The 55,986-nt window shown below is 64.8% G+C and carries 55 protein-coding genes and 1 pseudogene (1 of these 56 only partly in view); 30 read left to right on the top strand and 26 right to left on the bottom strand.

The genetic code is table 11. From position 1 onward, the window contains the following. The 5 genes from PNI01S_RS20720 to PNI01S_RS20700 form a co-directional block, all read left to right on the top strand. Positions 1-1,974 carry the 3' portion of a ribonucleoside-diphosphate reductase subunit alpha gene (locus PNI01S_RS20720; protein WP_038803422.1) on the top strand. 915 nt of this gene lie to the left of the window's left edge, so only the last 1,974 of its 2,889 coding nucleotides appear in the window; its start codon lies off the left edge, out of view; the stop codon is at positions 1,972-1,974. 321 nt (positions 1,975-2,295) lie between these two features. Next, complete coding sequence (locus tag PNI01S_RS20715) at positions 2,296-3,543, top strand: ribonucleotide-diphosphate reductase subunit beta (protein WP_045217833.1); 1,248 nt, start codon at positions 2,296-2,298, stop codon at positions 3,541-3,543. A gap of 258 nt (positions 3,544-3,801) precedes the next feature. Next, entirely contained in the window at positions 3,802-4,869 is a 1,068-nt protein-coding gene (locus PNI01S_RS20710; RefSeq protein WP_084358927.1) for a ParA family protein, read from the top strand. Positions 4,870-4,931: 62 nt separating this feature from the next. After that, entirely contained in the window at positions 4,932-5,540 is a 609-nt protein-coding gene (locus PNI01S_RS20705) for a hypothetical protein (RefSeq protein WP_143514263.1), read from the top strand. Positions 5,541-5,910: 370 nt separating this feature from the next. Further along, positions 5,911-6,381: a BRO-N domain-containing protein gene (locus PNI01S_RS20700; RefSeq protein WP_084358925.1), complete on the top strand. Its 471-nt coding sequence runs from the start codon at positions 5,911-5,913 to the stop codon at positions 6,379-6,381. Positions 6,382-7,670: 1,289 nt separating this feature from the next. Here PNI01S_RS20700 and ycaC read toward each other — a convergent pair. Continuing rightward, positions 7,671-8,300 (bottom strand): isochorismate family cysteine hydrolase YcaC, encoded by a 630-nt coding sequence (gene ycaC, locus PNI01S_RS20695; protein WP_084358924.1) that lies wholly within the window; start codon positions 8,298-8,300, stop codon positions 7,671-7,673. Between the two features lie 359 nt (positions 8,301-8,659). On the opposite strand from ycaC, the gene PNI01S_RS20690 reads away from it, so the two are divergent. Both PNI01S_RS20690 and PNI01S_RS20685 read left to right on the top strand, forming a co-directional pair. Next, positions 8,660-8,881 (top strand): DUF1654 domain-containing protein, encoded by a 222-nt coding sequence (locus PNI01S_RS20690; protein WP_024763117.1) that lies wholly within the window; start codon positions 8,660-8,662, stop codon positions 8,879-8,881. A 91-nt stretch (positions 8,882-8,972) separates the two neighbouring features. Beyond that, entirely contained in the window at positions 8,973-10,133 is a 1,161-nt protein-coding gene (locus PNI01S_RS20685) for a hypothetical protein (RefSeq protein WP_084358923.1), read from the top strand. Here PNI01S_RS20685 and PNI01S_RS20680 read toward each other — a convergent pair. Further along, the gene (locus tag PNI01S_RS20680; RefSeq protein ID WP_037014990.1) at positions 10,070-10,393 is read right to left on the bottom strand and encodes a hypothetical protein; all 324 of its coding nucleotides are present in this window, start codon (positions 10,391-10,393) and stop codon (positions 10,070-10,072) included. The two genes, PNI01S_RS20685 and PNI01S_RS20680, sit on opposite strands and share 64 nt — an antisense overlap. A 291-nt stretch (positions 10,394-10,684) precedes the next feature. Between PNI01S_RS20680 and PNI01S_RS20675 the strand changes: the two genes are divergently transcribed. From PNI01S_RS20675 to PNI01S_RS20665, 3 genes are all read left to right on the top strand, one after another. Continuing rightward, positions 10,685-11,569, top strand: a complete 885-nt coding sequence (locus PNI01S_RS20675; protein WP_084358922.1) for a LysR family transcriptional regulator — start codon at positions 10,685-10,687, stop codon at positions 11,567-11,569. A gap of 177 nt (positions 11,570-11,746) precedes the next feature. Next, positions 11,747-12,583, top strand: coding sequence for a bifunctional allantoicase/(S)-ureidoglycine aminohydrolase (locus PNI01S_RS20670; RefSeq protein WP_024763113.1), 837 nt, complete (start codon positions 11,747-11,749; stop codon positions 12,581-12,583). A 183-nt stretch (positions 12,584-12,766) separates the two neighbouring features. Then, positions 12,767-13,288 carry a hypothetical protein gene (locus PNI01S_RS20665; RefSeq protein WP_084358921.1) on the top strand — a complete coding sequence of 174 codons (522 nt, stop codon included), beginning with the start codon at positions 12,767-12,769 and terminating at the stop codon, positions 13,286-13,288. 4 nt (positions 13,289-13,292) lie between these two features. Here the strand turns inward: PNI01S_RS20665 and PNI01S_RS20660 are convergent, their stop codons facing one another. Further along, entirely contained in the window at positions 13,293-14,141 is an 849-nt protein-coding gene (locus tag PNI01S_RS20660; RefSeq protein WP_024763111.1) for a CAP domain-containing protein, read from the bottom strand. Between the two features lie 241 nt (positions 14,142-14,382). On the opposite strand from PNI01S_RS20660, the gene PNI01S_RS20655 reads away from it, so the two are divergent. After that, positions 14,383-15,825: a sensor domain-containing diguanylate cyclase gene (locus PNI01S_RS20655; protein WP_084358920.1), complete on the top strand. Its 1,443-nt coding sequence runs from the start codon at positions 14,383-14,385 to the stop codon at positions 15,823-15,825. Positions 15,826-15,832: 7 nt separating this feature from the next. On the opposite strand, the gene PNI01S_RS20650 is transcribed toward PNI01S_RS20655, so the two are convergent. Next, on the bottom strand, positions 15,833-16,126 hold the full coding sequence (locus PNI01S_RS20650) for a putative quinol monooxygenase (RefSeq protein ID WP_024763109.1): 294 nt from the start codon (positions 16,124-16,126) through the stop codon (positions 15,833-15,835). Positions 16,127-16,295: 169 nt separating this feature from the next. Between PNI01S_RS20650 and mdaB the strand changes: the two genes are divergently transcribed. Next, positions 16,296-16,880 carry an NADPH:quinone oxidoreductase MdaB gene (gene mdaB, locus PNI01S_RS20645; protein ID WP_024763108.1) on the top strand — a complete coding sequence of 195 codons (585 nt, stop codon included), beginning with the start codon at positions 16,296-16,298 and terminating at the stop codon, positions 16,878-16,880. A 256-nt stretch (positions 16,881-17,136) separates the two neighbouring features. Further along, positions 17,137-17,418 (top strand): peptidylprolyl isomerase, encoded by a 282-nt coding sequence (locus tag PNI01S_RS20640; protein ID WP_084358919.1) that lies wholly within the window; start codon positions 17,137-17,139, stop codon positions 17,416-17,418. Between the two features lie 58 nt (positions 17,419-17,476). Here the strand turns inward: PNI01S_RS20640 and PNI01S_RS20635 are convergent, their stop codons facing one another. Beyond that, entirely contained in the window at positions 17,477-18,103 is a 627-nt protein-coding gene (locus PNI01S_RS20635; RefSeq protein WP_084358918.1) for a LysE family translocator, read from the bottom strand. Positions 18,104-18,306: 203 nt separating this feature from the next. Further along, positions 18,307-18,966, bottom strand: coding sequence for a response regulator (locus tag PNI01S_RS20630; protein ID WP_024763105.1), 660 nt, complete (start codon positions 18,964-18,966; stop codon positions 18,307-18,309). Between the two features lie 27 nt (positions 18,967-18,993). Here PNI01S_RS20630 and PNI01S_RS20625 point away from each other — a divergent pair, with 27 nt between their 5' ends. The 4 genes and pseudogenes from PNI01S_RS20625 (at position 18,994) to PNI01S_RS20615 (ending at position 23,431) form a co-directional block, all read left to right on the top strand. Next, positions 18,994-20,748: a hybrid sensor histidine kinase/response regulator gene (locus tag PNI01S_RS20625; protein WP_038803421.1), complete on the top strand. Its 1,755-nt coding sequence runs from the start codon at positions 18,994-18,996 to the stop codon at positions 20,746-20,748. A gap of 79 nt (positions 20,749-20,827) precedes the next feature. Further along, positions 20,828-21,661: pseudogene (locus tag PNI01S_RS28870) on the top strand (PAS domain-containing protein); the annotation flags it as partial. After that, the gene (locus PNI01S_RS28865) at positions 21,641-22,201 is read left to right on the top strand and encodes a methyl-accepting chemotaxis protein (RefSeq protein WP_255302910.1); all 561 of its coding nucleotides are present in this window, start codon (positions 21,641-21,643) and stop codon (positions 22,199-22,201) included. The pseudogene PNI01S_RS28870 and the gene PNI01S_RS28865, both read left to right, overlap by 21 nt. A 114-nt stretch (positions 22,202-22,315) precedes the next feature. After that, entirely contained in the window at positions 22,316-23,431 is a 1,116-nt protein-coding gene (locus PNI01S_RS20615; protein WP_084358917.1) for a PilT/PilU family type 4a pilus ATPase, read from the top strand. 322 nt (positions 23,432-23,753) lie between these two features. On the opposite strand, the gene PNI01S_RS20610 is transcribed toward PNI01S_RS20615, so the two are convergent. Continuing rightward, positions 23,754-24,983, bottom strand: coding sequence for an SGNH/GDSL hydrolase family protein (locus PNI01S_RS20610; RefSeq protein WP_084358916.1), 1,230 nt, complete (start codon positions 24,981-24,983; stop codon positions 23,754-23,756). Between the two features lie 106 nt (positions 24,984-25,089). Here PNI01S_RS20610 and PNI01S_RS20605 point away from each other — a divergent pair, with 106 nt between their 5' ends. Both PNI01S_RS20605 and PNI01S_RS20600 read left to right on the top strand, forming a co-directional pair. Beyond that, complete coding sequence (locus tag PNI01S_RS20605; RefSeq protein WP_084358915.1) at positions 25,090-25,998, top strand: LysR family transcriptional regulator; 909 nt, start codon at positions 25,090-25,092, stop codon at positions 25,996-25,998. Positions 25,999-26,109: 111 nt separating this feature from the next. After that, entirely contained in the window at positions 26,110-26,652 is a 543-nt protein-coding gene (locus tag PNI01S_RS20600) for a hypothetical protein (protein ID WP_084358914.1), read from the top strand. Here PNI01S_RS20600 and PNI01S_RS20595 read toward each other — a convergent pair. Both PNI01S_RS20595 and PNI01S_RS20590 read right to left on the bottom strand, forming a co-directional pair. Next, positions 26,649-27,554 carry a YihY/virulence factor BrkB family protein gene (locus tag PNI01S_RS20595; RefSeq protein WP_024766407.1) on the bottom strand — a complete coding sequence of 302 codons (906 nt, stop codon included), beginning with the start codon at positions 27,552-27,554 and terminating at the stop codon, positions 26,649-26,651. The two genes, PNI01S_RS20600 and PNI01S_RS20595, sit on opposite strands and share 4 nt — an antisense overlap. Before the next feature lie 154 nt (positions 27,555-27,708). After that, positions 27,709-28,143, bottom strand: coding sequence for a PGDYG domain-containing protein (locus tag PNI01S_RS20590; RefSeq protein ID WP_065086349.1), 435 nt, complete (start codon positions 28,141-28,143; stop codon positions 27,709-27,711). 216 nt (positions 28,144-28,359) lie between these two features. On the opposite strand from PNI01S_RS20590, the gene PNI01S_RS20585 reads away from it, so the two are divergent. The 3 genes from PNI01S_RS20585 (at position 28,360) to PNI01S_RS28665 (ending at position 29,209) form a co-directional block, all read left to right on the top strand. Further along, complete coding sequence (locus PNI01S_RS20585) at positions 28,360-28,797, top strand: hypothetical protein (RefSeq protein ID WP_037014703.1); 438 nt, start codon at positions 28,360-28,362, stop codon at positions 28,795-28,797. 21 nt (positions 28,798-28,818) lie between these two features. Continuing rightward, entirely contained in the window at positions 28,819-29,007 is a 189-nt protein-coding gene (locus PNI01S_RS20580; protein ID WP_084358913.1) for a hypothetical protein, read from the top strand. A 73-nt stretch (positions 29,008-29,080) separates the two neighbouring features. After that, the gene (locus PNI01S_RS28665; protein ID WP_017516671.1) at positions 29,081-29,209 is read left to right on the top strand and encodes a hypothetical protein; all 129 of its coding nucleotides are present in this window, start codon (positions 29,081-29,083) and stop codon (positions 29,207-29,209) included. Between the two features lie 57 nt (positions 29,210-29,266). On the opposite strand, the gene PNI01S_RS20575 is transcribed toward PNI01S_RS28665, so the two are convergent. The 10 genes from PNI01S_RS20575 to edd form a co-directional block, all read right to left on the bottom strand. Beyond that, positions 29,267-30,103, bottom strand: coding sequence for a D-hexose-6-phosphate mutarotase (locus tag PNI01S_RS20575; protein ID WP_024766410.1), 837 nt, complete (start codon positions 30,101-30,103; stop codon positions 29,267-29,269). A 342-nt stretch (positions 30,104-30,445) separates the two neighbouring features. Then, positions 30,446-31,804, bottom strand: a complete 1,359-nt coding sequence (locus PNI01S_RS20570; protein ID WP_037014706.1) for a carbohydrate porin — start codon at positions 31,802-31,804, stop codon at positions 30,446-30,448. 53 nt (positions 31,805-31,857) lie between these two features. Continuing rightward, positions 31,858-33,018, bottom strand: coding sequence for an ABC transporter ATP-binding protein (locus PNI01S_RS20565; protein WP_084358912.1), 1,161 nt, complete (start codon positions 33,016-33,018; stop codon positions 31,858-31,860). Positions 33,019-33,030: 12 nt separating this feature from the next. After that, positions 33,031-33,876, bottom strand: a complete 846-nt coding sequence (locus PNI01S_RS20560) for a carbohydrate ABC transporter permease (protein ID WP_024766412.1) — start codon at positions 33,874-33,876, stop codon at positions 33,031-33,033. Further along, a complete protein-coding gene (locus PNI01S_RS20555; protein ID WP_038803419.1) occupies positions 33,869-34,795 on the bottom strand; it encodes a carbohydrate ABC transporter permease in 927 nt (308 codons plus the stop codon). Before PNI01S_RS20555 ends, PNI01S_RS20560 begins: the two co-directional genes overlap by 8 nt. Positions 34,796-34,897: 102 nt before the next feature. Further along, a complete protein-coding gene (locus PNI01S_RS20550) occupies positions 34,898-36,160 on the bottom strand; it encodes an ABC transporter substrate-binding protein (RefSeq protein WP_038803418.1) in 1,263 nt (420 codons plus the stop codon). A 164-nt stretch (positions 36,161-36,324) separates the two neighbouring features. Further along, a complete protein-coding gene (locus tag PNI01S_RS20545; RefSeq protein ID WP_084358911.1) occupies positions 36,325-37,773 on the bottom strand; it encodes an ATP-binding protein in 1,449 nt (482 codons plus the stop codon). Beyond that, the gene (locus tag PNI01S_RS20540) at positions 37,766-38,500 is read right to left on the bottom strand and encodes a response regulator (RefSeq protein WP_054909369.1); all 735 of its coding nucleotides are present in this window, start codon (positions 38,498-38,500) and stop codon (positions 37,766-37,768) included. Before PNI01S_RS20540 ends, PNI01S_RS20545 begins: the two co-directional genes overlap by 8 nt. Before the next feature lie 43 nt (positions 38,501-38,543). Then, a complete protein-coding gene (locus tag PNI01S_RS20535; protein ID WP_084358910.1) occupies positions 38,544-39,542 on the bottom strand; it encodes a glucokinase in 999 nt (332 codons plus the stop codon). Between the two features lie 122 nt (positions 39,543-39,664). After that, positions 39,665-41,491 (bottom strand): phosphogluconate dehydratase, encoded by a 1,827-nt coding sequence (gene edd, locus PNI01S_RS20530; protein ID WP_084358909.1) that lies wholly within the window; start codon positions 41,489-41,491, stop codon positions 39,665-39,667. Positions 41,492-41,619: 128 nt separating this feature from the next. Here edd and gap point away from each other — a divergent pair, with 128 nt between their 5' ends. Further along, the gene (gene gap / locus PNI01S_RS20525) at positions 41,620-42,624 is read left to right on the top strand and encodes a type I glyceraldehyde-3-phosphate dehydrogenase (RefSeq protein WP_084358908.1); all 1,005 of its coding nucleotides are present in this window, start codon (positions 41,620-41,622) and stop codon (positions 42,622-42,624) included. A 186-nt stretch (positions 42,625-42,810) separates the two neighbouring features. Here the strand turns inward: gap and PNI01S_RS20520 are convergent, their stop codons facing one another. Further along, on the bottom strand, positions 42,811-42,993 hold the full coding sequence (locus PNI01S_RS20520) for a DUF1289 domain-containing protein (RefSeq protein WP_024766417.1): 183 nt from the start codon (positions 42,991-42,993) through the stop codon (positions 42,811-42,813). 166 nt (positions 42,994-43,159) lie between these two features. Here PNI01S_RS20520 and PNI01S_RS20515 point away from each other — a divergent pair, with 166 nt between their 5' ends. Beyond that, positions 43,160-43,939: a hypothetical protein gene (locus PNI01S_RS20515; protein ID WP_084358907.1), complete on the top strand. Its 780-nt coding sequence runs from the start codon at positions 43,160-43,162 to the stop codon at positions 43,937-43,939. Positions 43,940-44,000: 61 nt separating this feature from the next. Here PNI01S_RS20515 and bglX read toward each other — a convergent pair whose 3' ends face one another. The 6 genes from bglX to PNI01S_RS20485 form a co-directional block, all read right to left on the bottom strand. Next, positions 44,001-46,298 carry a beta-glucosidase BglX gene (gene bglX, locus PNI01S_RS20510; protein ID WP_255302909.1) on the bottom strand — a complete coding sequence of 766 codons (2,298 nt, stop codon included), beginning with the start codon at positions 46,296-46,298 and terminating at the stop codon, positions 44,001-44,003. Between the two features lie 205 nt (positions 46,299-46,503). After that, positions 46,504-47,544, bottom strand: coding sequence for an SMC-Scp complex subunit ScpB (scpB, locus tag PNI01S_RS20505; protein ID WP_084358906.1), 1,041 nt, complete (start codon positions 47,542-47,544; stop codon positions 46,504-46,506). A gap of 82 nt (positions 47,545-47,626) precedes the next feature. Further along, on the bottom strand, positions 47,627-48,610 hold the full coding sequence (locus PNI01S_RS20500; protein ID WP_084358905.1) for a segregation and condensation protein A: 984 nt from the start codon (positions 48,608-48,610) through the stop codon (positions 47,627-47,629). Positions 48,611-49,000: 390 nt separating this feature from the next. Then, positions 49,001-50,215, bottom strand: coding sequence for a tryptophan--tRNA ligase (locus tag PNI01S_RS20495; RefSeq protein WP_024766422.1), 1,215 nt, complete (start codon positions 50,213-50,215; stop codon positions 49,001-49,003). A gap of 61 nt (positions 50,216-50,276) precedes the next feature. Continuing rightward, positions 50,277-50,906: an L-threonylcarbamoyladenylate synthase gene (locus PNI01S_RS20490; RefSeq protein ID WP_024766423.1), complete on the bottom strand. Its 630-nt coding sequence runs from the start codon at positions 50,904-50,906 to the stop codon at positions 50,277-50,279. After that, positions 50,903-51,778, bottom strand: coding sequence for a PHP domain-containing protein (locus PNI01S_RS20485; protein WP_065086339.1), 876 nt, complete (start codon positions 51,776-51,778; stop codon positions 50,903-50,905). Before PNI01S_RS20485 ends, PNI01S_RS20490 begins: the two co-directional genes overlap by 4 nt. Before the next feature lie 167 nt (positions 51,779-51,945). Between PNI01S_RS20485 and PNI01S_RS20480 the strand changes: the two genes are divergently transcribed. The 6 genes from PNI01S_RS20480 to PNI01S_RS20455 form a co-directional block, all read left to right on the top strand. Then, on the top strand, positions 51,946-52,539 hold the full coding sequence (locus tag PNI01S_RS20480) for a septation protein A (RefSeq protein WP_037011033.1): 594 nt from the start codon (positions 51,946-51,948) through the stop codon (positions 52,537-52,539). A 1-nt stretch (position 52,540) separates the two neighbouring features. Next, the gene (locus tag PNI01S_RS20475; protein WP_037011035.1) at positions 52,541-52,840 is read left to right on the top strand and encodes a YciI family protein; all 300 of its coding nucleotides are present in this window, start codon (positions 52,541-52,543) and stop codon (positions 52,838-52,840) included. Between the two features lie 103 nt (positions 52,841-52,943). Continuing rightward, positions 52,944-53,402, top strand: coding sequence for an SH3 domain-containing protein (locus PNI01S_RS20470; protein WP_084358904.1), 459 nt, complete (start codon positions 52,944-52,946; stop codon positions 53,400-53,402). A 13-nt stretch (positions 53,403-53,415) separates the two neighbouring features. Beyond that, positions 53,416-54,093, top strand: a complete 678-nt coding sequence (locus PNI01S_RS20465) for a response regulator transcription factor (protein ID WP_065086337.1) — start codon at positions 53,416-53,418, stop codon at positions 54,091-54,093. A 169-nt stretch (positions 54,094-54,262) separates the two neighbouring features. After that, a complete protein-coding gene (locus PNI01S_RS20460) occupies positions 54,263-54,718 on the top strand; it encodes a Spy/CpxP family protein refolding chaperone (protein WP_024766429.1) in 456 nt (151 codons plus the stop codon). Between the two features lie 90 nt (positions 54,719-54,808). Further along, positions 54,809-55,986 (top strand): sensor histidine kinase (locus PNI01S_RS20455; RefSeq protein ID WP_084358992.1); only part of this gene is annotated, 1,178 nt, incomplete at its 3' end.

Raw genomic sequence — 55,986 nt, 5'->3', positions numbered from 1 at the left:
CGCTACTTCATCCACAAGGACGGCATCCGTTTCGAACTGCCGCAGGTCTTCTTCATGCGCGTGGCCATGGGCCTGGCCATCGAAGAGAAGGACCGTGAAGCTCGCGCCATCGAGTTCTACAACCTGCTCTCCTCGTTCGACTACATGTCGTCGACCCCGACCCTGTTCAACGCCGGCACCCTGCGTCCGCAGCTGTCCTCCTGCTACCTGACCACCGTGCCGGACGACCTGTCGGGCATCTACAACGCGATCCACGACAACGCCATGCTGTCGAAATTCGCCGGTGGCCTGGGCAACGACTGGACGCCGGTGCGCGCGCTGGGCTCCTACATCAAGGGCACCAACGGCAAATCCCAGGGCGTCGTCCCCTTCCTGAAAGTGGTGAACGACACCGCCGTCGCCGTTAACCAGGGTGGCAAGCGCAAGGGCGCCGTCTGCGCCTACCTGGAAACCTGGCACCTGGACATCGAGGAATTCCTCGAACTGCGCAAGAACACCGGTGACGACCGTCGCCGTACCCACGACATGAACACCGCGAACTGGATTCCGGACCTGTTCATGAAGCGCGTCTTCGACGACGGCAAGTGGACCCTGTTCTCCCCGTCCGAAGTACCGGACCTGCACGATCTGACCGGCAAGGCCTTCGAAGAGCGCTACGAGTATTACGAAGCCCTGACCGAGTACAACAAGATCAAGGTGTTCAAGGTCGTCCAGGCCAAGGACCTGTGGCGCAAGATGCTCTCCATGCTCTTCGAGACCGGCCACCCGTGGCTGACCTTCAAGGACCCGTGCAACCTGCGCAGCCCGCAGCAGCACGTGGGCGTGGTCCACAGCTCGAACCTGTGCACCGAGATCACCCTGAACACCAACAAGGACGAGATCGCGGTCTGCAACCTGGGCTCGATCAACCTGGTCAACCACATCGTCGACGGCAAGCTGGACACCGCCAAGCTCGAGAAGACCGTGAAGACCGCCGTGCGCATGCTCGATAACGTTATCGACATCAACTACTACTCGGTCCCGCAGGCTCGCAACTCGAACCTCAAGCACCGCCCGGTTGGCCTGGGCATCATGGGCTTCCAGGACGCTCTGTACCTGCAGCACATCGCCTACGGCTCGGACGCGGCCATCGAGTTCGCCGACAAGTCCATGGAAGCGGTGAGCTACTTCGCCATCCAGGCTTCCTGTGACCTGGCCGACGAGCGTGGCGCCTACGAGACCTTCGACGGCTCCCTGTGGTCCAAGGGCATCCTGCCGCTGGACTCCCAGCAGATCCTCATCGAAGCCCGTGGCCAGAAGTACATCGACGTCGACCTCAGCGAATCCCTCGACTGGGCTCCGGTCCGTGCCCGCGTACAGAAAGGCATCCGTAACTCGAACATCATGGCCATCGCGCCGACCGCGACCATTGCCAACATCACCGGCGTATCGCAGTCCATCGAGCCGACCTACCAGAACCTGTACGTGAAATCGAACCTCTCCGGCGAGTTCACCGTGATCAACCCCTACCTGGTTCGCGACCTCAAGGCGCGCGGCCTGTGGGACCCGGTCATGGTCAACGACCTGAAGTACTACGACGGCTCCGTGCAGCAGATCGAGCGCATCCCGCAAGACCTGAAAGACCTGTACGCCACCGCCTTCGAAGTCGAGACCAAGTGGATCGTCGACGCCGCCAGCCGCCGCCAGAAGTGGATCGATCAGGCCCAGTCCCTGAACCTCTACATCGCCGGCGCCTCGGGCAAGAAACTGGACGTGACCTACCGCATGGCGTGGTTCCGTGGCCTGAAAACCACCTACTACCTCCGTGCCCTGGCCGCCACCAGCACCGAGAAGTCCACCATCAACACCGGCAAGCTCAACGCCGTGTCGGCCGGTGGCAACGATGGCCTGCAAGCCGCAGCCGCCGAGCCGCAACCGGCTCCGGTACCGCAGGCCTGCTCCATCGACAATCCAGACTGCGAAGCCTGCCAGTAATGGAGTAAGCGGTCCTCGGAACGGTCCGCGCGTCGTTGCCCGGCAGGTCGGCCCCCATCACGTACAGCCGTACGCTCAGGGTCTCCGACCTACCAGGCGCCTAGCGCGGCCTCGCTCCGAGGCACCGCCAGAACTCCGCAGCTTCACAGTCCCCTCTCCCTCTGGGAGAGGGCTAGGGTGAGGGGCTCTTAAGGCCCCATCTCCCTCAGAACAACAGCCTCCTCCGTCGTGAACGGAAGACGCAAAGCTCTTAGCGTGCACACCACGCCATCAGACATCAGGCCGCCACAGAGCAGCCCACAGAACCAGGAGAGGAAGCCCATGCTGAGCTGGGACGAATTCGACAAAGAAGACGCCACCGAAGCCAAGGCCGCCCCGGCCGTCGCCCAGGCCGCCGCGCAGAACGCTGACAAACTCGACGCCGACGCCGCTGGCTCCGTCGAAGAAGCACGCGCCGTATCCGCCAACGACTCCGACGCCGTCGCCCGCGCCAAGCAGGCCCTCGACGCCCTGGACATCCAGGAAGGCCTGGACGATCTCGAAGGCTCCGCCGCCCGCGTACAAGTCGGCGACAAGCAGATGATCAACGCCCGCGCCGACCTCAACCAGCTCGTACCCTTCAAGTACGACTGGGCCTGGCAGAAGTATCTGGATGGTTGCGCCAACCACTGGATGCCCCAGGAAGTGAACATGAACGCCGACATTGCCCTGTGGAAGAGCAAGGACGGCCTGTCCGAGGACGAGCGCCGCATCGTCATGCGCAACCTCGGCTTCTTCTCCACCGCCGACTCCCTGGTTGCCAACAACCTGGTGCTGGCCGTGTACCGCCTGATCACCAACCCCGAGTGCCGCCAGTACATCCTGCGCCAGGCCTTCGAGGAAGCGATCCACACCCACGCCTACCAGTACTGCATCGAATCCCTGGGCATGGATGAAGGCGAAATCTTCAACATGTACCACGAGATTCCTTCGGTCGCGAAGAAAGCCTCCTGGGGCCTGAAGTACACCCGCTCGATCTCCGATCCGAAGTTCGAAACCGGTACCCCGGAGACCGACCGCCAGTTCCTGCGCAACCTGATCGCCTACTACTGCGTCCTGGAAGGCATCTTCTTCTACTGCGGCTTCACCCAGATCCTCTCCATGGGCCGCCGCAACAAGATGACCGGCACCGCCGAGCAGTTCCAGTACATCCTGCGCGACGAATCCATGCACCTGAACTTCGGCATCGACGTGATCAACCAGATCAAGATCGAAAACCCGCACCTGTGGGATGCCCAGATGAAGGACGAGGCCACCCAGATGATCCTCCAGGGCACCCAACTGGAAATCGAATACGCACGCGACACCATGCCGCGCGGCGTACTGGGCATGAACGCGGCGATGATGGAGGACTACCTCAAGTTCATCGCCAACCGCCGCCTGACCCAGATCGGCCTCAAAGAGGAATACCCGGGCACCAGCAACCCGTTCCCGTGGATGAGCGAAATCATGGACCTGAAGAAGGAAAAGAACTTCTTCGAGACCCGCGTGATCGAGTACCAGACCGGCGGCGCGCTGAGCTGGGACTGACAGAAGTAGTAGCACCACCGCAAGTCAAGACCATTAGAAACGCTGTAACCCGAAATGGAATGTTGGGGCAGTGATTAGAAAGCGAAAAGCCCCGCCTAGTGCGGGGCTTTTTCTTTATTAGAAAGATATTTTTCAACCCACCCAGCATTGATATCAAGATAATATCAGTGTAAATTTTGTGGGATATGCACTTCTCGTATAGAAACTCTGTCTAGCCATTATTCCGCCTCATGTTAATTTTCTAGGAAGGAAGACTAAATGACGAAAATAGTCACGCTATACAATCACAAAGGTGGCGTTTCAAAAACCACCACCACTTTCAACCTTGCTCATTATCTGGCACTTGCCGGGCATCGCGTTCTCGCTATAGATGCTGATCCACAGTGTAATCTAACCGAGCTAATGCTAGCTCCGGCATTAGCCGAATTAGATGAGCTTGAACGCACATCAGGAAATGAGCAAAAACTAGAAGGCACAAGCCTCCTAGATATCCTTACCCCTCGCTTGACTGGCGAAATTGCAAAAATCGACCTGAACACTGTAAAAACAATAAAAATATCTGAAAATCTTGAATTACTACGTGGCGACGTAGCTTTAAGCAGCATTGAAGATGCTCTCGCCGAAGCGCATATACAACGCTTCTCTAACAAAACACACGAAAAGAGAACTTATGTAGCGCTCGGCGACCTCCTAACGCGCTATGGCGAACAGAACTCTATAGATTACATCCTAATAGATGTAGGCCCAAGTTCAGGAGCCCTTACTCGCGCCTGCTTCCTTGTATGCGACGGATTCTTTGTTCCAACGTCCCCAGATCGATTTAACGTACAAGCCATTAGTACTTTATCCTCAATTATCGAAAGATGGATTGAAGAACATCAACAAATTTATCAAAGCTTTAAAGAACTGGACCTTCCTATTAAACAGGGACTTCCAGTTTTCCTTGGAGTCATCCTCCAAAACTTCAAGATTTTTGGCGGCCAACCGCGACCGAGCTATAGGATGTGGATGGATCGGATCCCTGTCCGGGTAGACAATGCCCTTCTTCCTATGCTTAGGAAATTTAGCACGGCAGAGCATGATCTCACGGGAGGGCTTACAGGGGATGCTGTAGTAGCAGCAAAGATTCGCGATTTCCAAAGTTTAGCTCCACTGATGCAAGAGCACGGAAAGCCTATTTTTAGCATTACGCAAGATGACACGCGGGTTATGGACGAAGAACGTCGCCCATGGTCAGGCCCTGTTTGGTCGGGAGCTCAAGAGCGCATGGAAAATTATAAGGAGCGCATTAAAGAAATCTCTGAAAAGCTTGAGCTAATTGCATAAATATGACAAGCAAACTAAGCAATTTCTTCGTAGCATTCATAGATCTCTTGGGGTTCAGTAGCATGGTAAAACATGACTGCGAGAACCCCGAAAGCAGTCAAAAATATATTGACAGACTCAAAGAAATACACGTCACCACCAAAAAGCTTAAAGATGAGATTGAAGACCTTCAACTGACTCAATTCTCTGACTCAGTTGTACTCGCACTGCCTTTCAAAGCATCCGAATTTGAGAACTTTGCGAAGCTTGTTTCTGACTATCAGTTCAATCTTCTCAGCAATGGAATTTTATGCAGAGGTGGTATTTCTTACGGCATGCATCATTTTGATGGCGACTTCCTTTTCAGCAACGGTTTAATCCATGCTTACAACATCGAAAAGGACATTTCCATCCATCCGAGAATTGTCGCATCGAAAGACTTAATAAACCTTGTCTACCAAGATGAGTCTGAAATCCCGAGGGATACCATCATAAAGGAAAGCGATGGCGCCTACTTTATTAACTATCTATCTCACAGAAAACCTGACGAAGCCAAACAAGCTATTGAACTTTCCATTCCACGAAAGCTGAGCGAAAATCCTTCAATTCGAGGAAAGCAGATCTGGATGATCGACTATTACAATCATGCATTTCCAGACTCTCCGATTGATCGTCTTCTGCGCTTTAGCTAACTAAGATCTACTACTTTTCGACACTTATGTTGATTCATGCTACGTGGCACGTTACTCTCGCGCCCGGCGCCTAAGAAACGCCTGTCACGTAGCGGCCAGACCGCTCCCGAAAGTTAAGCGGCTTTTTCGAGCACGCTGGATTCATTCGTCCTCGAAAAACCCTCTGCGACGTCGGGAGTGGGCTAATACAAGACCCGAAAGGGGAATATGTCCGGCCCTCTACGTGGGGTTTCTTAGCTCCCGGCACCCAGCCCTAAGAAAGCTGGCCAACATCACGTAGAGGTAATGGATATGCCTATCACCCCCAGCCTTCGCCCCGAAGGCGCTTCGCTGTCCCCGCCCTCTTCATCCTCCGTCCCGGAGGTGCGCCATGTCTGAAGAGGTACTGATCCCCACCGAATTTATCCGCCACAAGCGCCAGCTGCGCGCTGTGCTGCTGGAAGACCAGTGCTGGTTCTGCGCCCACGACCTGGGCCGGCAGATCGGCTCGCCCTATCTGGCCGAGCGCGTGGAGCGCAACCTGGACGACGACCAGTTCCGCCGCGCCTGGGTGCGCGATGGCAATGGCGAATACGTCGATGAGTTGCTGATCAGCGAGTCGGGCGCCTATGCCGCGTTGATCCACTACTTCCATCCGAAGAATCGCAGCGTGCGGCAGTGGTTGTCGCAGCAGGTGATTCCGACGCTGCGCGACCAGCACCGCACCGACCTGGGCGAACCGCGCCGGGAAATGCTGCGCGGGCCGACGGAGTCGTTGTCGGTGTTGAAGTGGCAAGGCGTGTTGTGGGTGCCGTATCGGGTTTGGCCGGAGTTGAGTGGTCGGCTGGAGGTTGGTGAGTAGGATGGCGTGGAGCGGAGCGATACCTATCGCTCTGTTCTTGAAATCGCTGCGCGGGACTAGGAGCAGCTGCGTTCTTCTGTGAGTCCGTGCGTAGGGTTTTCCCTCTCCCCCGCCCTCTCCCTGAAGGGAGAGGGAGCTACTCGTGCCGGCTGATGACTTGGTTTCAACCTGCGCCGAACGGTCCCCTCTCCCTTCAGGGAGAGGGCTAGGGAGAGGGTGTGGCCGGCGGCACCCAAAACGTCCCGCAATGGATTTTGTCCGCGAATGCGCCGCGTTGGCGTGCGCGCGGAGGTTTTGTTTCGCCCCCTCGGGCGACCTCCTTTGGCAAACGCCCCAAAGGAGGCAAAGGTCTCGCCCCTCCATCCGGCTTTTCGCTTCGCGAAAAGTACCCTCGGTTCTTCGGAGTTTCAGGGGCCCGCGGCGAAGGGCCGTCCCTGGCCCATCGCCGCGGGCCCCTGAAACTCCGATCACCTTCGGCCTCCTGAAAGGGGCAGTTCGGAGTGCGCGGATATTTTTCTGGAAGACTCACAAAAGCCAAAGCGAGAGCCGGGGCCGAAGCCGGCAACTTTGTAGGAGCGAGCTTGCTCGCGAACCGCACTCTGCCGGCGCCCGGCAATGGCTTTTGTACGGTCAGTCGGAGGTGTTTCGCGAGCTTGCGATGCCGATGCTTTCTGTGCGTGGGCATTGATGCGTATCGCTACGCTCCACCCCATCCTACGTTCTTGTTACGCCGTGATCTCGAGGTGGGTGGAAACTCTGGAGACACAAGAAATCCCCTTCTGCGGAGAACATCTCTGCACAGCCTTGGCTTTGGCTTTGGATTCGGCTCTGGCTTGATAAGTCTTCCAGAGAAACACCCACGTACTCCGAGTGCCCCGTTCAGGAGGCCTCGTTGAATTGGAGTTTCAGGGGTTGAGCGGCATGGATGCCGCGAGAGCCGCGATGGGCCAGGGATGGCTCTTCGCGGCGTGCCCCTGAAACTTCGATTCAACGAGGGTATTTTTCGCCTAAGCGAAAAACCGGATGTCCGGGGCAAGACCTTTGCCTCCTTTGGGGCGTTTGCCAAAGGAGGTCGCCCGAGGGGGCGAAACACAGAGTCCGCGCACACGCCGAAGCGACGCAGGAAACCAAGGCGCGAGGCGGAGACATCGCGGACGGAGTCCGCACTTACGAATAGGCACCGTGCCACAGCAGGTTCGCGAGCAAGAACTAGGCGTCCCCCTCGCTCCTACAAAAAGCAAAAAACCGGAGCCCCTTTCGAGGCTCCGGTTTTTCATATCAGCGAGCTGTTACTTGCCCGCAGCCAGCGCGTTGTAGCTGGTCATCAGATTCCGGTAATCCGGAATGTGGTTGGAGCACAGCGCCGCCAGCCCTTCGATATCGTTGCGCCAGTCGCGGTGCAGCTCACAGGCCACGCCGAACCAAGTCATCAGCTGCGCACCGGCCGCTTCCATCCGGCGCCAGGCGGCGTCGCGGGTCATCTCGTTGAAGGTGCCGGAGGCATCCGCCACCACGAACACGTCGAAGCCTTCCGCCAGGGCCGACAGCGCCGGGAACGCCACGCACACCTCGGTCACCACGCCGGCGATGATCAGCTGCTTCTTGCCGGTGGCCTTCACTGCTTTCACGAAGTCCTCGTTGTCCCAGGCGTTGATCTGGCCAGGGCGGGCAATGTACGGCGCGTCCGGGAACTGCGCTTTCAGCTCGGGAACCAGCGGGCCGTTGGGGCCGGTTTCGAAGCTGGTGGTGAGGATGGTCGGCAGGTTGAAGAACTTCGCCAGGTCGCCCAGCGCCAGCACGTTGTTCTTGAACTTGTCCGGATCGATATCGCGGACCAGCGAGAGCAGACCGGCCTGGTGGTCGACCAGCAGTACAGCGGCCTTGTCTTTGTCCAGGCGGTTGTAGGTAGCGTTGGTCATGGTGAAATCCTCGATTTGCTTTCAGTGGGTGCCGGCGCTGCCGGAAAGGGTTTGGACTCGTTTTGCAGTGCGTCACTGCATGGAACAAAGATTAATTTCGACACCCTTGATGCACCAGACGGCAAAAATCAGATCTAGCGTTCCATTTTAAGAACGATAGCGACAGACCAACCAATAACCCCGTGGCTCCTCAGGCCTGAACTCCCAGGCAAATGCCGCCCACCACTGAAGACACCGTCCCAGAGCCTTCCGGTTTCACACCCATCGGAAACCCACCTACCGATGGTCACGCAGGCCTTTACAAGAAATACTGTATTTACATACAGTGTTTTCCATCCATCCCGACCTGGAGGCCTCCCATGCACGCCGCAACCTACAATCAGCTGTCCGCCCGCGTGAACGCCCTGCTGGCAGACCCGACCACCCTGAAGAACCTCGGCATCACCCTGCGCCGCGAACCCAGCGACGACTCCGCCGCCTGGAGCCAACTGGTCACCGATCTGCGCCAGGCACCGAACCTCACCTTGCTGCCCCTGCAGGACGGCGCGATTCGCCTGGCGTGGCATAGCTGGCTGGATTGAGTTCTGTCTCCACTACGCACTAGCTGATGACAGTGTTGGCATCGCTCCCTACCATGCAGGCATTCAGCCAGCAGTCGTGCAAGGAAGCGATATGGAAAGATGGAGTGACCGACCTGCGCCCGAGCAGGACCCAATTGATCGATTCGCGGCGATCAGTTCGGTTTTCTTCAAGCGCTACTCCGCGCAGATTGCCAAGTTCGCCCCGCCAGCAGCGGGGTTCGCGCTTTTCCTGCTCTACTTCCATACCAACCACTTCTACCCAAGCTTCGACCTACTACAGTTTTCATCGCTGCTACTGGGGGCCGGAATGGTCGGTTTTCTCATCATCGGGCTGCTGATGGTTGGGTTGCTGGTGCCAGGACTGGTGATTTTCCATGGCTTCATCGATCGCCCGGAGATTCGTGCCGCCATCCTCCGATGGTTCGGTCCGCACGAAGTGCGAGAGCTTCGCAAAGCATTTGGTCTACTGTCGCTGATGTATGCAGGCCCATACAGCCTCACCTCCATCATCCTGTCCTCGATACTTCTGCACTTTCCTGCTCACTACATCAAGGCACTCATTCTTGCGCCCATTGCCGTGTGCCTGCTGTTCGGCATCGCCATCCAACTGACTCTCAAACTCCCGAGGAGCACATTTCTGCGTTTCGCCTACTGCGCCTGGGTGCCAGTAATGATGGTGGGTATCGTGGCTTTCTCGGTCATCGCCAATACCGCTCAATTTATCGATGGAATCGAGAATGGCGATCTGAAAACACTGGCCGTCTACTTGATACCCCTAGGGGCCTGCCTAGCCGCTGCCATGTGCGCCGCTGGAAGCTTTGGCGGTTTCACTTACGCTGTTCACTTCGCCCTATTCTTCGCCTTGGCTATCGCCTTCTACAGCGGAGTTTTGGCCGGAATGCCGGACCGCGTAGTGCGAAATCTAGGACTGGGCAACTATGAGGCGCAGAGTGTCGTGCTGGAAAAAGGCTACTGCGACGGCGCACCACCGAAAGACTTGCCGCTCACATCAGAGTGCGAGTTGAGGAATGTACAGGTGGTCTGGTCGATGGGAGACGTATTCACCTTCCGAGTTGGCAACGCCAAAGACCCTCACCAGATTCAGCTACCCAGCCGATTCGTGAAGGCCATCGTACGTAGCACAAACAAAATCCAGGATGGACCACGAACCTCCCATCCCGGCGAGACTTATGGCGCCCCCATCCGCGCCGTATCGGCGATGGCGTTGCAGGTTTCCGGATTCAGGCAGTAGGTGATGTAGGTCACCTGCTTGTTACAGCCGCGCACGCCAATGGTGTACTCGGTGCGCTCCATGGCCCGGCGCACACTGGTGACCTTGCTCGACAGCACGCTGCTGGTCACCGCCTCACAGTTCATCTCGAACTTCGCCCGCGACTCGGTGGCCTTGATCGCGGCCTGCTGGTTGGAGGCGAGGAACTCTTCGTTGCTCATGCAACCGGACAACGCGGCAACCGCAGCCAGCACCGGCAGGGATATCGGTAGACGGTTCATGGTGACGCTCTCCGTGTAGTTCCCCCGGATATGGTCAGCTTCTGGAGTCTAGATCGCGGCAGGAGAATTGGTGGAGGGCCGGGAACCTGCTCCCGCGAACCGGCCCTCAGCTCTGCCTGCTTTTTGTAGGAGCGAGGGGGACGCCTAGTTCTTGCTCGCGAACCACGCCACGCCGGAGCCGCCGGAAGCTCCGTTCGCGAGCAAGCTCGCTCCTACAGGTGATGGATACATTGCCCGTCCGGCGCCCGGACGGTTAAATGCACCGTCAGCATTCAAAAAACCGATACCGCCATGAGCGACAGTGACAAACCAAATACCCGCCTCTTCGACCTCGATCTGCTCCGCGCCATCGTCACGGTGGCCGATTGCGGCAGCTTCACCACGGCGGCGACGCGGCTGCATTCGACCCAGTCGACGGTGAGCCAGAAGATCCGCCGGCTGGAAGAGATGGCCGGGCATCGGCTACTGGAGCGTGGCAACCGCGATGTGCTGCCCACCGATGCCGGGGATACCCTGCTGGGCTATGCGCGGCGGCTGCTGGCGTTGAATGACGAGATGGTCGAGGCGCTGTCCGGGGCGACGGTGGCGCTGACGGTGCGCATCGGCGTGCCGGACGACTTCGCCACCGGGCGCACCACCGAGCAGTTGGCGGCCTTCAACCGTGCGTATCCGCAGGTGAAACTGGAAGTCACCAGCGGGCTGAGCCGCGACCTGTCCGCCAGCTACGACCGCGGCGAGCTGGACCTGGTGCTGCTCAAGCAGCGGCAGAACGCCCGTGAGGCGGTGGCCTGCTGGCCGGAGAAGACGCGCTGGGTGGATAGCGCGAAGAACGCCTGCATCGAACTGGACCCGCTGCCCATCGTGACCTTCCCGCCGCGCGGGGTCTACCGCGACGAAATGATCGCCGCGCTGGAGTCCATCGGCCGCCGCTGGCACATCAGCTTCACCAGTTCGAGCCTCTCCGGCATCCAGTCGGCCATCGCCGACGGCATGGGCATCGGCCTGCTGCCGCAGCGCGCGGTGACGGCGGAGCACGCGGTGCTGGCGAAGAATATCGGGCTACCCTCGGTGGACGTGTTCGAGGTGGCGATGCTGCACCGGCCGGCGGTGGACCCGATGGTGAAGGAACTGGCGCGGGTGCTGGCGCGGGTGTTGGCGCAGGATACGAAGGGCTGAACAGCATTCGAAAATCGAATACAGCGAATTCCAACATTTAATTTGTGCATGAACACGCCACTGGATATCGTGGTCTCCAGCGACGGCCAGCGCACCGACAAGCGCGCCGCTCTGCACCCATTGCTCACCACGGCGCCGCACGCGCCGGGCAGCAAGACAACAATGAGGAATCACCCCATGGCCAAATCCACTTATTACGCGCCGCACGGCGGGCACCCGGCACAGACCGAGCTGCTCACCGACCGCGCCATGTTCACCGAAGCCTACGCCGTGATCCCCAAGGGCGTGATGCGTGACATCGTCACCAGCCACCTGCCCTTCTGGGACAACATGCGCATGTGGGTCATCGCCCGCCCGCTGTCGGGCTTCGCCGAAACCTTCTCGCAGTACATCGTCGAGCTGGCGCCCCAGGGCGGCAGCGACAAGCCCGAGCAGGACGTCAACGCCGAGGCGGTGCTGTTCATCGTCGAAGGCGAGCTGAGCCTGACCCTGCAGGGCGAAGTGCACACCATGAAGCCGGGCGGCTATGCGTTCATTCCGCCGGGCGCCGACTACAAGGTGCGCAACACCAGCGGCCAGCACACCCGCTTCCACTGGATCCGCAAGCACTACCAGAAAGTCGACGGCGTACCGCTGCCCGAAGCCTTCGTCACCAACGAGCAGGACATCGAGCCGAAGGTGATGCCGGATACCGAAGGTCGCTGGAGCACCACCCGCTTCGTCGACATGGCCGACATGCGCCATGACATGCACGTGAACATCGTCAACTTCGAGCCGGGCGGCGTGATTCCGTTCGCCGAGACCCACGTGATGGAACACGGCCTGTACGTGCTGGAAGGCAAGGCGGTCTACCGCCTGAACCAGGACTGGGTCGAGGTGGAAGCCGGCGACTTCATGTGGCTGCGCGCCTTCTGCCCGCAGGCCTGCTACTCCGGTGGCCCCGGCCGCTTCCGCTACCTGCTGTACAAGGATGTGAACCGCCAGATGCGCCTGACCCTGAACCAGGCTCACTGACAGGCAGGTTCAGCGGGGAAGTCGTTGCGACTCCCGTGCATCACACGAGAAACCGGCGCCCAGGCGCCGGTTTTTCTTTGGGCGATTCGGTCGGTGTCGTGACCGGGCTCGCATGGCAGGCGCCGCCCAGTCTGCTAAAACGTCTGGCTGAAGGACGTTTCGCAGTCGCCCAGGAGAAAACACATGGATGTCCGGTTCTTGCCGCAGCCCGAATTCGACAACGTCCATTTCTATCGCGCCATGACCCTGCTGATTCTGCTGGCGATGGCCGCCTTCACGCTGATCAAGATGTTCGGCGGCGCCATCGGCGTATTCTCCGGCCTGCCCCTGTTCCTGCTGATGCTCGGCTGGCGCTTTGCCGTGGAGTGGAGACGGGTTTCGCAAGCCGAACCGGCCTTCATCGACAAGGGCGAGCTGGTGCTGTGCGGCAAGCAAAGCCACCGGCAGATCGCGCTGGAAAGAATCAGCTCGGTACGCAGCCGCCACAGCCTGTTCATGGTGCGGCGCTATCGCTCCTGGTCGGAGCACCTGGGGTTCGTGGAATTCACCCTGAACGACGGCGAGCGCGTGTCCACGCTCGCCGAAAGCCAGGTGTTCGAACGCCCGGCGGCATCAGGCACGCTGGCGGCGATCGAGGCGGCCATCCTGGAGGCCAAGGTGAAGCGCCAGGCCAGCGAGCCCGGCGCTGTCAGCGGCGGTCGATAAGGGCTCAGGGCGAACCGAACATCGCCGTCCAGTAGATGCCCGCGTCGCTCTTCGGGTCCGCCGCGTAGGCCGCACCCAGTTCGCTGTACTGCGGGTTCATCAGGTTGGCGCAATGGCCGGGGCTGGCCAGCCAGCTGTCCACTACCTTCTGCGCGTTGCCCTGCCCGGCGGCGATGTTCTCGCCGATGCGCTGGCCGGCGTAGCCATCGAGTTCCGCGCGGTCACCCGGCGTGCTGCCGTCGCGGCCCTTGTGGTCGAAGTAATTGTTGTTGGCCATGTCGCGGCTGTGGGCTTCGGCGGTGCCGCCCAGAGTGGCGTTCCAGCTCAGGGCGCCGGCGGGGCCGAAGGCCTGCCCGCCGCACTGGCGGCCTTTGCCGCGCGCGGCGTTGATCGCCTGCAGCAGCTGTTGCCCTTCCGCCTCCCAGGTGCCCAGCTTGGCCTGTACCAGCTGCCGGCCGAGCAGCACGCGCCAGTCATCGCCCTCGCGGACGATGCCGACATCGACGAACTGCGGGTCCAGCAGCACCTGGCAGAAGCTCTCCTGCAACGCCTTCATGGCGGCCGTCACATCGCGCGGGCCGGTGAGGCTGAGCATGCGCACGCTGCTCATCGGATAGCCAGCCTGGTTCAGTGCGGCCTTCCACTCACCCGCCGAGGCCGGTAGCGCCAGGCGCGAATCCGGCGACAGCGGCGGCAGCACCTGGGACGCCTGGCCGGCGCAGGACTGCACATCCCCGCGGTAGGCGTTGATGGCTTCGAGCAGCTGATCCTGATCGCTTGCGCTGGCGGAAGCGGCGGCGCACAGGCCGAGCGACAACAGCAGGCTGCGCAGAAGGAACGACTGGCTGGGCATGGACGGCTCCGATGATCGAGAAGGGCTCAATGATGCGTGATTTCTCGGCATTTGGCTGCGGCTGCCGCGTTCGAGTTCCGTTGGCGGAAAAACCCGGAAAAGGTTGCGGTTCGCCGCGCACGGAAAATTGCCAGGCGGCCTGACATGGGGCAAGGGGGCTTCGAACTGCCGCTATATGCCGCCCGACATATCGGACAATTGAGGAACCTGAACATCGACCGAGCCATGCAGGAGGTACGCCGTGCTCAAACCGATTCGCGTCTTCTGCCTTACCTTCCTGCTGGCGGTGCTCGCCTCGCTGCTGGCCGGCTGGCACATGCTGCAGATGAAGCAGGATGCGCTGGCCTACGCCCACGCCAGCGGCAAGAACACCCTGCTGCTGGTGGAGCGCGAGTTCCACCGCGACCTGGACGTGCACGCGCAGACGCTGCTGACGCTCTCCAACGTCATCACCGGCCCGGCGACGCCGGACCTTTCCCAGCAAGTTCTGCAAGAACTGGTCGAAGGCCACGCCGCCGGCTCGATGCACGCGGGCACCCTGGTGGTGACCGACGCCCACGGCCAATTGCTGGTGGACTTGAACCACGCCGGCGAGTCGAACCGCGACCTGTCCATGCGCGACTACTTCACGATGGCGCGTGACAACCCCGGCCGGTTGTTCCTCAGCCATCCCTTCATGCCGTCCTATCCACGCTCCTCCAGCAGTACCGCGCTGAGCCGCGCGGTGGTCGACAAGGACGGCCAGTTCGTCGGCGTGGTCGCCGCGATCAAGGAGCTGCAACACCTGGAATCCTTCGTGCGCGGCCTCGACCTGGGCAAGCACGGAGTGGTCTCGATCCGCCTGCTCGACGGCACGGTGCTCGCCCAATGGCCGCCGGAACTGCCGCGTTCGAGCGAGGAAGAGATCGGCACCTTCCGCGAGTTCGTCGACAGCGGCCGCAACGACTACTTCCGCCAGCAGGGCGGCAGCTCGGACGCCTACTGGCGCGGCTACCGGCGCATCGGCGACTACCCGGCGGTGGTCTCGGTGGAGCTGTGCCGTGAAGTGATCCTGAACACCTGGACCGCGCGCACCTGGATCACCAGCGGACTGCTGGTGGCGATCAACGCCGCGACGCTGTTCTTCGCCTATCGCCTGACCCGACACCTGCGGCGACGCGACGCCAAGGAGAGCCGCCTGCGCACCGAGGCCGGCACCGACCCGCTGACCGGCCTGCACAACCGCCGCTGGTTCGACGAGAAGGCCGAGCGCGAATGGCAGCGCCGGCGCGCCGGCGACGGCCACCTTGCGGTACTGATGATGGATATCGACCAGTTCAAGGCCTACAACGACCACTACGGCCACCCGCGCGGCGACCTGGCGCTGATCAACGTGGCGCACCTGGTCGGCCAGGGCTGCCAGCGCGAGGACGATGGGGCGGCCCGCTACGGCGGCGAGGAGTTCGTGATGATCCTCCCCGGTTGCGACAGTGCGGCTGCCGCACGCGTGGCCGAGTCGATCCGCCGCTCGGTGGAGGAAACCGCGCTGCCGCACGAGAAGAGCACGCGCGGCATCGTGACCATCAGCGTCGGCGTGGCCAGCACCTCGGATACCGCGGCAGACAGCATCCAGGCGCTGATCGATGCGGCGGATGCCAACCTCTACAAGGCCAAGGAAGCTGGGCGCAACCGGGTGGTGGCCTGAGTGGCGGTCAGCGTGGCGCCATCACCTCGACTTCCTGGATGTGGAAATCGCGGCGCAGGTATTCCATGCGCCGCTCGTGGAACTCGCGCATGTGCGGCAGCGCGGTGTGAATGGCCAGGTGTTCGCGGCTCTGCCAGACCTCGAAGAAGGTGAACAGGGTCGGGTCGTTCACGTCGCGCAGCATGTGGTACTGCACGCAGCCGTCTTCGGCGCGGCTGGGCGTGAGGTAGGCACGGAACAGGTCTTCGAAATCCTGGGATCTTTCGGGGCGGGTGTGGGCCTGGAGGATGAAGGCGTACATCGGATCGGCGTTCCTGGTGAGTGGATGGATTGCCTAATCCTGACGCAAATCAATCAACTCCATTTTTGAATTTCACGCACGGATCATTTGTCCGGAAGCGGGTTTTTCCGGCCTGCCGCGCTCGATATTCTGCCGCCATCGACTTTCCATCCCCTTGCGGAGCCCACTCATGAAAAAGATCCTGCTGATCAATGGCGGCAAACAGTTCGCCCACTCCGACGGCCGCTACAACGCCACCCTGCACGAAGCCGCCATCGCCCACCTGGACCATGCCGGTTTCGACGTGAAGGAAACCTTCATCGACGGCGGCTACGACATCCAGGAAGAAGTGCAGAAAATGCTCTGGGCCGATGTCATCGTCTACCAGATGCCCGGCTGGTGGATGGGCGCGCCCTGGACGGTGAAACAGTACATCGACGAAGTCTTCACCGCCGGCCACGGCAGCCTCTACGCCAACGACGGCCGCACCCGTTCCGATGCCTCGCAGAAGTACGGCAGCGGTGGCCTGCTGCACGGCAAGCAGTACATGATTTCGGCCACCTGGAACGCGCCGCAGCAAGCCTTCGACGACCCGACCGACTTCTTCGAGGGCAAGGGCGTGGACGCGGTGTACTTCCCCTTCCACAAGGCCAACCAGTTCCTCGGCATGACCGCACTGCCGACCTTCCTCTGCGTGGACGTGATGAAGCGCCCGAACATCGAAGGTGATGTCGAGCGCTACCAGCAGCACCTGAGCGAAGTGTTCGGTGCCTGAGGCCTGATCGCTATCACCCTGCGGCGTACCACGCCCTGCATGAATGTTCGCTGCGCTAATGCCGGGCGTATCGCAGAACATAGGATGGGTGGAGCTTGCGCTACCCATCAGCAATTACCCCACGGAAAACGCTGGGTATCGCTGCGCTCCACGCCATCCGGCAAAAGCGGGCAAGCCACCCGCCGCCTGGCATTGGGTTCAGGCCCGGAATCGGCTAGGCTTCGCTTTTTCCTACTGCCTGTTTAGGAGTTATCCCATGGCCAGTGCATCCGCCCGTCACATCCTGGTTTCCAGCGAAGACAAGTGCAACGAACTCAAGACCCAGATCGAGAACGGCGCGGACTTCGCCGCCGTCGCCCGCGACAACTCCACCTGCCCGTCCGGCCGCAGCGGCGGTGACCTGGGCAGCTTCCGCCCGGGCCAGATGGTTCGCGAATTCGACCAGGTCGTGTTCAGCGCCCCGCTGAACGTCGTCCAGGGCCCGGTGAAGACCCAGTTCGGCTACCACCTGGTGGAAGTGACCAGCCGCGAGGACTGATCCGCTTCGCCTGCGCCGCACCCGACTCAGGGAGCGGCGCACCCCTGCCCTCCCCGCTTCATACCGGCCCGCCACGGGCCACCAGCATCACCCCCAGCCCCACCAGAATCGAACCGCACACCCGCGGCATCACCCGCTGCCCGCGCCCCTGCCCCAGCGTGCCCAGCAGCAGCGAGGCGAACAGCACGGCGAGTACATCGGCGGTGGAAAACACCAGGTTGACGATCATCCCCAGGATGAAGAACTGCAGGCCCACCGGTAGGCTGGCTGCCGGGTCGACGAACTGCGGCAGGAAGGTGAGGAAGAACAGCGCCGTCTTGGGATTGAGTACCTCCACCACCATGCTGTCGCGCAGCACCTTCGGCCGGGTTTCGATGCCCTCGCCATGCTCGGAGCGGCGGCGGCCGAAGATCATCGAGCCGCCGAGCCAGATCAGGTAGGCGGCCCCCGCCAGTTTCAGCGCAAGGTAGAGATTGGGCGCGTGGTGCAGCAGCGCGGCGAGCCCGGCGCTGGCGGCGAAGATGTGCACATAGCAGCCCAGGTGGATGCCCAGCGCGGCGTGCAGTCCGGCGCGGCGGCCGTGGGCGAGGGTCTGCGAGGTCATGTAGAGGATGGCCGGGCCGGGCATGCAGGCGAAGGCCAGCGTCGCCACGGCGAACGAGGCCCAATAGGCAGGCAGTGTCATGGAGTGATCCTTCCCTTGATCGGGTATCGGCCGACGCGCATCGACGTGGCGCCTGGTCCGTTTCGCAAGGTTAGGGAGTGAGGCGGGACCGGCACATACGGCAGTTGCCGTATTTTTCCCCGGCCTGCGGGACGCTAGTCTCTGCCGAACCCTCCACCGACAGGACGCGCAGCATGCGCATGCAGGCAAGGCACTGCTTCGACTCAGGCGCTGGGAATGCCCAGGCGCACCGCGTAGGCCGCGAGCTCGGCAGTGCTGTGCAGGTCGAGCTTGCGCATCAGGTTCTCGCGGTGCTTGCGCACGGTCAGCGGGCTGATGCTGAAGTGTTCGGCGATCTCCCGCGCGCTGCGGCCCTGGGCGGCCAGGGAGAGAATCTGCCGCTCGCGCCGGGTCAGCTCCACGGCCGAGAGCAGATCGGCATCGCCCTGCGGGCGCGCGGTCGGGCTTTCCAGCTGGAAGCGCAGGGCGCGCGCCAGGTAGTGCTGCCCGCTGCGCAGGGCGACTATGGCTTCGAGCAGTTCGGCGGTGTCCTCGCCCTTGCTCAGGTAGCCGTGTACGCCGGCATCGAGCACCGAGCGCACGGTCGCCAGTTCGGTGTTGGCGGTGAGCACCAGGATTCTCAGCCGGGGATGGCGCTGGCGCAGTTCATGAATGAACTGCAGCCGGTTGAGGCCGGGCATGTTCAGGTCGAGCAGGAGGAGGTCCGCACGCTGCTCCTCCAACAAAGCCTGCAGGCGCAGGCCGTCCGCCGCCTCGCCGACGATGCGGATGTCGTCCAGGGTCGACAGCAGCAGGCGCAGGCCGTCCCGTACGATGCCGTGGTCATCGGCGATGAGCACCCGCAGTTCGCGCTTCCCTTCCATCACTCGTCTCCCTGAGGCACTACGGACATGCATAACAGCCTGCAACAGCGCGACCTGGTCGATCTCTTGTTCCGCCAGTCGTATGCCGTGCTCTTCGCCAACCTGGTGATCCCTCTGCCGGTGCTGTACATCTTCCGTAATGCCATGGCGCCGACGGCGATGGTCTTCTGGCTGGCCGTGCTCTACTCGCTCACGCTGGCGCGGATTGTCCTGGCACGGGCGTACTTCCGGCAAGCCCCTGCGCGCACGCTGGGCAAAAGTTGGCTATGGAGCAATACGCTTTTGTCCTGGGCGAGCAGCCTGCTGTGGGGCTGGCTGGGCTGGGTCGGCTTCGTCCACGGCGATCCGCAACTGTTCGCCTTCACCTGCATCGTGCTCACTGGTCTGGTGTGTGGCGCGGTGCCGTCGCTGTCGGCCCATCCGCCGGCCTATGTCGGCTCGCTGGTCGCCATGCTGCTGCCCGTGCTGGTGCTGTGCCTGAGCGTAGCCGACGAGCAGCACACCACCTACAGCTTCTTCATCCTGTGCCTGGCAGGCGTCAACCTCTACTACAGCCGGGTGACCTACCGCAGCCTGTGCGAAACCATCCGCCTGCGCCAGGAAAACTCCGACCTCGTGCAGGACCTGCGCGAACAGCGCGACCGCGCCCGCGCCGCCGACCAGGCCAAGTCGCGCTTCCTCGCCGCCGCCAGCCACGACCTGCGCCAACCGATCCACGCCCTCGGGCTGTTCGTCGGCGCCCTCGCCGCCCTCGCCGAACGCGGCCCGGTCGACGCCCGCCAGGCGCGCGACATCGCCACAAGGCTGCGTGCCATGCTCGGCAACCTCGGCGACCTGCTCAACGGACTGCTGGACATCTCGCGGCTCGACGCGGGGGTGGTGCCGGTAGCACGCGAACCTATCTCGCTGCGCAAGCTGTTCGGCGACCTGCAGGGCGAGTTCGCTGGCACCGCCAGCGAGCGCAATCTTCGCTGGCGCGTGTGTGAGAGCCGATTGTGGGTGGACAGCGATCCCCTGCTGCTCAAGCGCGTGCTCGACAACCTGCTGAGCAACGCCTTCCGCTACACCCGCAGCGGCGGTGTGCTGCTGGGCTGCCGTCGGCGCGGCCGGGAGCTGGAGATCCAGGTGATCGATACCGGCGTGGGTATCCATTCCAGCCAGCAGGAGGTCATTTTCGACGAGTTCGTCCAACTGCATAACGCCGAGCGCGATCGCAAGCAGGGCCTCGGCCTGGGTCTGGCCATCGTGCGTCACACCGCGCGCCTGCTCGGCCATCGCCTGATACTGCATTCCCTGCCCGGCCGCGGCTCGGTATTCAGCCTGCGCGTACCACTGGCCGAGGCGCCGCTGCAGGTCGCTGCGCCGCCGGAGCCGGGCGAACGCGGCCCCGGCCTGGGCATCATGGTGGTAGAGGATCAGTACGACGTGTTGCACGCGCTGTGCAACCTGCTGGAGGTCTGGGGCCATCGCGTCTACCCCGGCACCAGTGCCCTGCTCGCCTGCCAGCGGCACATCGAGGCCAGCCATCTTGGCCACGCACCGGTGGACCTGATCCTCACCGACTACCGCCTGGGCGAAGGCCAGACCGGTGCCGATGCCATCCGGCGCATCCGCAGCTACCTGTCGCGCCGGGTACCGGCGTTGATCGTCACCGGCGACACTTCGCCCGAGCGCCTGCGAGAAGCCGCCGCCAGCGGCAGCCAGTTGCTGCACAAGCCACTGGATACCGACCAGTTGCGCGCCGCGATCGACGTCAGCCAGGAGCTCTCGAGCGCGGTCTGAAGAATGGCGCGGCCCCTTGCTCCACGCGGGATGCGCCAAGTCATCAGGGGCTAAAGTCGCGGCGCGATCAGCCGATGAAATGGGTGAAACGAATCGGCAGCAGCCTTCGTGCCTCACCACTAGAGAAAGCCCACGAATGTTCAACTCGCGTCTGAAGCAGGAACTGGCCGCCCTGCGTGAAGAACTCGCCTCCGTCGAAGAGATCCGCGCCAGCCTCGATGCGGAAATGCTCGTGCTGTTCCTCGACCCGCGAGGCCGCATCGAGTCGGTGAACGCCAACTTCGAGAAGGAAATGCTCCACCGCGGCGACCAGCTCAAGGGCCGTCCGTTGCTGGACCTGATCCCCGACCACGTGCGCGGGCTGGACTTTCACCTCAAGGTGAAGCACGCCATCGAGCGCGGCGAACACCTGGCCGGGGTGATCCGCCTGCTGCGCGGCAACGGCGAGGAGGCCTGGCTGCGTTCGATCCTGCAGCCGGTGCACGACGCCGCCGGGGTGATCCAGCGCTTCTCGATCTACGCCAGCGACCTCACCCGCACCATCGAGAATTCCCGCGAGCATGAGAACCTGATCGAGGCGCTGCAGCGCTCCACCGCCGTGATCGAATTCAACCTGCAGGGCGAAGTGCTCACCGCCAACGACCGCTTCCTCGACGCCATGGGGTACAGCCTGGCGCAGATTCAGGGCAAGCATCACCGGATGTTCTGCGAACCCGCCGAATACAACTCCCCGCAGTACGAAGCCTTCTGGGCCAAGCTGCGCCGCGGCGAGTTCGTCGCCGACCGTTTCAAGCGCGTCGACAGCCGTGGCCACGAAGTGTGGCTGGAGGCCTCCTACAACCCGATCATCGACGCCCACGACCGCCTCTACAAAGTGGTGAAGTTCGCCACCGTGATCACCGAACAGGTGCGCCGCGAACGCGCTGTGGCCGAGGCCGCGACCATCGCCTTCGACACCTCGCAGACCACCGACGACAGCGCCACCAAGGGCGCTTCGGTGGTCCAGCAGACCGTCGACGTGATGCGCGAACTGGCCGACCGCATGCAGGAAGCCGCCGAGGGAATCGAGGCGCTGGATCGCCAGTCCCAGGCCATCGGCGCGCTGGTGCAGAGCATCCGCAGCATCGCCGACCAGACCAACCTGCTGGCGCTAAACGCCGCCATCGAGGCAGCCCGCGCGGGCGACCAGGGCCGCGGCTTCGCGGTGGTCGCCGACGAAGTACGCCAGCTTGCCTCGCGCACCAGTGCCGCCACCGAGGAAATCACCCGCGTGGTGGAGCAGAACCAGCACCTGGCAGGCCAGGCCGTGGCCATGATCGACCGCGGCAAGCAGCAGGCCGAACTGGGCCTGGAGCTGTCCGGCCAGGCTGGCACGGTGATCATCGAGATCCAGGACAGCGCCCAGCGCGTGGTCAACGCCGTGGGCCAGTTCGCCAACCAGCTGTCGACCTGATGCGCTTGCCTGCGGCACGTCAACACGGCTTGCCGCAGCCTCCCCTAGTCTCCCGTCCGGCATTGCAGCTAGGCTCAATGCAGATGCGACCTCTCGCCATCCAAGGACGAACCCATGAGCGACACGCCCCTCCCCGACGTCATCCAGTATCTGCGCCTGCTGCCCGAGCGCGGTGGCTCGGACATGTTCTTCAGCGTCGGCGCGCCACCGCACCTGAAGGCCGAAGGCCATAGCCAGCCGGCAGACGATCGCGTGCTGCAGCCCGGTGAAGTGAAGACCCTGGCGTGGCAGCTGATGTCGCCGGCCCAGGTGCAGGACTTCGAACGCGACCTGGAGATGAACCTGGCGCTGAGCGTGCCGGACGTCGGGCGCTTCCGCGCGAATATCTACTACCAGCGCGGCGAAGTGGCGATGGTGGTGCGCTTGATCAAGCAGGTGATTCCCGACGTCACCTCGCTGGGCCTGCCGTCGATCCTCGACAAGCTGGCGATGCAGGACCGCGGGCTGATCCTGGTGATCGGCGCGGCGGGCGCGGGCAAGTCGACGACCCTGGCGAGCATGCTGGACTTCCGCAACCGCCACCGCTCCGGTCACATCGTCTGTATCGAGGACCCGATCGAATTTCTTCATACGCACAAGAAGTCGATCATCGACCAGCGCGAGGTCGGCCTGGACACCCACAGTTACGAGGACGCCCTGCGCAACGTGCTGCGCGAGGCGCCGGACGTGATCATGCTCGGCGAGATCCGCGACGCCGCCACCATGCAGCATGCACTGCACTATGCCGAAACCGGCCACCTGTGCGTCGCCACCCTGCACGGCACCAGTTGCCGTCACGCCATCGAGCGGATCACCCGCTTCTTCCCCGACGAGGCGCGCCCGCAGGTGCTGGCCGACCTGTCGCAGAACATCCTGGCCCTGGTCGGCCAGCGCCTGGTGCCCGGCACCCACCAGCGCCGCGCCGTGGCGGTGGAACTGGTGCTGGGTACGCCGCACATTCGCGGCATCATCCAGCGCGACGAACTGCCCGAGCTCAAGGGCGCGGTGGAGCGCGCGCTGGAAAGCGGCATGCAGAGTTTCGACCAGAGCCTCTACAGACTGCTGGAGGAAGGCCGCGTGAGCGTGGCCGACGCACTGAAGTTCGCCGATTCGCGTACTGACCTTGCACTGAAGATCAAGCTGGAGCGCGGGATGGATGCCGACGGCGTGGGGACGGTATTCGGCAGCTGAACGCGCCGGCTCCGAATGTGCGAAAACATGGCCAATCGCGGACAGAGTTCGCTCCTACGCCGCCTCTTGCCAATAAAGCAGAAACAATTGTCTTCTTCGAGGAAGTCCGTAGCGATGCATTCCCCTCACCCCAGCCCTCTCCCTCAGGGAGAGGGGGCAGTCCGAACCGGCTGACGCGAAGATTTTATCCTGCACCGTACGGTCCCCTCTCCCCTCGGGAGAGGGTTAGGGTTAGGGTGAGGGCCGACACACGCACAGAGGCATCTTGTAGGAACGGACTCCGTCCGCGATCGCTTCCCGGCCACTCCCCTCGCGGAAGACCTCACATCCGCTTCAGCAATGCCTCGATATCCACGCTCTCCGCCATCGCCCGGTTCCCCGCATCGCCGGGGTGCAGGTGGTCGCCGCTGTCGTAGGCCGGTAGCAGGCGCAGCGGGTGAGCGGGGTCGCGCAGGTGCGCGTCCAGGTCCACCACCGCATCGAATTCCCCGCTCTGGCGAATCCACTGGTTTACCCGCTGGCGCAGCGCTTCCTTGTTGGCCGCGTGGTAGTTCTCTATCGGTGAGCCGCTGAGGGCGCGCTCGAATGGCAGGATGGTCGCGCCGACGATACGCACGCCGCGCACATGGGCCTGGGCAATGAGCTGCCGGTAACCGGCGACCAGGTCCTGGTACTGCACCAGCGGGTTGTTCGGCGCGAAGGTACTGCCGGGCCAGGAGATATCGTTGATGCCCAGCAACACGATGGCCGTCTGCACGCCCGGCTTGCCCAGTGCGTCGCGCTGGAAGCGCGCCAGGGCGCTCTGCCCCATGCCGTCGGAGAGCAGCCGCCCGCCGGAAATGCCGGCATTGATCACTCCCACGCCGCGCGCTGCCAGCCGCTGCGCCAGCAGGTCCGGCCAGCGCTGGTTGCCGTCCAGGCTGGCGCCACGGCCATCGGTGATCGAGTCCCCCAGCACCGCCACCACCGGCCGCGGCTCGGGGTTTTCCACCAGCACATCGGCGAGGAACAGCCGCGCTTCCATCTTGCCGTCCACCGGCAGGAACGTTGCGTCGAGTTGTTCGCCCGGCCCGCCATGGACGCGCTGCTTGCCGTCCCAATGGAAGGTTTCGATGGCGGTCGGCTGCGGCAGATAGATCGACACCGCCAGTTCGCCCAGCGCCGGGACGGCGAGGTCCAGCGGATCGCTCAGCAGCTCGGCGCCCGGCGCGATATACGCCGTGGGCTGGCCGGCGAAAGTCAGCCGATGGCTGGGGCCGCCAAGCCGCCCGGCCGGTGCAGCCAGTGCCACGGCCGCCCCGCCGATCGCCACCGGCTGGCTGCCATAGGCGTTGGACAGCGCAATGCGCACACGCTGGCCGCCGAGGCTGACCTTCACGGTCTGCCGCAGCGTCTGGTTGCCGATCTGCGTCGGTACGCCCAGCGGCAGCGGCACCCCCTTGCCCCAGGTGCGTTGCGGGCTGGCGCTCCAGGTGGCCTGCCAATGCCCTTCATCCGCCTGCGCCAGCGGCAGGACAAGGGCAATCAGGGCAGCGAGCAACAATCTGTTCATGGCATTCCTCGAAATCGGTGAAGGGGTTGGCCACAGGCTCTGCCATTCCCATTCACGGCGGTAGACGGCATATTTGCAGACCCGTCATTCGATAAACGAATAGGACATGGATACTCTCAAGGCGTTGCACTGTTTCGTTCGCGCCGTGGAGCTGGGCAGCCTTTCCGCCGTCGCCCGCGAGTCCGGCAGCAGCCAGCCGACGGTGAGCAAGACCATGGCGGCACTGGAGCGCCAGGTCGGCGCGCAGTTGCTGATCCGCAGCACCACCCGCGTACAACCCACCGAGCAGGGCCGACGCTTCTACGAGCATGCGCGGCAGACACTGGAAAGCTACGCCGAGGGCGTCAGCCAGGCCCGTGGCGAGACCGAACAGGTGCGCGGCCGCCTGCGGGTCAGCGCGCCGGTGAGCCTGGGCGTGCTGCGGCTGAACGCGCTGTTGCTGGAGTTCATGCAGCTGCACCCGGACGTAGAGGTGGAATTGCTGCTCAACGACCGCTTCGTCGACCTCACCGAAGAAGGCATCGACCTCGCCCTGCGCCTGGGCGGCGAACTGCCGGAACAGCTGATCGCCCGTCCGCTGGCCCGCTCGCCACGCTATCTGGTCGCGGCGCCGGCCTGGATTTCACGCGTGCCAGCACTGAACAGTCCCGAAGACCTGCCGCCAGCCGATTACCTGCGCTTCGCCTGGCTGGATGCCGGGCAGAACCTCCTGCTGCGCCATGCCGATGGCCGAGAGCTGAGCCTCGCCACGCGCAGCCGCTACACGGCGAACAGCTCCCTGGCGATCCGCGAGAGCTACTGCCTGGGCGCCGGCTTCGGCCTGACGCCGGCCTGGCTGGTGGCCGACCTGCTGGCCGACGGCAGCCTGCAGCGCCTCCTTGCGGATTGGCGCGGGCCTGCCCAGGAGGCCAGTCTGCTGTATCCTTCGCGCCGTTTTCTGCCGGCCCGGACCCGCGCGCTGATCGACTTCCTCATCAAGCGCCTGCCGCACCTGCCCGGCTTCGAAGCCCTGTGAGCGCCCTGCGCGGTTCCCCGTGCAGGGCAGCGACTATGCTTTTCGCCATTGAACCGAACCGGCGCGCCCGCCGGCCGGTCGAACCCTGACACTCGCCCCCGAGGGACTTGCATGGGCAAGCCACACACACCTTACCTGCTGGCCGCCCTGGCCCTGCCAGTGCTGCTGGCCGGCTGCTCCACGCCCGCCGGCAACCCTTGCGACGAGCCGCTGAGCGGCGAGGCCTGCCGCCAGGAACGCCTGCTCTACCAGAACGACATGCTGCAGGCGAAGCTGCTGATCGCCACCGGCGACCTGGCCAACTACGAGCTGGCCGAGGCCCTGCTGACGCGCTCCCAGGAGAAGGACGAGCGCGGCGAGGCGAGCTTCTACATGGCACTGCTGAAGATCAAGGAGGGCCCGCAGGTGGACGAAGTGCTGGCGCTGCTGGGCAAGGCCGCCGACGCCGGCCAACCGTACGCGGTGGCGCTGCTGTACAAGATCTGGTCCGAGCCCTTCCTCGTCGAGCAGGCCGACCCGCAGAAGGCCCAGCAGTACCTGGAGGACTACGCCAACCTCGACGTCGCCAAGAGCGGCTACCCGTCCTTCGAGAAGGCCAGCGCGCTGGTCGATGCCCTGCTCAGCGAACCGCCCGCCGTCGCCGGCCAGCCCTAGCCCTCGTCCGGTGCCGGCTCGGCCTGGTCGAAGGTGCGCTCGCCCTCCCCCTTGCCGTGAGGCAGGTGGTGCTCGATCACCGCATTCAGCTCTGCTCCCAGCAGCAGTACCGCCGACGAGATGTAGAAGTACAGCAGCAGCACGATGATCGCGCCGACACTGCCGTACATGGCGTTGTAGTCGGCGAAGTTCTTCACGTAGTAGCCGAACCCCAGGGACGCCGATATCCACAGCACCACGGCGAGCACCGACCCGGGCGTGATGAAGCGGAACTTCTGCTGCACGTTGGGCGTGACGTAGTAGATGATCGCCACCGCCATCATCATCAGCAGCACGATCACCGGCCAGCGCAGGATGCTCCAGAGGATCACCACGAAGTCCTCCAGACCCACCTGGGCGGCGATCCAACCCATCACCTGGGGCCCGAGGATCATCAGCGCGGCGATCAGCATCAGCATGGCCACCAGGCCGAAGGTGTAGAACAGCGACAGCGGGATGCGCTTCCACGCCGGGCGCGCCTCACGCACGTCGTAGGCGGCATTGAGCGCGATCATCAGCGAGCGCACCGCCGCCGAGGACGACCACAGCGCCACCACGATACCGATGGACAGCAGGCCGCCCTGGCGCTGCTGCAATTGGTCGATGACCGGGTTGACCTGGTCCAGCGCCTGGGCGGGCAGCACGTAGTTGGCCTGTTGGCGGAGGAAGTCGAAGAACTCGGGCAGGTGCAGGAAGCCCAGCAGCGCAATGAGGAACAGCAGGAAGGGAAACAGCGAGAACAGCCCCTGGTAAGCCAGCGCAGCGGCGTAGGTGGGCATCTCGTCTTCGAGGAATTCCTTCAGCGTCAGGCTGATCAGCTTCCAGGGCCCCAGACTGAGCCCGCGCATGTCCATGAATCGCATCCCGCACCGTCCTCCCGATGAGCGCTCCACCTGCCGGCAACTGCAGGGTGGACCTGCGCAACGCCGGCAAAGTTGCAAGAAATGCGCGACGCAGAGCGCCCGCCAGCACAGACCATAGCCGCTGGCGGGGCCGGGATGCCAGAGCGAAAAGGTTTCAGTCGGCCAGCCGATAGACCTTGGCGAAACGCTCTGCCTTCACCACGCCGTAGTCGCCGGGCGCGTATTGCATGACCCAGTCGCCCGCGGCGCCGGTGAGGCGGTCGCCACCTGCCGAGCGCAGCAGCGTGAAGGGCTGGTCCATGCACCGGGCCAGCACCACGCTGGGACGGTTGCGGTAGGCACCGGGGTGCCCGTGCGTGAGTGCCGCGTCGGCGGGCAGGTATTTCGGGTCGAAACGCTCGCGGGAAACGACCCAGCTCTCCCCCGTGGCGCTGCTGATGATCGCGTCACCGATAGCGTAGCGGTTCAGCCCTTCGAGGCTCATCAACTCGCCCGGCGCGACGGCGAATTCGACGGTGACGGTTTCATCCTTCACCACGCGTTGCGCGGCGGGATCGGTGCGGAGGTCGAGCTGGGTGAGTTCGATCATGGCGGGACTGCAGACCTGCGGAAATGGTGGGGAACGACCGGTCGCAAGCCTACCTGCAAAAGAATCGTCCCGCGAGCGGCCAGCGGCTGGCGGTGCTCTACACTCACAGACCATGAGCGTGCAGCCACTGCACACTCGATCGAACCCGGCCATACCCTGGCTGTCGCACCTACTGAGCCTGCATCTCCGCCCCCATCAGCCGTACAGGAATCTCCCATGCCGTTTGCCCGTCTCGCCCTGCCCTTGCTGTTGCTCACCAGCCTTGCCGTCCACGCCGATGACTCCGCCGACGAGGCGAAATTCCTCAAGGAATCGGCGGACTATTTCGACCAGGTGACCAAGGCCAACCTGCCGCGCCAGGTGGACAAGGTGACCACCCTCAACAGCGTGCAGCTCGACCCGGCGAAGAAGATGCTGTACTACCGCTACGCCATCTCCAACCTGCGCCTGGACGCCATGGACCTGGGCGCCCGCGCCAAGTTCGAGAACGGCCTGAAGAAGCAGCTCGAAGGCACGACCTGCGAACAGCCGGACCTGCTGCAGCGCTTCCGCGAGCATCACCTGAGCGTCACCCACGAATACGCCGGCAGCGACGCCAAGCCGCTGGCGAGCATCACCATCGACCCGCAGACCCTGAGCTGCGCGAAGACCTGAAGCTGCACCCAAGAGCCACCGATGAGCCGTGCCGACTACCCCCAGCAACACGCCCAGCGCGCCGAGGCCGAAGCCCGGCGCCTGCTGGCCGAGCGCGACAACCTCGGCGCCCGCTGGCTGCCCTGGGTGGCCGGCGAGCTGTACCGCCTGAGCCCGGCGCCTTACGCCAACATGGTACGCCGCGAACTGGAGCGCCTGACCGCCGGCTGAGCGACCGTGCGCAGCGGGACTATGCTGAAGCTGTCAGCTCTCGGCCCGAGGGCGTCCCCTGGAGGACAGGCTCGTGAAAGGTCTCGACGCGAAGAAACAAGCGAAGAAGAAGCCGCTGAAAACCGCGCATGAAAAACGCATGGCCAAGCGGCAGAAGAAAACCGGCAAGTCGCTGCTGGGTACTCCGCAACAACCGTCCTGAGGGTAATCCCCTCGTCTTGCGGATGGCCTCGGTGAGGGGCCGTCCGCTCACCGCCAATCAGACAAGCCCGGCCCGCAGGTTCAGCAGCATGCGCTCGCCCTGGGCGAGGATCAGCCCGCCCGCGCGATAGCCGGCAGCGCCGATGCACAGGAAGCGTTCCGCTTCGCCCGGCTCCACCTGTTCCACCGCGCGGCTGCCCGGATGCCAGATGACACTGCCGGCGCTGGTGTTCTTGTCGATGCGCAGGCGGCGCTGCCAGCCGGCATCTTCCAGCACCAGGGAACCGGTGTTGTAGAGCACCTGCTTGACCGCACCACGCGGCGCCCAGGTGTTGGGCAGGCCGCTGGCCTTGCCGTCCAGCTCCATGCCGTGGACCACCGAGCGACGCAGCGAACCCACGCGCCAGTATGGCTGCAGGGCGAAGCTGAAGAGGCAGTCGCTGTCATCCTCGTGGTAGCTGGAAAGTTCGATGTCCAGGTCCTGGCCCAGGCGCGCTTCCAGGCGTACGTGCCAGTCCTCGATATCCAGCTGCCAGCTGACGACCGCCTTCTGATCATCGGCCCAGGCGTCGAGCATGCGCCACTCGCGCTGGCGCGCCCAGCCATGCTGGGGCCAGTCGGCCTCGGTGGGATGGCTGCCGAACCACGGCCAGCAGACCGGGATACCGCCACGGATCGGTGCCGTGCTCAGGCTCGGCCACTGGCTGGAGCACCACAACAGCGGGCGTGCGCCGCGCGGCTGGAAGTGCAGCAGTTGCGCGCCCTGGCGGCTGAACACCGCCTGGCATTGCGGGTGATCGATGAGCAGCAGGTCGCGACGCTGGAAGCGCACCCAGTCGAAGGGCCGCTTGGCCCGCATGGAATGAAAAAAACGCTGCAGCGGATGCTCGAGCATTGTCCGGATGTCCTGATCCAATCCCTGCCCGGACATTCCGGGGCGTGAAGTTCTCTGTAGTTTCACTACATCTTACAGAAAAGGCCGCGATTCTAACCGCAAAGCCTAGTCACGCGCAGCGCTTGCGCCAATGAAAAACAGTTCCTCACCCGCTCCGGGTCTGCCCGCTTCTGGCCTCTGTAGGAGCAAGCTTGCTCGCGAACCGCCTGACACCGGAGCCCCAGGGTATTCGCGAGCAAGCTCGCTCCTACAAAAAGCAGCCGAGTAACCACCCAACACACCGCCCGGAGCAGACAAAAAAGGCCCGTCACAAGGACGGGCCAGGTTCGCACCAGGGAGCAATCAGAAGCTGGACTGGATCTTCAGGCCGGCCACCACGGCGTTGTTCACCTCGTCCACGCCGCCCGGATGGCGGATGTACTGCAGGTTCGGGCGCACGGTGAGCCAATTGGTCACATGCACGCCGTAGTACAGCTCGGCGTTGTACTCGGTGTCCTGGATGGGCTGGTACAGCGGGTTGTCGTAGTCGTCGATGCCGTTGACCTGGTTCACCAGGCGCTGGCGGTCCTGCACGTCGTCGTTGACGTGGATGCGCGCCACGCCGAAGCCGATGTCGTCCTTGGGCCGCGCGTCGAACGGGCCTTTGTAGACGACACCGAGCTGCTGGTAGTTGTCGACGGTATTGGTGGCCTTGTCGTGCACCGTGAAGTTGGCGAACAGGCTCAGGCCGCGGGAGGCGTCGCCGTTGTGCGCGGTGACCTGCTGCTGCGCCACCACCCACCAGCCGTGCTTGCCGCTGTGGGTCTTGGCAGGCTCGCCGGTGAGCGCCTGCGGGTTGCCGTTGACGTCGTCGTACACGTCGTCGGCCTCGGCGGTGCTGTAGTAGTAGCCCAGGCGGTACTCACCCGGCAGCTGAGCAGCACCGACTTTCGGCATCCACACCAGCTCCACCGGCAGGATGGTGCCCTTGGTGCCGCTGCCGTTGAGCTTGAAGCCGTTGCCGGTCTCCAGGTTCGACGGGTTCTGGTTGTAGGCGCCTACCTGCGCGTACCACTCATCGTTGAAGTTCCACTTCACGCGGGCGGCCCACTGGCTGACCGGCCAGTTGTACCAGATGCCGCCCACCCAGTTGCCCACCTGCGAGCCGCAGAAGGCCAGGTTCTGGAAGTCGCAGGGGAAGCTGTTGAAGTCCTCGCCCTCGCCGAAACGGCCGACCTTCACGTCCAGCGCGCCGTCGAAGTACTGCTGCTTGATCCACATCTGCGTCAGGCGCCAGGTCTGGCCCCGGCCCCAGACTTCCTGCACGGAGCTGAACTGCCCGGCGCGCGGGTCGCTGATGCGGTCGTTGGAGAGGTTGCGGCCGCTGCGCTCGGTGACCGTCAGCTGGAACTCGGTGGCGTCCCAGCCGAGGATTTTCTGCAGGTCCAGGTGGGTGCCGAGGGCGAACTGGTCGGAGTAGCGTGCGGTGGTGTGCTGGTCGTAGCCGCCGCCCAGGTTGCTGGCGGCCTCGCCGACGTAGTCGAGCTTGAAGTCGTAGCCCTTCTCCAGCAGCTCGGTGCGCTTGCCGCCCCAGTCGCCCAGGCCCCACCTGGACTCGGATGAGAAGGCATCGGCGGCCTGGGCGACGTTGCCCACACAACCCAGTGCGAGCAGGCAGCCCAGGGTTCGTGCGGCGGGCCGGTTCTTGTTGTTCTTGTGCATCTCCAGCGTCCTCGTTGTCTTGGTTTCTAGCGTAGTTACAGGCAGGGGGTGTTTCAGGAGTGCTTCTGTCGGGCCAGCGGCGTCACCTTGTTCGCGCCGTCGCCGCGCGGCTCGGCGCGCAGGCGCTCGCCGCTCTGCGCGTCGAACAGCAGCGCACGGGACGGATCGAAGCGCAGTTGCAGCGACGAGCCCGGTTGCGGCGACTGGTCCGGCGCGAGGCGGCAGCAGACCTTGGCGCCGTTGAGCGTGACGAAGACCAGGGTGTCCGGCCCGGTGGGCTCGACCACTTCGACCTCGGTGCGCAGGTCGCTCGGCCCGTTGCCGCCATCGGTGGCCAGTTGCACCTGTTCCGGGCGGACGCCGAGGATCAGCTCGCGCCCCTCGGCCAGCCCGGCGTCCAGTTGCAGCGGCAGCTCGCAGCGGTCCTGGCCGCTGTCCAGCAGGCCGACCAGGCGGCCGCCCTGCTGCTGCACCTTGAGCGGAATGAAGTTCATCGGCGGCGAGCCGATGAAGCTGGCAACGAACAGGTTCGCCGGATCGTTGTAGATCTGCTGTGGCGTGCCGAACTGCTGGACGATGCCGTCCTTCATCACCGCCACCTTGTCGCCCAGGGTCATGGCCTCGATCTGGTCGTGGGTCACGTAGACCGTGGTGGTCTTCAGGCGCTGGTGCATCAGCTTGATCTCGGTACGCATCTCCACGCGCAGCTTGGCGTCGAGGTTCGACAGCGGTTCGTCGAACAGGTAGATCTTCGGCCGCCGCGCCAGCGCCCGGCCCATGGCCACGCGCTGCTGCTGGCCCCCGGAGAGCTGCGAGGGCTTGCGTTCGAGCAGGTGCTCGATCTGCAGCAGCTTGGAGACCCGTGCCACTTCGGCGTCGATTTCCGCCCTGGGCAGCTTGCGGATCTTCAGGCCGAAGGCGATGTTCTCGCGCACGCTCATGGTCGGGTACAGCGCATAGGACTGGAACACCATGGCGATGTCGCGATCCTTCGGGCTCATCCCGCTGATGTCCTGGCCATCGACCAGGATCGCGCCGCCGGTGACGTTCTCCAGGCCGGCGATGCAGTTCATCAAAGTGGACTTGCCGCAGCCGGAGGGGCCGACCAGGATCAGGAATTCGCCCGAGTCGATCGACAGGTTGATCGACTTCAGCGTGTCGGCCAGACCGTTGCCGTAGGACTTGTGCAGGTTGTGCAGTTCGAGTGTGGACATCTTGGGCTTACCTCAACCTTTGACCGCGCCGGCAGTCAGCCCGCGCACGAAGTACTTGCCGGCCAGTACGTAGACCACCAGCGTGGGCAGCGCCGCGATCATCGCGGCGGCCATGTCGACGTTGTATTCCTTGACCCCGGTGCTGATGTTCACCAGGTTGTTCAGCGCCACGGTGATGGGCTGCGCGTCGCCGCTGGCGAACACCACACCGAACAGGAAGTCGTTCCAGATCTGGGTGAACTGCCAGATCAGGCAGACCATCACGATGGGCGTGGACATGGGCATCAGGATGCGCAGGAAGATGGTGAAGAACCCCGCACCATCCAGGCGTGCGGCCTTCACCAGGGCATCGGGAATCGCCACGAAGTAATTGCGGAAGAACAGCGTGGTGAAGGCCAGCCCGTAGATGCAGTGGACCATCACCAGCCCGGTGGTGGTGTTGGCCAGGCCGAGCTTGCCGAGGGTGAAGGACATCGGCAGGAGGATCACCTGGAACGGCAGGAAGCAGCCGAACAGCAGCGCGCCGAAGAACAGCTGCGAGCCGCGGAAGCGCCACATCGACAGCACGTAGCCGTTCATGGCGCCGATGAAGGTGGAGATCAGCACGCCCGGCACGGTGATCTTCACCGAGTTCCAGAAGTAGTCGCCCACCGCGCTCCAGGCCTTCACCCAGCCGATTGCTGTGAATACGTCCGGCAGCGCCAGCAGGTTGCTGGTGCGGATGTCCTCGGGCGACTTGAAGCTGGTCAGCAGCATCACCAGCAGCGGGATCACATACAGCGCCACGGCGCCCCAGAGGGTTGCGTGCACCGCCAGCCGGCTGAAGCTGAAGGCGGGTTTGAGGGTCGCGTTAATCATGGCGCTTGCCCCGCAGTTCCGAGTACAGGTAGGGCACGACGATGGCCAGCACGGCGCCCAGCATCAGCATCGCGCTGGCCGCGCCCAGGCCCATCTGGCCGCGGGTGAAGGTGTGGGCATACATGAACATCGCCGGCAGGTCGGAGGAGTAGCCGGGGCCGCCGGCGGTCATCGCGGCGACCAGGTCGAAGCTCTTGATGGCGATGTGCGCGAGGATCATCAGCGCACTGAAGAACACCGGGCGCAGGCTCGGCAGCACGATGCGCAGGTAAATGGTCGGCAGGCTCGCACCGTCCACCTGGGCGGCGCGCACAATGGCCGGGTCGACCCCGCGCAAGCCGGCGAGGAACAGCGCCATGACGAAACCCGAGGCCTGCCAAACGGCGGCGATCACCAGGCAGTAGACGACCCGTTCCGGGTCCACCAGCCAGTCGAAGCGAAAGCCGGTCCAGCCCCAGTCGCGCAGCAGCTTGTCCAGGCCCAGGCCGGGATTGAGCAGCCACTTCCAGGCGGTGCCGGTGACGATCATCGACAGTGCCATAGGGTACAGGTAGACGGTGCGGATGAAGCCTTCGCGGCGGATACGCTGGTCCAGCAGCACGGCGAGGAAGACGCCGAGCACCAGGCAGATACCGATGAACAGGCCGCCGAACAGCAGCAGGTTCTTGCTCGCCACCCACCAGCGGTCGTTGTCCCACAGGCGCAGGTACTGGCTCAGGCCCGCCCAGCTGTACGCCGGCATGAAGCGCGAATTGGTGAAGGACAGCAGCAGCGTCCAGCCGATGTAGCCGTACACGCAGACCAGCACCACGAGCATGCTCGGGGCCAGCACCAGCTTCGGCAGCCAGGCCTGCAGGCCGTCGAGCAGCGAAGCCCGAGGCGCGGCGGCGGGAGTGAAAGTCGGGGATCGGGTCGCCATCTGCTTTCTCGAGGATGAGTGAACCCACCCGGGCTGCCGTGACGGCCCGGAGTCGTTCTGGGGAATCAGAAAACCGGCTCCGTCACGGAGCCGGCGAGCGCGTTACTGCGCGGCGGCCTGGATAGCGGCGCCCAGTTGCTGCGCGGCCTTCTGCGGATCGGCGGCGGGGTCGTTGAAGAAGTTGGTGACCACGTCGAAGATCGCGCCCTGCACGTAGCTGGAGGCGGCCATGCTGTGGGCCATGCTCGGCACCAGGTTGCCGTCGGCGGAGGCGGCCTTGAAGTCCTTCATGGACTGCTGGGCGCAGGCGTCGAAGGGCATCATGTCGACGTCCAGGCGCACCGGGATCGAACCCTTGTTCAGGCTGAAGTCCTTCTGGAACGCCGGGTCGAGCACCGCGCGAGCGAGGTCTTCCTGGGCCTTGCGGTTCTCGGCGTTGCTCAGCTTGAACATCACCAGGGAATCGATGTTGTAGTCGAAAGCCTTCTGCGTGCCGGGGAACGGCAGGCACTGGTAGTCCTTGCCCGCCACCTTGCCGGCGGCAGTGAACTCGCTCTTGGCCCAGTCGCCCATGATCTGCATGCCGGCCTTGCCGTTGATCACCATGCCGGTGGCGACGTTCCATTCGCGGCCGGCAGCGTCGGCATCAACGTAGCTGTGCAGCTTCTTCAGCGCGGCGAAGACGTCGGCCATCTGCGCGCCGGTCAGCGTCGCCTTGTCCTGCTCGACGAAGGCCTTGCGGTAGCCTTCGGGGCCCATCTTGCTGAGCACCAGATTCTCGAACAGCGTGCCGTCCTGCCAGGGCTGGCTACCGTGGGCGAGCGCCGTGAAGCCGGCAGCCTTGAGCTTGTCGGCGGCGGCGAAGAGCTCGTCCAGGGTGGTCGGCGGCGTGGCGCCGGCCTTCTTGAAGACTTCCGGGTTGATGTACAGCCAGTTGACCCGGTGCACGTTGACCGGCACGGCCACGTAGTCGCCCTTGTACTTCATGATCTGCGCCACCTGCGGCGGCAGCAGTTGGTCCCACTTGCCTTCGGCAGCGACGTCGTTGAGGTCGGCGAGCAGACCGAGTTCGCCCCATTCCTGGATGTCCGGCCCCTTGATCTGCGCGGCGGCCGGCGGATTGCCGGAGACGGCGCGGGTCTTCAGCACGGTCATGGCGGCTTCACCACCGCCCCCGGCGACGGCAAAGTCCTTCCAGGTGTGGCCCTTGGCCTCGACGAGTTTCTTCAGGGTTTCGGCGGCGCGCTTCTCGCCAGGGGAAGTCCACCAGTGCAGCACTTCGACTTCACCGGCGTGGGCCAGCATCGGGGAGAGACAGAAAGAGGAAAGACAGATGGCGGCCGACAGGCGACGGATCGCATTCATGGGGAGCACCTTGTTCTTGTTATTGGAGGCAAGTCTGCGCTTGCGATGGTCCGAGTCTATCCAAGGCATTCCGCTCTCCGGGTAACGAAGCGATCTTCGATTGTCACGGGGTGGTGACATTGGGCAGGTGTTCATTGGGAAAGTTGCCGGGAGCACGAGGCGCCTTACTCCACCTCCAACCTCGGTAACCGCAACGTCACCCGCAACCCGCCCTCGCGGCGGTTCTGCAGGGTGACTTCGCCACCGTGGGTGTGGGCGATGTTGCGTGCGATGCCCAAGCCAAGGCCGTAGCCCTGGCCCCGTTCGGACAGCCGGAAGCGCGGCTCGAAGACCTTCTCCAGGCGTTGCTCCGGCACGCCGGGGCCCTGGTCGTCGACGTGCAGCACCACGGCATCGGCATCGTCCTCGATACTCAACTGCGCGCGCTCGCCGTACTTCAACGCGTTGTCCAGCAGGTTGCCGATGCAGCGCTTGAGCGCCAGCGGCTTGCCGGGATAGGGCTCGCGCGCCGCGCCGATGACCTGAACCCGGCCATCGGCGAGGTAGGGACCGGCGATGTACTGCAGCAGCTGGTTGAGGTCTACCGGCTCGATATTCTCGTGGATGTCGGTGTCCTTCACGCATTGCAGCGCGCCCTTCACCAGCAGTTCCAGTTCGTCGAGGTCGTGGCTGAACTTGTCCCGCGCCGGCTCGTCTTCCAGCAATTCGACCCGCAGGCGCAAGCGGGTGATCGGCGTGCGCAGGTCGTGGGAGATACCGCTGAACAGCTGGCCACGCTCGTTGACGTAGCGGTCGATGCGCTCGCGCATGGTGTTGAAAGCCCGTGAGACTTCCACCAGTTCGCTCGCCCCGTTCTCCTCCAGCGGCTGGTCCTGGCCGCCCAGGGCAATGTCGCGGGCGGCGCGGGCGAGGCGCTTGAGCGGGCGGCTCTGCCAGTGCACCAGCAAGCCGGTGAACAGCAGCAACAGCAGACTGGTGAAGGCGATGGAGATGATCTGCTGCGGCGGCAGGCCTTCGGGCTCCAGGGTGACGTAGGGCGCCGGCATCAGGCTGGCGATGTACAGCCATTCGCTCTCGCCGATGCGGATCTGCGTGACCAGCACCGGCGGGTTCACCGGCTCCAGGGTCAGTGCGTAGTGCGCCCAGGAGCGCGGCAGCTCCTCCAGCTTCAGCTCGCCATTGAACAACCGCAGATCGTCGGGGCTGACGAACTCCACCTGCAGCTCCACGTCCTTGCCCAGCTTCTGGTGCAGCACGTCCTGCACGATGTCGATCACCGCCTGCTTGTTCGTCGTATCGGGCAGCGCGCGCAGGTTCAGTGGCCGCTCGTTGAGCGAGACGAAGAAGCGCGTGCCGCCCATGCTGCGCAACTGGTCCAGCACCAGCGGGCGGTAGCCGATGGGCAGCGAGCGGAAGTAACTGACGCTGGCGGCCATGGAATAGGCCAGGCTGCGCGAGCTGGTGAGCAGGCCGTCGCGCTGGCTGCTGCGCAGGTGGGATATCCAGAACAGGCTCGACAGCCCCTGGGCGAGCAGCACCGCCAGCAGGGTGAGCAGCAGCATGCGGCCGAGCAGCGAGCGCGGTACCAGGGCCCAGCGGCGGCGCTCACTCATGGCCGGCGAGGTGCGGGCGAACCTGGGCAGCCAGCAGGTAACCGCTGCCGCGCACGGTCTGGATCAGCCGCGCCGGCTTCTCGGTGTCACGCAAACGCTGGCGCAGGCGTGACACGGCCATGTCGACGATACGCTCCAGCGGCATCACCTCGCGGCCACGGGTGGCACTGGCGATGGTGTCGCGGTCGAGAATCTGCCGGGGGTTGTCGAGAAACAGCTTGAGCAGCGCAAAGTCGGCGCCACTAAGGAAGTGCTCCTCGCCGTCCTCGTGGAACAGCCGGTGGCTGATGGTATCCAGCCGCCAGTCGTCGAAGGCGATGACTTCGCCGCCGCGCACCTGGGTGAACTGCGCGCGACGCAGCAGCGCCTTGATCCGCGCCAGCAGCTCGCGGGGGCTGAAGGGTTTGCCGAGGTAATCGTCGGCACCCAGTTCCAGGCCCACCACGCGGTCGGCCTCGTCGGAACTGGCGGTGAGCATGATTACCGGCATGCAGGCGTGGCGCTGGTGCGAGCGGATCCAGCGGCACAGGCTGAAGCCGTCTTCGTCGGGCAGCATCACGTCGAGGATCGCCAGGGCGGACTCCTCATCGCACAGCGCGCGGCGGAAGTCCTCGCCGTTGGCGACGGCGCGCACCTGGAAACCGGCGCGGCTCAGGTAGGTGTCCAGCAACTCGCGGATTTCCTGGTCGTCGTCCACCAGCAGGATGGATTTGGCAGGCTGGTTCACTTCGGGCGTCCTTTCTTGTTGTTTTCAACGGTGGCGCGGTGAATCAGCCTTCGTTGCGCAGTGCCTGTTCCAGGGCCACGCCGGCGCCGAACAGCCCCGGATGATCCGCGGTCATGACCCACACCGGCACCGGATCGAGATAAGGCCCGCTGGTCTTGCCGCGGGTGCGGAACGCCTCGGCGAAGCCGCTGCGCTGGAAGCGTTCGAGGAAGCGCGGGACGATGCCGCCGGTGATGTACACGCCGCCCAGCGCGCCGACCGTCAGCACGGCGTTGCCAGCGACCCGCGCCAGCCACAGGAAGAAGTGCTCCAGCACGGCGTCGGCGTAGGCGTCGCCGGCCATGGCGCGCTCGCCGATCTCGGCGGCAGTGGCGCATTTGGGTTCCACGCCATCGAGCTGGCAGCTCATGCGGTAGAGGTTTTCCAGGCCGCTGCCGGAGAGCACGCGCTCGGCCGAAACGTGGCCGTATTTCTCGCGCAGCAGTTGCCACAGGGCGAAGTCGCGCTCGGAGGTCACCGGCAGGTCGACGTGCCCACCTTCGCAGGGCAGCACTTCCCAGCCACCGTTCGGCAGCGGCATCAGGCTGCCGACGCCCAGGCCGGTGCCGGGGCCGATGATCAGCCTGGCGCGGCCTTCCAGCGCCCTGCCGGGCCGCACCTGCACCAGGTGTTCTTCCGACAGCCGCGAGGCTGCCCAGGCCATGGTGCTGAAGTCGTTCACCAGCAGCAGGTGGCTCAGTCCCAGTTCGGTGCGGAAGGCATCGCGCTGGATGACCCAGTGGTTGTTGGTGAACTTGAAGTCGCCGGCGCCGACCGGGCCGGCACAGGCCAGGCAGACATTCTCGACAGAAGAGAGCGGCTGGCCGACACGCTGCAGGTAATCGCGCACGGCGTCTTCCGGGCGCAGATAGTCGGCACAGGCCAGGACCTCGATGGATTCGAGGACTTCACCGCGCCACAGGGCGAAGCGGGCGTTGGTGCCACCGATGTCGCCGACCAGGGCGAAACCGTTCGAGGCGGAGTGAGCTTTGTTGGAGTTCATTGCGGGCTCGGGCCTGGAAGTTGGGTGAAAGGGTGCGGCGCGGAATCATGCCAGCATAGGCCAGCGCCGAAAACGCCCCGCGCGATGGACAGGCAGTCCCTTCGCGCGGGGCGCTGCGACAGTCAGCTCGGACCGTTCAGTTCAGCCGTGAAGCTGCAGGCGCCCTGCTCCGCCGGGCTGAAGGCATTGCGCATGAAGGCGAACAGCTCGCGGCCCATGCCCAGGTTATCAATGGCCGGAGTCTCGACGAGCGGACGCGCCTCCCATTCCGCCGCATCCACCAGCACGCGCAGTTCGCCGGTGGTGCCGTCGACGCGTACCAGGTCACCGTCGCGCAGCTTGGCCAGCGGGCCGCCATTGAGCGCTTCCGGGGACACATGGATGGCCGCCGGCACCTTGCCGGACGCGCCGGACATGCGCCCGTCGGTAACCAGCGCAACCTTGAAGCCGCGGTCCTGCAGCACGCCGAGGAACGGCGTGAGCTTGTGCAGCTCCGGCATGCCATTGGCCCGCGGCCCCTGGAAACGCACCACGGCCACCAGGTCGCGCTCCAGCTCGCCGGCCTTGAAGGCGGCGGCCAGGCTCGACTGGTCATGGAAGATGCGCACCGGCGCCTCGACGACCTGGTGTTCCACCGCAACGGCAGAGACCTTCATCACGCCGCGGCCCAGGTTGCCCTCCATCAGGCGCAGGCCGCCTTCCGGGGAGAAGGGGTTGTCGATGGGGCGCAGGATGTTCTCGTCCAGGCTCGCCGCCGGGCCTTCGCGCCAGACCAGCTTGCCCTCGTCGAGGAAGGGCTCCTGGATATAACGACGCAGGCCCTTGCCGACCACGGTCTGCACGTCTTCGTGCAGCAGGCCGCCGTCGAGCAACTGGCGGATCAGGAAGGACATGCCGCCCGCCGCCTGGAAGTGGTTGATGTCGGCCTGGCCGTTGGGATAGATGCGCGCCAGGGTCGGCACGATCTCGGAGAGGTCGGCCATGTCCTGCCAGGTTAGCTGGATGCCGGCCGCCTGGGCGATGGCGAGCAGGTGCAGGGTGTGGTTGGTCGAGCCGCCGGTGGCCAGCAGCGCCACCACCGAGTTGACCATGGCCTTCTCGTCGACGATCTCCGCCATGGGCACGAACTGGCCGTTCTCCGGCGTCAGGCGCGCGGCCTGGCGGGCGGCTTCGCGGGTCAACTCGTCGCGCAGCGGGGTGTTCGGGTTGACGAAGGAAGCGCCCGGCAGGTGCAGGCCCATCACTTCCACCAGCAACTGGTTGGTGTTGGCGGTGCCATAGAAGGTGCAGGTGCCCGGCGCGTGGTAGGAGGCCATTTCCGAAGCCAGCAGCTCCTCGCGGGTGGCCTTGCCTTCGGCGAACAGCTGGCGCACTGCGGCCTTCTCCTTGTTGGAGATACCGGTAGGCATGGGGCCGGCGGGCACGAACACCACCGGCAGGTGGCCGAAACGCAGCGAGCCGATCAGCAGGCCGGGGACGATCTTGTCGCACACGCCCAGGCACAGCGCGGCATCGAACATGTTGTGCGACAGCGCGATGGCGGTGCCCATGGCGATCACGTCGCGGCTGGCCAGGGACAGTTCCATGCCCGGTTCGCCCTGGGTGACGCCATCGCACATGGCCGGCACGCCGCCGGCGAACTGGCCGACCGAACCGATCTGCCGCAGGGCGTCCTTGATCAGCTCGGGGAAGCGCTCCAGCGGCTGGTGCGCGGAGAGCATGTCGTTGTACGCGGAGACGATGGCGACGTTGGCCTGGTTCATCAGCCGCAGCGCCTGTTTGTCGGAATCACCACAGGCCGCAACGCCGTGGGCGAGGTTACCGCAGGGCAGCGTGCCGCGGTGCGGGCCCTTGGTGGCGGCAGCCTTGACCAGGTCGAGGTAGCGCTGTCGCGTGGCCGCGCTGCGGGCCTGGATACGCTGGGTGACTTCAAGCACACGGGGGTGCATGGCAGCATTCTCCTACAGACTATCAGTTGTTGTTTTTACAACATAATTGTTTATTCCAAGGCGTTTACTTTTCAACGACGTGGAAATTTAATGGTTTTTACCACAACAAAAGAAAAGAGACGACCTCAATGACTATACGCCTGGCAATCAACGGATTTGGCCGCATCGGTCGGAACGTACTCCGCGCGCTCTACTCGGGCGGCTATCGCCAGCACCTGCAAGTGGTGGCGATCAACGACCTTGGCGACACCGCGATCAACGCCCATCTGCTGCAGTTCGACAGCGTGCATGGGCGATTTCCCGGCCAGGTCGAACATGACGCCGAAAGTCTCAGGGTAGAGGGCGACGTGATTGCCGTCACGGCCATCCGCGATCCGGCGCAGCTGCCATGGAAGGCGCTGGCGGTGGATATCGTGCTCGAATGCACCGGCCACTTCACCTCTCGCGACAAGGCTGCCGCGCACCTGCAGGCCGGCGCGCGCCAGGTGCTGATCTCGGCGCCGGGCCAGGGCGTGGACGCCACGGTGGTCTTCGGCGTCAACGAAGGCATCCTGCGCGCCGAACACCAGATCGTCTCCAACGCCTCCTGCACGACCAACTGCCTGGCGCCGGTGGCCCAGGTGCTGCACCGCGAACTGGGCATCGAGCACGGCCTGATGACCACCATCCACGCCTACACCAATGACCAGAGCCTCTCCGACGTCTACCACAGCGACCCGTACCGGGCGCGTTCGGCCACCCAGTCGATGATCCCGACCAGGACCGGCGCCGCCGAAGCGGTGGGCCTGGTGCTGCCGGAACTGGCCGGCAAGCTGACGGGGCTGGCGGTGCGGGTTCCCGTCATTAACGTTTCGCTGGTGGACCTCACGGTGCAGGTCGGCCGCGATACCAGCGTGCAGGAAATCAACGAGTTGATAGAGCGTGCCAGCGAGCTTTCGCCGATCCTCGGCTTCAACCGCCTGCCGCTGGTCTCGGTGGACTTCAATCACGATCATCGCTCGGCCATCTTCGATGCCAGCCATACGCGGGTGAATGGGCGGCTGGTGAAGGTGATGGCCTGGTACGACAACGAGTGGGGGTTTTCCAATCGGATGCTGGATACGGCGCGGGTGATGGTTGCCTCACGGGGGTAAACGGTACCGGCTGCCCGCAAGAGCCCCGCACCCCAGCCCTCTCCCAGAGGGAGAGGGAGCCGATTGTTCCGGCTGGCGCCATTGGCTCTCCCTGCGCCAAACGGTCCCCTCTCCCTCTGGAGCGGGGCGCGCAGCCAGGGTCAGGGTGAGGGAAAGGCGGGGCACAGAGCTGCCAGGTTGGCCTGTTCAGCGATACAGCCGCTTCCCCTGTGCCTCCAGCACCAACAGGCGCATGTCGGCCTCGGCCCGGATCGCTTCCTGACCGAGATGATCGACGCGCTTCCACGCCTTGATCTCCTCGCGGCTGCGGCCACAGCCCAGGCAGATACCTTCTTCGAACTCGCAGACCTTGATGCACGGACTCTTCACGGACTTCCTCGTGGTTTCGGCTGGATGAATGTCAGTGGGTCTCTACTAATGGACACCCGCGCGGCGCCAAGGTCCAACTCGATTTCCCCATCGGCACCATCGACCCTGGCAATCGAAGGGTGCGCACCTTGCTAGAATCCGCCGTCCACGCTGCCCGACCTCGCCCATGCTCGCCCTCAAGCTCACCCTCGTTCCGCTGTTCCTGCTGCTGGTCTCGCTCTCCGGGCGCTGGTGGGGCCCGGCCGTGGCCGGCTGCCTGGCCGCCCTGCCCGCCATCGCGGGGCCGATCCTCTACCTGATCACCGTGGAGCATGGCCGCGACTTCGGTGCCCACGCCGCGCTGCTCGCACTGGCCGCGATCTTTGCCGCTGAAGCGTTCAACTTCGCCTATGCCTGGATCTGTCGTCGCCATGGATGGCTGCTGGCATTGACCGGCGCCATGTTCGCCTGGCTGGTGGCCGGCTGGGCTCTGACCCAACTGCCCGCCTCGCCCGTATGGGCGTTGCTCGCTGCGGCCGTGGGCGCGTTGACCAGTCAGCTGTGCATGCCCCGTGCCGAGCTGAGCGCCGCCGTCGCTCCACTGGGCCGCTTCGAGCTGGGCCTGCGCATGCTCGCCGGCGCGCTGCTGACGCTGGCCGTCACCGCCCTCGCCGGCTGGGCCGGCCCCAGCTGGAGTGGCTTGCTGGCGGTGTTCCCGCTGCTCTCCATCGTGCTTTGCGTGTCGTCCCAGCGGCTGCACGGGCCGGGGTTCGTCATTGCCCTGCTGCGCGGCATGGTCACCGGGCGACCGGCTTTCGCGGCTTTCTGCCTGTGCCTGGCGCTGCGTTTGCCAGGCAATGACATCCTGCCCAGCTTTGCCGAGGCGGCACTGCTGGCCGTTCTGCTACAGGGCACAGTGCGCTGGCTGATCGGCGTGCGATCGCGACGGCTCGCCAAAGCCGCCTGACAAAGAAAAACGCCACGGCTGAACCAGCCGTGGCGTTTTCGTCTGCAGCAGCGGGTAACGCTTAGAGCAGCGTGAAGCTCTGTTCCTTCACGTTGTCCGAATCCAGGCCGACGTAGACCTTGAACTCGCCCGGCTCCGAGGCATAGCGCAGCTGGCTGTCGTAGAAGCGCAGGTCTTCCTCGCGGATCGGGAACTGCACCACCTTCGACTCGCCCGGCTGCAGCAGGATCTTCTCGAAGCCCTTGAGCTCCTTGACCGGACGACTGATGGACGCGGCGACGTCGCGCAGGTAGAGCTGCACGGTGGTTTCGCCGGCGACCTTGCCGGTGTTCTTCACGGTGACGCTGGCGGTCAGCTGGTCGCCCTTCTTCAGCTTGCTGCCCGACAGCTTCACGTCGGAGACGCTGAAGTCGGTGTAGCTCAAGCCGTAGCCGAACGGGTACAGCGGGCCGTTCTCCGAGTCGAAGTAGCGCGAGGTGTACTTGTTCGGGTGCTCGTGGTCGAACGGGCGGCCGGTGTTCAGGTGGTTGTAGTAGATCGGCACCTGGCCCACCGAGCGCGGGAAGGTCATGGTCAGCTTGCCCGACGGGTTGTAGTCGCCGAACAGCACGTCGGCGATGGCGTTGCCGCCTTCGGTGCCGCTGAACCAGGTTTCCAGCACGGCGTCGGCGTTGGCGCTTTCCCAGCGCAGGTCCATCGGCCGGCCGTTCATCAGCACCAGCACCAGCGGTTTGCCGGTGGCCTTGAGGGCCTTGAGCAGCTCGATCTGGCTTTGCGCGATGTGCAGGTTGGTCTTGCTCGACGCCTCGTGCGCCATGCCCTGGGATTCGCCGACCACGGCCACCACCACGTCAGCCTGCTTCGCCTTCTCGACGGCTTCGTCGATCATGGCCTTCGGGCTGCGCGGGTCGACCTTCACGTCGTCGCTGTACTCGTTGAGGTATTTGACGATCTCCGGATCGTCGGTGACGTTGGCGCCCTTGGCGTAGAGCAGCGCGGCGTGGCCACGGGTGGCGGCGCCCATGCCCTCGAGCACGGTCACGGCCTGGAAGGCCTTGCCGGCGGCGGACCAGCTGCCCATCACGTCACGCTTGCTGTCGGCCAGCGGGCCGATCAGGGCGATCACGCCGTCGCGCTTGAGCGGCAGCACGCCACCCTCGTTTTTCAGCAGGACCATGCCCTTGCGCGCGATCTCGCGGGCGTCGGCGCGGTGCAGGCGCTCTTCGGCATCGGTATCCACCGGGTCCTTGCCCTGCAGGTAACGGTACGGGTCCTGGAACAGGCCCATGTCCCACTTGGCGGCGAGCACGTCGCGGCAGGCACGGTCGATCTCGTCCTGACTGATCAGCCCGGCCTTGAGCAGCTCGGGCATGTGCTTGCCGTAGAGGTCGTCGTTCATGTTCATTTCGACGCCGGCGTTGATCGCTGCCTGGGTGGCGTCGCGCTCGGTGGCGGCCACGCCGTGCTTGATCAGCTCCAGCACCGCGCCGTGGTCGCTCAGGGTCAGGCCCTTGTAGCCCCACTGCTTGCGCAGCAGGTCCTGCAGCAGCCAGGTGTTGGCGGTGGCCGGCACGCCGTTGATGCTGTTGAGCGAGACCATTACCGCGCCGGCGCCGGCATCGATGGCGGCGCGGTACGGCGGCAGGTAGTCCTGGAACATGCGCTGCGGGCTCATGTCCACGGTGTTGTAGTCGCGGCCGCCTTCGCCGGCGCCGTACAGGGCGAAGTGCTTGACCCCGGCCATGATGGTTTCCGGCTGGTTCAGGCCCTTGCCCTGGTAGCCCTTGACCACTGCGGCGGCGACCTTGCTGGTCAGCCAGGCGTCTTCGCCGAAGCCTTCGGAAACACGGCCCCAGCGTGGATCGCGGGCGATGTCGACGGTGGGCGAATAGGTCAGGTTGAGGCCATCGGCGCTGGCCTCGATGGCCGAGACGCGGGCGCTGCGTTCAATGGCCGCCAGGTCCCAGCTTGCCGCCAGCCCCAGGCCGATGGGGAATACGGTGCGGTGGCCGTGAACCACGTCGTAGGCAAAGAACAGCGGAATCTTCAGGCGGCTCTTCATGGCCGCGTCCTGCAGGTCACGGATGCCCGGACGGACCACGGTGTTGAACACTGCGCCGGTGGTGCCCTCGGCGATTTCCTTCAGCAGTACCGGCTTGGGATGGTCCGGCCCGACGCTGACCAGGCGCAGCTGGCCGATCTTCTCTTCCAGTGTCATGCGCTGCATCAGGCTGTCGATGAAGGCGTCCTTCGACTGGCCGGCGAGCGGTACGGCAGGAGCATCGGCAGGCGCCTGGGCGGCGGAAAGCGAAGCGCTGGTCAGGCCCAGCAGGAGGCCGAGCCAGCAGATACGGCTGATTGGAGTTCTTTTCATATGGGTACTCAGCAGCCTGCGCGAAGCGCCGGGCCACTGTGGAATGTTGTTAGAGGGGCATCGAACAGGTGGGATTCCGGCGACTCCCCCGGGTGTAGTCGCCAGCGCCTTTCGAACGCGGCACATAAGGTCGTCGCGCCGAGGGCGGAAGTCAATCACCGAACGGCTGGAAAACGCCGGTGAATGGGTCTCAATGGTCGCGATTGAGCCGGTTGAATTCCATTTCCTCGCGCATGGCTTCGCGCAGGGCGCGTTCCTCGTCCCACTCTTCTTCCGGCGCGGGGGCCGGCGGCTGGGGCGCCGGTTCCGGCTGCGCAGCGGGCTCGGCCGGCGCACCGGGTTCGGCGGCACCTGCAGCCTCGGCGTCGGACGCGACTTCGGGCAGGCCGTGGACGCCGCTGAAATCGGCATCCACGCCGCTGTCTTCGTCGTCACTCGGCGGAAGGTCGATGAGGTCGTCGAAGTCGGTCTTCAGGCCCTGCTCCATCTCGTCCAGCTCGGCGAGCAGGCTGCGGAAGCTGGTTTCTTCCTTCGGTTCTTCCGGCGGCGCGGGCTCCGGCTCCTCGCCGGCATCGCGCACGGCCTGGTCGGCCAGTGCCTGCAGGGACGGCGGGATGTAGTCCTCGCCGTACTCCTCGGGGCCGGGCAGGCTGACGGTGGGCGCCATGTCCTCGAGGATCGGCTGCGGCTCGGGCTCCATCAGCTTCAGCTCGGCCAGCGGCGGCAACTCCTCCAGGCTCTTCAGGTTGAAGTAGTCGAGGAAGGTCCGGGTGGTGGCGAGCATGGCCGGGCGGCCGGGGACTTCACGGTAGCCGACGATGCGGATCCACTCGCGCTCCATCAGCGTCTTGACGATCTGGGTGTTCACCGCGACGCCACGGATTTCCTCGATCTCGCCACGGGTGATGGGCTGGCGGTAGGCGATCAGCGCCAGGGTCTCCAGCAGCGCACGGGAATAGCGCTGCGGGCGCTCCTCCCACAAACGGCCTACCCAGGAGGCGAACTTCTCGCGCACCTGCAGGCGGTAGCCGGTGGCAACTTCCTTCAGTTCATAAGCCCGCCCGGCACAGGACAGGCCCAGCACCGCCAGCGCGTCGCGGAACTGCTGGGGCTCGGGGCGCTCGGCTTCCTCGAACAGCTCGCCGAGGCGCTCCAGCGACATGGGCTTGCCGGCAGCCAGGAGGATGCCTTCGAGCAGGGTCGCCAGTTCTTGCGGGTCGGAGAGATTCATCGGGAAGCTCGGGTCAGGTCATAAGGTTGCGGTACAGGCGGGAAAACTACTCAAAGCGCGGCGCCAGGGCAACGCTGTCGGATCACAGCGGCTCTTCGTCCGGCTCGCTGCCGGCCTCGGCGATCTCGTCGAAGTGGCCGTCCTCGAAGGTCAGGTCAGCCGGCACCTCCTCGCGGGGCTCGAAGACATCCTCGTCGCCCTCCTCCAGCACCTCCTCGACGGGTGCAGCGCCTTCCTGCACCTCGCTGCGGGCACGGACATGGATCGGCGCGAAGGCCTCGTTCTGCACCAGCTCCACCAGTTGCTCCTTCACCAGTTCCAGCACCGCCATGAAGGTCACCACCACGCCCAGCTTGCCTTCCTCGACACGGAACAGCGTGATGAAGGGCACGAAACCCTCGCCCTTCAGGCGCTCGAGGATCTCGCTCATGCGCTCGCGGGTGGAGAGCATTTCGCGGGTGACCTGGTGGCTTTCGAACAGGTCGGCGCGGCGCAGCACCTCGGCCATGCACAGCATCAGCTCCTGCATGTCCACGTCCGGCAGCAGCCGGCGCGCCCGCGCATCCGGCGCGGCGATGGTCGGCACCACGTAGTCACGACCCAGGCGCGGCAGTTCGTCGAGGTCCTCGGCGGCCTTCTTGAAGCGCTCGTACTCCTGCAGGCGGCGGATCAGCTCGGCGCGCGGGTCGTCCTCTTCTTCCTCGGCCTCGGCCGAGCGCGGCAGCAGCATGCGCGACTTGATCTCGGCGAGCATGGCGGCCATTACCAGGTACTCGGCGGCCAATTCCAGGCGCACCGACTTCATCAGCTCGACGTAGCCCATGTACTGGCGGGTGATCTCCGCCACGGGGATGTCGAGGATGTTGATGTTCTGCTTGCGGATCAGGTAGAGCAGCAGGTCGAGCGGACCCTCGAAGGCTTCGAGGAAGACCTCCAGGGCGTCCGGCGGGATGTACAGGTCCTGCGGCATCTCCGTCAGGGCCTCGCCGTAGACGAGCGCCAGTTGCACCGGCACCTGGTATTCAGGGGCGGCGGCAGGGGCTTCCGGCTCGGTCAGGTCACTCATCGGCCACTCGTCAGGCTCAGGGTTGGAAGGCGGCATTATCCCTGCTTTTGCCGGCGGCGCGAGGGGCTTTTGGCGGATTCGCAGCGCACTCGGCACACCTGTGCGTAGGAGCAACTGTCTTCTTCTGCGAGTCCGTGCTCGGGGGTTCCTCCCTCTCCCCAGCCCTCTCCCTGAAGGGAGAGGGAGCCGTCCGTCCCGGCTGATGCCATGGTTTCATCCTACTCCGAACGGTCCCCTCTCCCCCTGGGAGAGGGTTAGGGTGAGGGCTGATCCGAGTACAGGACTGTCGGGTAGGAGCGACTCTGTCCGCGATCGTTTTCCGGCGGCTCCGAGCCGGCCGGCGGCACATGGCGGACGGAGTCCGCTTACGCAGTCGGCAAGACCGCGTGCTCAGCGGTACGACAGCCCCATGGCATGCCGCACCTCCACCAAGGTCTCCCGCGCCGCCTCACGGGCGCGCTCGGCGCCTTCGGCGAGGATGCTGCGCACCAGTTCGGGGTTGTCCTCGTAGTCCAGCGCGCGCTCCTGGATCGGCGCCAGTTCCTGGAGGATCGACTCGATCAGCGGCCGCTTGCAGTCCAGGCAGCCGATCCCGGCGCTGCGGCAGCCTTCCTGCACCCACTGGCGGCAGCCGTCGTCGGAATAGATCAGGTGCCACTGCCACACCGGGCAGCGCTCCGGGTCGCCCGGATCGCGACGGTGCACGCGCGCAGGGTCCGTGGGCATGCGCGCGATCTTTTCCTCGATCACGGCCGGGCTGTCGCGCAGGGCGATGGTGTTGTGGTGCGACTTGGACATCTTCTGTCCGTCCAGCCCCGGCATCTTCGGTGCGTGGCTGGTCAGGGTGTGCGGCTCGGGCAGGAGCATGCGGCTGCTGCCTTCGAGGTAGCCGAACAGCCGGTCGCGGTCGCCCAGGGTCAGGCTCTGCTGCTCCATCAGCAGCGCGCGGGCGGTTTCCAGCGCTTCGGCGTCGCCCTGTTCCTGCCAGGCCCGGCGCAGGCTGGCGTACAGCTTGCCGGTCTTCTTGCCCAGGCGGGCGATGGCAGTCTGCGCACGGTCCTCGAAGTCCACCTCGCCGCCGTACAGGTGGTTGAAGCGGCGGGCGATCTCGCGGGTGAATTCGACATGGGCGAACTGGTCGGAGCCCACCGGCACCAGGCCTGCGCGGTAGATCAGGATATCCGCGGCCTGCAGCAGCGGGTAGCCGAGGAAGCCGAAGGTGGAGAGGTCCTTGTGGACCAGTTTCTCCTGCAGCTCCTTGTAGGTCGGCACACGCTCCAGCCAGGACAGCGGGCAGATCATCGACAGCAGCAGGTGCAACTCGGCGTGCTCGGGGACCTGGGACTGGATGAACAGCGTCGCCGCGCTGGGGCTGACGCCCACCGCCAGCCAGTCGATGGCCATGTCGCGCACGTGCTGGCGGATGCTGGCGGTCTCGTCGTACTCGGTGGTCAATGCATGCCAGTCGACGATGGAGAAGTAACACTCGTATTCGTGCTGGAGTTTCACCCAGTTCTGCAGCACGCCGTGGTAATGCCCCAGGTGCAGGCGCCCGGTGGGGCGCATGCCGGACAGCACGCGGCGCAGGGATTCGACGCTGGTCAAGCGGTCAACCTCGCGGGTTCGGCGATGGAACGAGGGAGTATAGCCAGCACGCCGGGCGTGTTCAGGCGTTGACCATGAAGGGTTCCGGATCGCCGCAGCCGACGCGTACCACCACCGGGTCTTCGTCGGTGAGGGCGATCACGGTGGAAGCTTCGCCGCCGCCGAAACCACCATCGATGATCAGGTCGACCAGGTGTTCCAGCTGGTCGCGCATCTCGTAGGGGTCGTTCAGTGGCTCCGTCTCCCCCGGCAGGATCAGGCTCACGCTCATCAGCGGCTCACCCAGCTCCTCCAGCAGCGCCAGGGCGATCGGGCAGGCCGGCACCCGCAGGCCAATGGTGCGGCGCTTGGGGTGCAGCAACATGCGCGGCACTTCGCGAGTGGCGTTGAGGATGAAGGTATAGGGGCCGGGTGTATGCGCCTTGAGCAAGCGGAACAGGCGCGTGTCGACCTTGGCGTAGAGGCCGAGCTCCGACAGGTCACGGCAGACCAGGGTGAAGTTGTGCTTGTCGTCCAGCCGGCGGATGTGGCGGATGCGCTCCACCGCGGCCTTCTCGCCGATGCGACAACCCAACGCATAGGACGAGTCGGTGGGATAGGCGATCACTCCCCCCTGGCGGACGATCTCCACGGCCTGCTTGATCAGGCGCGCCTGGGGATTTTCCGGGTGGATCTGAAAGAACTGGCTCATGGAGTCTCCTCGATCCCGATAGCGTTCTCGGCACTGGCGAAGCGCGGCCAGAGTGGCGGCAGGTCCTCCGGCACGCTGCGGTACAGCCCCAGCTCCGACCAATCACTGGGACCGTGGAAGTCGCTGCCAGCCGTGACCATCAGGCCGAACTCGCGGACCAGGATGCTCAATACGCCGACCTGCTCGGCCGGCTGCGGGCCGTTACAGACTTCCAGCGCATGGCCGCCGGCGGCGATGAAATCCGCCACCAGCTTGCGCCGCTTGGTGCGGGTGAAATCGTACTGGTAGGGGTGCGCGAGGCTGACCCAGGCGCCGGCCGCGCGCAGGGTGCCGACGGCGTCGGCGAGGCTCGGCCAGTGCTGCTTGACGTCGCCCAGCTTGCCGGCGCCCAGCCACTTGCGGAAGGCTTCGGCGCGGTCCTTGACATGGCCCTGGCGCAGCAGGAACTCGGCGAAGTGCGGGCGTGCCGGCGCGTTTTCGCTGTCGCCCAGCTCCGCCTGGATCGCCCGCGCGCCCTCGAAGGCTCCGGGCATGCCCTTGGCTTCCAGGCGCCGGCCGATCTCCTCGGCACGGCTCCAGCGGGCGCGGTGCAGGTCGCCCAGCGCCTTCACCAGCGGCTCGGCCGTCGCGTCGAAGCCATAGCCCAGCACATGAATGGTCGCCCCACCCCAGGTGCAGGAGACCTCGACGCCATCCACCAGCTCCATGCCCAGCGCCTCTGCAGCGCGGCGCGCCTCGGGCAGGCCGTCGAGGGTGTCGTGGTCGGTCAGCGCCAGCACGCGCACGCCGCGCCCGTGGGCACGCTCGACCAGGGCGGTCGGGCTGAGCTGTCCGTCGGACGCGGTGCTGTGGCAGTGCAGGTCGACTCGCATGCGGTTTCCTGGGGACGAGGGGATAACTTTCTGTATAGACGCTTCTGTGCCAACGCTCCCGCGGCAACGGCTTGAAACCATGATCTGACGCAGCGTTGGGCGGATGGCCCTTTCAGTTCACCCGCAGGTTGGTATTATGCCGGCTCTACTGGGCTCTGGCTGCCGTAATGAAGCAATTCATCGATTTCATTCCCCTCATCCTCTTCTTCATCGTCTACAAGCTCGACCCGCGCAACGTCGAACTCGCCGGCCAGAGCTTCTCGGTCGGGGGAATCTACAGCGCCACGGCCGTGCTGATCGCCACCTCCGTGGTGGTCTACGGCGCCCTGCTGATCAAGCAGCGCCGATTGGACAAAGGCCAGTGGGTGACGCTCGCCGCCTGCCTGGTGTTCGGCGGCATGACCCTGGCCTTCCACAGCGAAACCTTCCTCAAATGGAAGGCACCGGTGGTGAACTGGCTGTTCGCCCTGGCCTTCGCCGGCAGCCACTTCATCGGCGACCGCCCGCTGATCCAGCGCATCATGGGCCATGCGGTCAACCTGGCCGACGCTCTCTGGGCGAAGCTGAACATCGCCTGGGTGCTGTTCTTCCTGATCTGCGGCTGTGTCCAGTTGTTCGTCGCCTTCACCTTCCAGAGTATCTGGGTGGACTTCAAGGTATTCGGCAGCCTGGGCATGACCCTGCTGTTCCTGATCGGCCAGGGCGTGTTCCTGGCCCGCCACATGCACGATGAACCTACCGGCGAAAAACCCAAGGACTGACATGCTCTACGCGATCATTGCCCGTGACATCACCGCCTCCCAAGAACGCCGCCTGGCCGCGCGCCCCGCGCACATCGCCCGCCTGGAGCAACTGAAGGAAGAGGGCCGCCTGGTCCTGGCCGGCCCGCACCCGGCCATCGACAGCAACGACCCGGGCGCCGCCGGCTTCACCGGCAGCCTGATCGTCGCCGAATTCGACTCCCTGGCCGCCGCGCAAGCCTGGGCCGACGCCGACCCGTACCGCGCCGCTGGCGTCTACGCTGAAGTCGTGGTCAAGCCATTCAAGAAAGTCCTGCCGTAACGACGCCCCATCGTTGCAGCCCCAGGGCAGGGACGCCGGGGATGCGCAGTCGTATCCGCCGGCCCATCCGGGCAGGCGCCGTATCATCGAACAAGGAGTCCCGATGTATCGTCTGCCCTTGCTGCTCTGCCTCGCCCTGCCCCCCGCCGCCCTGGCCGAAGAGCCCGCCACGGAACCACCGGCACCGGCACTGTCCAATACTCAGCCCTCCGCCCTGCCCGACAATGCCCCCAGTACCGAGGCCAATGCCGAGCAGGAAACCGCTGAACGCCTGAAGGAACTGGAAAGCCGCCTCGCCGAAAGCGAGCAGCAGCGCCAGGTTCTGGCCACACAATTGGCCAACCCGGACAATAGCCAGGACGAAGCTCAGATCGTCGGTCTGCGCCAGGAGAACCAGCGCCTGAAACTGCAATTGCGCGAAGCGCAGGCCAACCAGCCGCCTCGCCTGTTAACCGAGCAGCAGACCTGGTACGTCGCCGGCGCCGGCACGGCCCTGCTGGCCTTCATCCTCGGTGCACTGGCCCGCGGCAGGCGCCGCCAGCGCCGCGAATGGATCAACTGAAAGATGTCCCTGCATGAGTGAATTGCTGCTGATCGACGACGATGTCGAACTCTGCGAACTGCTGAGCACCTGGCTGACCCAGGAAGGCTTCAGCATCCGCGCCGCCCATGATGGCGCGCAGGCCCGTGCTGCACTCGGCAGCCGAGCGCCGGACGCGGTCGTGCTCGACGTCATGCTGCCCGACGGCAGCGGCCTGGAGCTGCTCAAGTCGCTGCGCAGCGACCACCCGGACCTGCCGGTGCTGATGCTCTCCGCCCGAGGCGAGCCGCTGGACCGTATCCTCGGCCTGGAACTGGGAGCCGACGACTACCTGGCCAAGCCCTGCGACCCGCGCGAACTGACCGCCCGCCTGCGCGCCGTGCTGCGCCGCAGCCACCCGGCGCAACCCGCCGCGCAACTGGAACTGGGCGACCTGGCGCTGAACCTGTCGCGCGGCGTGGTCAGCATCGGCCCCGAAGAGATCAGCCTGACCCTCTCCGAGAGCCGCATCCTCGAAGCCCTGCTGCGCCAACCGGGCGAGCCACTGGACAAGCAGGCCCTGGCGCAGCTCGCGCTGGGCCGCAAGCTGACGCTGTACGACCGCAGCCTGGACATGCACGTCAGCAACCTGCGCAAGAAGCTCGGCGGCCACCCCGACGGCCGCCCGCGCATCCTCGCTCTGCGCGGGCGCGGCTACTTCTACGCGCCCTGAACCCTCCGCACTGCTGGCCTGGGCCGCTCTGGCCCGGGCTTTCGTAAAGATTCCAGCAGGGCCTCACCTAATCTTTACCGAAGCTTTACGTGGGCCTGACCGCCCTTGACCTTGCCGACCCTAGACTGGGCTCATCCGGTAACGACCGGCCCCTGAAAGGAGAAACACCATGCGCAAGACCCTGACCGCCCTGCTGATCGCCGCCGCCCTGCCGACCGTCGCGCTGGCGGCCACTCCCGCGCCGACCGACGCTCCGCCGCCGGCCCCGTTCATGAAAGACCATGGCCCCGGCAAGCACGGTGGCGAACGCGGCGGTGCGTTCCGCGAACTGAACCTGACCCAGGACCAGCGCCAGCAAGTCGGCAAGGTGATGGGCGACTCGATGAAGGATCGCCGCGCGATCACCGAGAAATACTGGAACAAGCTGCCCGAAGCCGATCGCAAGGCCATGCAGGAAGAGCTCAAGGCCAACCACGACAAGGCTGACGCCAGCATTCGCGGCATCCTCACTCCCGAGCAGCAGAAGAAGTTCGACGAGCTGAAGAAGCAGCGTGAACAGCGCAAGGCCGAATGGGCGGAATTCCAGACCTGGAAGGCCCAGAAGGACGGCGCCAAGACCAACTGATCGCTCCACGATGGGCAGGCGCCGGGTTATGCCCGGCGTCTTGCCGTGAGCCCTGACAACGGATAGACCATGCGGCTGAACAGGAAGACCATGCGTTCACTCTTCTGGCGGATCCTCGCCGCCTTCTGGCTCGCCCTGCTGCTGGTGGCCGGACTGTCCATCCTGCTGGGCCGCGCGCTGAACCAGGACACCTGGGTCATCGCCCGCTATCCGGGGCTGCACGACATCGCCAAGCAATGGACCCTGCTCTACGAAACACAAGGCCCGGAAGCCGCACAGCAATTGCTGGAAAGCCGGCGCAAGGACTACGAACTCTCGGTGCAGGTGCTCGACGAGACCGGCCAGCGCCTGGTCAACGGCACCTACCTGCCGCGCCCGCCGCGTCCGCGAGACAACCATTTCGACCGCGAGAACCTGCCGCGCTTCCCCTGGCGTCAGCTGAGCCAGGAATACACCAGCAGCCGCACCGACCAGACCTACCTGTTCATCTACCGCATTCCACACCCGACCCTGCAGGCCTGGCACCGCAGCAGTCTGCTCTGGCCGCTCAGCGCCCTGGGCATCGCTCTGGTGGTGCTGACTGTGTTCAGCCTGCTGCTGACCCTGTCCATCACCCGCCCGCTGAATCGCCTGCGCCGCGCCGTGCATGACCTCGGCCAGACCAGTTATCAACAGGACAGCCTCGCCCGCCTCTCTCGCCGTGGCGACGAACTGGGCGTGCTGGCCCGCGACTTCAACCGCATGGGCGCCCGCCTGCAAGGGCTGATCGGCAGCCAGCGCCAGCTGCTGCGCGATGTGTCCCACGAACTGCGTTCACCACTGGCGCGCCTGCGCATTGCCCTGGCCCTGGCCGAACGTGCCGGCCCCGAACAGCGCGCCGCCATGTGGCCACGCCTGGAACAGGAATGCGATCGCCTGGAAGCGCTGATCGGCGAAATCCTCGCCCTCGCCCGTCTCGACGCCGATCCCGGCCCCACCAGCCGCATCGACCTGCTGCCATTGTTCGAACGCCTGCGCAATGACGCGCAACTGCTCTACCCGGAACAGGACATCCAGCTCGACATCGCTGCGCAACTGGCCCTGGACGGCTGGCCGGACATGCTCGAACGCGCCCTCGACAACCTGCTGCGCAATGCCCTGCGATTCAACCCGGCGGACCAGCCGCTGGAAGTGCAGGCCCGGGTCGATGGCGATCGTGTGCGCATCAGCATCCGCGACCACGGCCCCGGCGCCAGCGAGGAACACCTGACGCAACTGGGCGAACCTTT

It is taken from the genome of Pseudomonas nitroreducens NBRC 12694 (assembly GCF_002091755.1).
Classification (GTDB): Bacteria; Pseudomonadota; Gammaproteobacteria; order Pseudomonadales; family Pseudomonadaceae; genus Pseudomonas; species Pseudomonas nitroreducens.
The sequence above is the reverse complement of the archived record's forward strand: the minus strand, read 5'-3'. Positions and strand labels throughout refer to the sequence as shown.

Coding starts and splice junctions, on each gene's coding strand:
- mdaB (WP_024763108.1), top strand. CDS start 16,296: ATGAAAAAGATCCTGCTGATCAATGGCGGCAAACAGTTCGCCCACTCC.
- PNI01S_RS20595 (WP_024766407.1), bottom strand. CDS start 27,554: ATGCGATTCATGGACATGCGCGGGCTCAGTCTGGGGCCCTGGAAGCTG.
- PNI01S_RS20580 (WP_084358913.1), top strand. CDS start 28,819: ATGAGCCGTGCCGACTACCCCCAGCAACACGCCCAGCGCGCCGAGGCC.
- PNI01S_RS20665 (WP_084358921.1), top strand. CDS start 12,767: ATGGATGTCCGGTTCTTGCCGCAGCCCGAATTCGACAACGTCCATTTC.
- PNI01S_RS20585 (WP_037014703.1), top strand. CDS start 28,360: ATGCCGTTTGCCCGTCTCGCCCTGCCCTTGCTGTTGCTCACCAGCCTT.
- PNI01S_RS20485 (WP_065086339.1), bottom strand. CDS start 51,778: ATGCGAGTCGACCTGCACTGCCACAGCACCGCGTCCGACGGACAGCTC.
- PNI01S_RS20480 (WP_037011033.1), top strand. CDS start 51,946: ATGAAGCAATTCATCGATTTCATTCCCCTCATCCTCTTCTTCATCGTC.
- PNI01S_RS20625 (WP_038803421.1), top strand. CDS start 18,994: ATGCATAACAGCCTGCAACAGCGCGACCTGGTCGATCTCTTGTTCCGC.
- PNI01S_RS20650 (WP_024763109.1), bottom strand. CDS start 16,126: ATGTACGCCTTCATCCTCCAGGCCCACACCCGCCCCGAAAGATCCCAG.
- PNI01S_RS20635 (WP_084358918.1), bottom strand. CDS start 18,103: ATGACACTGCCTGCCTATTGGGCCTCGTTCGCCGTGGCGACGCTGGCC.
- edd (WP_084358909.1), bottom strand. CDS start 41,491: ATGCACCCCCGTGTGCTTGAAGTCACCCAGCGTATCCAGGCCCGCAGC.
- PNI01S_RS20550 (WP_038803418.1), bottom strand. CDS start 36,160: ATGAATGCGATCCGTCGCCTGTCGGCCGCCATCTGTCTTTCCTCTTTC.
- PNI01S_RS20460 (WP_024766429.1), top strand. CDS start 54,263: ATGCGCAAGACCCTGACCGCCCTGCTGATCGCCGCCGCCCTGCCGACC.
- PNI01S_RS20705 (WP_143514263.1), top strand. CDS start 4,932: ATGGTAAAACATGACTGCGAGAACCCCGAAAGCAGTCAAAAATATATT.
- PNI01S_RS20500 (WP_084358905.1), bottom strand. CDS start 48,610: ATGAGTGACCTGACCGAGCCGGAAGCCCCTGCCGCCGCCCCTGAATAC.
- PNI01S_RS20535 (WP_084358910.1), bottom strand. CDS start 39,542: ATGAACTCCAACAAAGCTCACTCCGCCTCGAACGGTTTCGCCCTGGTC.
- PNI01S_RS20605 (WP_084358915.1), top strand. CDS start 25,090: ATGGATACTCTCAAGGCGTTGCACTGTTTCGTTCGCGCCGTGGAGCTG.
- PNI01S_RS20490 (WP_024766423.1), bottom strand. CDS start 50,906: ATGAGCCAGTTCTTTCAGATCCACCCGGAAAATCCCCAGGCGCGCCTG.
- PNI01S_RS20660 (WP_024763111.1), bottom strand. CDS start 14,141: ATGCCCAGCCAGTCGTTCCTTCTGCGCAGCCTGCTGTTGTCGCTCGGC.
- PNI01S_RS20715 (WP_045217833.1), top strand. CDS start 2,296: ATGCTGAGCTGGGACGAATTCGACAAAGAAGACGCCACCGAAGCCAAG.
- PNI01S_RS20615 (WP_084358917.1), top strand. CDS start 22,316: ATGAGCGACACGCCCCTCCCCGACGTCATCCAGTATCTGCGCCTGCTG.
- PNI01S_RS20640 (WP_084358919.1), top strand. CDS start 17,137: ATGGCCAGTGCATCCGCCCGTCACATCCTGGTTTCCAGCGAAGACAAG.
- PNI01S_RS20515 (WP_084358907.1), top strand. CDS start 43,160: ATGCTCGCCCTCAAGCTCACCCTCGTTCCGCTGTTCCTGCTGCTGGTC.
- PNI01S_RS20545 (WP_084358911.1), bottom strand. CDS start 37,773: ATGAGTGAGCGCCGCCGCTGGGCCCTGGTACCGCGCTCGCTGCTCGGC.
- PNI01S_RS20560 (WP_024766412.1), bottom strand. CDS start 33,876: ATGATTAACGCGACCCTCAAACCCGCCTTCAGCTTCAGCCGGCTGGCG.
- PNI01S_RS20685 (WP_084358923.1), top strand. CDS start 8,973: ATGGAAAGATGGAGTGACCGACCTGCGCCCGAGCAGGACCCAATTGAT.
- PNI01S_RS20475 (WP_037011035.1), top strand. CDS start 52,541: ATGCTCTACGCGATCATTGCCCGTGACATCACCGCCTCCCAAGAACGC.
- PNI01S_RS20670 (WP_024763113.1), top strand. CDS start 11,747: ATGGCCAAATCCACTTATTACGCGCCGCACGGCGGGCACCCGGCACAG.
- PNI01S_RS20570 (WP_037014706.1), bottom strand. CDS start 31,804: ATGCACAAGAACAACAAGAACCGGCCCGCCGCACGAACCCTGGGCTGC.
- PNI01S_RS20555 (WP_038803419.1), bottom strand. CDS start 34,795: ATGGCGACCCGATCCCCGACTTTCACTCCCGCCGCCGCGCCTCGGGCT.
- PNI01S_RS20565 (WP_084358912.1), bottom strand. CDS start 33,018: ATGTCCACACTCGAACTGCACAACCTGCACAAGTCCTACGGCAACGGT.
- PNI01S_RS20470 (WP_084358904.1), top strand. CDS start 52,944: ATGTATCGTCTGCCCTTGCTGCTCTGCCTCGCCCTGCCCCCCGCCGCC.
- PNI01S_RS20675 (WP_084358922.1), top strand. CDS start 10,685: ATGAGCGACAGTGACAAACCAAATACCCGCCTCTTCGACCTCGATCTG.
- PNI01S_RS20590 (WP_065086349.1), bottom strand. CDS start 28,143: ATGATCGAACTCACCCAGCTCGACCTCCGCACCGATCCCGCCGCGCAA.
- PNI01S_RS20680 (WP_037014990.1), bottom strand. CDS start 10,393: ATGAACCGTCTACCGATATCCCTGCCGGTGCTGGCTGCGGTTGCCGCG.
- PNI01S_RS20630 (WP_024763105.1), bottom strand. CDS start 18,966: ATGGAAGGGAAGCGCGAACTGCGGGTGCTCATCGCCGATGACCACGGC.
- PNI01S_RS20690 (WP_024763117.1), top strand. CDS start 8,660: ATGCACGCCGCAACCTACAATCAGCTGTCCGCCCGCGTGAACGCCCTG.
- PNI01S_RS20610 (WP_084358916.1), bottom strand. CDS start 24,983: ATGAACAGATTGTTGCTCGCTGCCCTGATTGCCCTTGTCCTGCCGCTG.
- gap (WP_084358908.1), top strand. CDS start 41,620: ATGACTATACGCCTGGCAATCAACGGATTTGGCCGCATCGGTCGGAAC.
- PNI01S_RS20710 (WP_084358927.1), top strand. CDS start 3,802: ATGACGAAAATAGTCACGCTATACAATCACAAAGGTGGCGTTTCAAAA.
- scpB (WP_084358906.1), bottom strand. CDS start 47,544: ATGAATCTCTCCGACCCGCAAGAACTGGCGACCCTGCTCGAAGGCATC.
- PNI01S_RS20600 (WP_084358914.1), top strand. CDS start 26,110: ATGGGCAAGCCACACACACCTTACCTGCTGGCCGCCCTGGCCCTGCCA.
- PNI01S_RS20700 (WP_084358925.1), top strand. CDS start 5,911: ATGTCTGAAGAGGTACTGATCCCCACCGAATTTATCCGCCACAAGCGC.
- PNI01S_RS20465 (WP_065086337.1), top strand. CDS start 53,416: ATGAGTGAATTGCTGCTGATCGACGACGATGTCGAACTCTGCGAACTG.
- ycaC (WP_084358924.1), bottom strand. CDS start 8,300: ATGACCAACGCTACCTACAACCGCCTGGACAAAGACAAGGCCGCTGTA.
- PNI01S_RS20575 (WP_024766410.1), bottom strand. CDS start 30,103: ATGCTCGAGCATCCGCTGCAGCGTTTTTTTCATTCCATGCGGGCCAAG.